Source organism: Clostridium psychrophilum (assembly GCF_018861705.1).
GTDB classification, from domain to species: domain Bacteria; phylum Bacillota; class Clostridia; order Clostridiales; family Clostridiaceae; genus Clostridium_AD; species Clostridium_AD psychrophilum.
Window position 1 is genome coordinate 1 of record NZ_JAHLEC010000006.1, and the last position, 57,671, is coordinate 57,671.

The following is a 57,671-nucleotide window of genomic DNA, read 5'->3' on the forward strand; positions in this document are numbered from 1 at the left end:
CAGATTCCGCCTCACGGTGGACACCCTTGTCTTAAGCTAACGGATGGCACTATCAGCCCCCGTATCGGACTTTCACCGACGAGTAAACGCCCATGCCAGGCACACTAAAAATAGACCATTGATTTTAAAAATCAGCAGCCTAAATTCATTAAATATATTATTTTGCTCTATTTTGTTCCTCTTGTTCTTCCTGCTTTTTCAATTTATATTCATAAAAAAGATTAAGTTCTTCTAACTTAGTATTAAAGTACTTAGTTGATATTTTTACTTGTGTTATATTCCCAAACTTATTTAAATCATCAAAAAACTTTTTGATGATGTTTTCTATTACTTCAACATTACTATATTTTACTTTATCAATTATCGAATCACACTCATCATTAAAAATTCTAAGAACTAGTTTGATCATATCATCTGTCATATCATTAACTACTTGATTGTCTTCTTCTACACTACCACTAATAATCCACTGCTTAAATTCTATAGCTTCTTTAGTTTTAATCATCTTCACTTGCTTTTCCCTAATTTCTTGAAGCATTTTCGATGATTTTTCTGAACTCATTAGTGTATATTTAGGTTTCGAAATTCCAAAACTTTGCATTAGAACCTCAGCATCTAAGTTCACAATTTGAGATTTTAAGTTATCTACACATGTTTTTACATTATTGTATTCTGTATTAAGTTCATCAATTGACTTGTTTTTAGTTTCAATTAAAGTTCCTAATTCATTAGATTTATTTTTAAGTTCATCCGCTTTAAGTCCAATTAAATCCTCATACTCTTGTTTTTTCTTATCGACATATTCATCATATTCTTTAGATTTATCTTCAAGCTCTTTGCTTTTTTGTTCAATTAGATTATCATATTCATTTGATTTTTGTTCAAATTCTCTTGACTGATACACAGCTTGGTTATTATATTCTGTTTTAAGATCTTTTATATCTTTAGTCTTTGTTTCAATTAAATTAGAATACCCTTCTAACTCCGATTCAAGTTCTTTAGTTCTAGACAAAATTTGACTCATTCCCATTTGAGTTGGGGTTAACTTTATATATTTTAAATTTTTATTTTCCTCGATTAATTTTTCAATCTCAGATTTATATTGTTTAGCATTTAGCGCATCCTTAATAGATGTAAGTATTGCCATTGGAAAACCCTCCTTATTTCTTTATTAATTTACATTATACCACAAAAAATTTACTCACTAATATGATAATTAGACCTAAAACAGCCTAATAATTATTTTACTAATTATTAAGCTATTAAAATTGCTATAAGTAATTCCTTACTTTTACATTTTTTTATGATAATTAAAACCTATATTTATCATTAATTAATTATATAATCATTAAAAGCTACTTTTGTTAAAATTTTTGCAATTGTAATTAGCTCTTTACATGTATATGTTTTAATTCATATTCTTTTGTAATGTACATTTCCTTTTGTTGAAAATACAACTGACTTAGACATACTATCAACTTGGAAATTTGCAAAGCACCAGACACCGCATAAGTTATATCCTTATTTAAACTTTTTGGCTCTAAATTATAATTATTTTCCATATTTAAAAATATAAATTCAATCTTATTTTTTAATATATCACAATTATTAAGTTTTATCTTTCCTTTTAAAAGAAGTGTTAGCAGTTTCACATGTAACCTTACTTCATAAAACAGATGTTCATATAAACCTTTTTTATCATTTCCTTCTCTGTGATATAAGCAAAAATAGTCGCAAGCAAAATGACATATGACTCCTAAGGATATTGAAAACTCCCTTATTGATATATTTTTACTCATTAATTCTTCTGCATATTTATTAACGCTATCCATACTTTCATCTAATGTATGTGAACACCCAACATCCTCATTATTAAAATCTGGCTTAATATTCCCATATGCAAAAGCAACTCTATCTAACTTAAAATTTATTTGGTTTGATATATACTTATATAAGATTTGAGACATGACTAAGTGGCTATCAACTATCATAGTATTACACCTCCTATGATTATATATTATATCAAAATTATGTAATTGTAATGTAATTTGAGTTAAGGTATTGTTATTTTCTAGTTAAATATAAAAATGAGCAATAGCTACTTTTAAATCTTATGAGACCTGGTAAAATGTTTATAACTTCCACCCTCACTGATTCTACATTTCAAAAGTCACAAAAAGAGATTATAATCTCTTTTGCTATTTGTAAAACATACACATAACTCTAATTATTGATTATTTCTGATACTCTTGGCGTAAATCCGTTTTCTGCCCAATCTTCTTTCATGGGATGAACCTTTTCTTTAATTCCATCTTCATTCTCAATTACAGAATTGCAAAATACTTCCTGACTATTAATTAGTTCCTTACCTCTTCTATCCACCCTTGTGTAAATTCCATCTTCATTCAAAATTCTTGCTTTTTAAGTGTCTAATAAAGATATTTCTAAAATTTTCTTTATTCTACGTCTAGCTTTTTTATCTTCAATTGGAAATAAAAGTTCTACTCTCCTGTCTAAATTTCTATTCATCCAATCTGCACTCGATAAATAAATTCCTTCTTGTCCATCATTATAAAAATAAAAAATGCGACTGTGTTCTAAAAATCTTCCTACAATACTCCTAACAGTAATATTTTCACTTACTCCTGGTACTCCAGGTTTAAAGCAACATATGCCACGTACTATTAAATCAATTTTCACGCCTGCATTTGATGCCTCAAATAAGGCTTCAATAATTTGCATATCAACTAGTGAGTTTACTTTTGCAACAATTTTACCTTTTTTACCTTTTTTAGAATTTTCAGTTTCTTCAAAAATCATTTGCAAAAATCTATCTCTTAATTGTAATGGAGCGAGACTAAATTTATATAAAGATGTTGGCTTACTATTCCCGGATAACATATTAAATAAGGCAGATGCGTCTGCTCCAAAATAGGAATTTGCTGTAAATAGTCCTATATCTGTATAAAGTTTTGCAGTAACATCATTGTAGTTTCCTGTTCCCATATGAACATAACGCTTAATTCCGTCTTCTTCTCTGCGAACTACGAGTAATATCTTACAATGAGTTTTTAGCCCCACAATACCATAAATAACATGACATCCTGATTGTTCTAATTGCTTCGCCCAAAGTATGTTATTACTCTCATCAAATCTCGCTTTTAACTCCACCAACACAGTAACTTGCTTTCCCATATCTGCAGCTTTAACTAAAGCTTTGATTATTGGTGATCTTCCACTTACACGGTATAATGTATGTTTTATTGCAAGAACATCAGGATCAACAGCCGATTGTTTTACTAACTCAACAATTGGATCAAATGATTCATATGGATGGTGTAATAATATATCTTTTTCTGCAATGGCTTTAAACATATTCTCATATTTCAATAAATATTTTGGATATTGTGGTTTTATAGGCTTATATTCTAACTTTTCATAACCCTTAATTCTTCCAATTTTCATTAAAAATGTTAAGTCTATTTGACCATTTATTATATACTCCTGCTCTTTTGATATTTCAAGCTCCCTCTCAAGAATTTCGAGTAGCTTACTGTTCATACCATTCTCTATCTCAAGACGTACAGCTTTACCCCATTTACGCTGTTTTAAAGATTCTTGAATTGCTTCGAGCAAATCTTCTGCACCTTCTTCATCTAAAGCCATGTCTGCATTTCTAGTAATACGATAGCAACCAGCCTCTATAATCTTGTGTCCACTAAAAAGGAAATTTAAATTCATCTTAATGATGTCTTCTAAAAAGATAAATGTCATTCCATCTTCATCTGGGACTTTTACAAGTCTATCCAAAACAGATGGAGCCTTTATTGTTGCAAATATATTTTCATCCTTGTTATCTTTAAGAAGAACTGCAATATTCAGACTTTTATTGGATATTAATGGGAAAGGGCTACTTTGATTAACAACCATAGGTGTTAATACCGGGAAAATATTTTTCGAATAATAATTTTCAATGTAATTAATTTGCTCTTCACTTAAATCTTTAGGTTTCAAGAGTTTAATATTTTCTTTTTTTAAACTTTTTTTTAATGAGCGATTGTAACAGTTAAATTGGTCGTAAACAAGGCTATGTACTAATATTCCTATTTGTTTCATTTGCTCAATTGGCGTAAGTCCAGATGGATCTTTTTTATCAAATTCAGCTGTAATTTGATCCGATAGTGAACCAACTCTAACCATAAAAAACTCATCAAGATTTGAACTTACAATAGCTGCAAATTTTAACCTTTCAAACAATGGATTATTTGTATCCTGTGCTTCTTCAAGTACACGTTCATTAAACTGAATCCAACTTAATTCCCTACTAATAAAATATTTAGGCAATGAATAGACCTTCATTTTCCCTCTCTCCTTTTATATTATCGGTTTTACACCAATTACTTCTTCAAAAAAATCCACATATTTAGAAAAATTCCATTCTTCTAAAATAAGATCACTGTCAGATTTCAGATTAAAAAACAATTTATCATTAGTTGATTGTAATTTTAATTCTTTTATCTTTTGCATGTGTGATATGTCTAAAGCTTCTGATAACTTTAGTATTGCAGCTAATGTAGATACAACCATTTTATTTCTATCACTTAAGTATCTATAGTTATTATGATTTTCTGTAGGGTTATCCTCGCAGTGGTACCTTGCTGCAGTTGCTATAATCTCAAGTTCTATATCTGAAAATCCTATAATACTCTGGGAGCTTATTACATTATAAGAATGTAAACTATGATTATTTGTGCTTATAAAAGTACCTACATTATGGAGTATAGCCGCAACCTGCAAATAAAGTCGTTCTCTATCACCTAACTTATGTAACCTCCTAGTGTTATCAAAAATTTCAAGAGAAAATTTTTCAACGAAAATTGCATGTTCTTTATCAATTTGATATTTTTCGCCTATATACCAAACAGAGCTAATAATATCATTTATTAATTCTTCTTTTCGTGATATATTTAATATTTCATCGGATAAATCATATAAAATTCCTTGCCTCAGCGATAACTTAGGAACTTGAATTCCCTTTGCCTTAGTTATTTTAAAGAAGCAATAAAAAATTAGTATGGAAGGAAGCAGGAGTTCTGCTGTTTGATTAGATAGACCAAATGTGGTCTTAATTTGGAAATTATCCATATCACCAATTTCTTTTGCTAATTCTATTAATTCTTCTTTTTTAATGAAATAATTTTTTTTACTAATTCCTTTCTTTTTCCTTATAATTCCACAAATTGTATTTAGTTCTCCACCTAAACCCAAAAATTGATAAATATCAAATTCTTGTATTTGAGGTTTTAATGCATATATCTTGCTTTCTATATACTGCTCCATAGTTTCTGGGAATTCAATTGTCTTTGTTTCTAAATCTAATAAAGCTTCTTTTATTCTTAGTGGTCCAACCTTAACATGCTCAGTTAATTTTAATTTACCATATTTATATATTGCTATCTCTACTGCACCAGAGGTAATATTAACAATTAAAGATTGTTCCGATTTTTTAATATCTATCAAACTTAAATTATTGCTGACAGCCTTTAACATAAAAAATTGCTCTTCTGCAATATTTATTAACTTTATATTTAAGCCTGTTCTTAGTCTTATTTGTTCTAGAACATATTGTTTGTTCTCAGCTTCCCTAATACCACTGGTTGCTACCGCTTTATAATACTTTATTTTATAGTCTTTCATAAGCCTCACAAACCCTTTTAGATCATCGCAAGTATCATGTATTGTTTGCACGGATATTTTAGTTAATGAAAATGTATCTTTGCCTATTTTAGTGGGTTTCACTACATCTTCTAAAATTTTTACATCACCTAACATATTTATTTTCCCAATTGTCATTCTTAAATAGTTAGTGCCTACGTCAATAGCCGCAATTATTTTCCACGCTCTTGCGATGCCCATAAAAACTCTCCTTTGTGTATTAAGATTAACATATTTACATATATTATATTACTATAACCCTTGTTTTTATACAATAATCTGCATTTAATTTAACCCAATCTTAACGCTATCAAAATATACTATAAGATGATGATTTTAACTAACACTTGCAAATACCATTAATATTATCTATTATAGTTATGTATTCTATAACAATTCACTTTCTAAAGGAGAATGACGATGAAGAAAATAGGAATTATTGATATTGGTTCAAATTCAATACGTCTAGTAATTGTTCAAATAAATAAAGATAACTCTTTTAGTATAACGGATGAAATAAAAGAAAGTGTTCGTTTAGGCAAAGATATGACATCTAACGGAAGTTTAAATTCTTTTAGAATTGATAAAGCCATTTATACTTTATCTTTCTTTAAAAGGTTATGTATTATTCAAAATGTAAGTGAAATTTTAGCCGTTGCAACAGAAGCTGTCCGTAAAGCAACTAACCAAAAAGAATTTTTAAACCGTGTTAAATTAGAACTTTCTATAGATATTAGAGTTTTGACTGGTATAGAAGAATCCTATTATGATTATTTTGGAGCTATTAATAGCATGGATTTTTCTGATGCACTTATAATGGATATTGGAGGAAGTAGTTCAGAACTTATTTTAGTCAAAAACAGAAAATTAAAAAATTCAATTAGTCTACCTTTTGGTGCTATAAACCTTACAGAAAAATTTTCACTTCTAAAAGTTATGAATGATAAAAGTGAAACTGCCATTAAAACCTTTTTAATTTCACTATATAAAGATATTCCTTGGTTAAAAGAGGTTAAAAATGTACCTATTATCGGAATTGGTGGCACTATAAGAAATATCGGTAAACTTCATCAAAAAAAAACTAACTATCCTATAGATAATCTGCATAATTATATAATTCCTACGAATGAAGTTATTTCTATCTACGATGCAGTTAAAATTAAAGATTCCTATCAAAGAAAAAAACTGAAGGGACTTTCAAAAGAACGAGCTGATATTTTCGTTGGTGCTACCGCAGCTTTAGTAACATTAATTGAGTATCTTAATATAAAAGAACTCCATGTTAGTGGAAGTGGACTCCGCGATGGCTTAATATTTGAATACATCTTTAAGAGCAATATACCTTTAATTGATGTTCTTGATTTTTCTCTAAAAAATCAATTACTCAATTATAAAATTGACCTTAACCATCCAAACCACGTATGGATGTTAACACAAGCCTTATATAATGGACTTAATTCTATTGCCAACATTACAATAAATCCCTATAAAATTTTAAAAACCGCAGCTATGCTTCATGATATAGGGATTCTAATAAGTTATTTTGACCATCATAAGCATTCCTCTTATATGATTGCAAACTCCAAAATTAATGGACTTACTCATAAAGAACAACTAATGGCATCATATATAGCTGCGCTTCATAGAAAAAATGAATTTAAAATAGACTTAAAATTATACCAAAATCTTATTACTAAACAAGACTTGGAAATTGTCGATAAGCTAAGCATATTATTGCGCATTTGTGAAAGTTTAGATAGATGTTTAAATGGTAATATAAAGATGGTTAGTTGTATCATAGAATTAGATACCGTAACTATCTCTGTTGATGCAAAAGCAGACCCAATACTAGAAATAAGTGCAGCCGTTGATTGCTCTTCATCATTTAAAAAAATATACAATAAAAAGTTAGTTATTAGATAAATAATATAAGCATGTTATCCAATTTCTTTACATATGATTAATATGGTAAAGGGGGTTGACATGCTTAATATTTCAAACTATTTAACCTACGAACAACTTTTTAAAATAATAGATAAATATAATTTATTTGACATAAAAACTCACGAAAAAAAAATTTCAAATTATGCCCTGCGTATATATGATTCATTAAGTCCATTCAATGAACTTAATGATGTAGAAAGAAATCTCCTTTATTACAGCTCAGTTCTTCACGATATAGGTTACTTTATTAATAAAGAAAACCATCATCAACATACACAATATATTATCTTAAAAGAGCCACTTTTTGATAACATTCCTAAAAATCTTAGAAATTCCTTAGCCATTATTGCAAGTGGTCATGGAAAATATATCGATGATTGCATATATTCTTATTCGTGTAAGGAAAAAGTCACACTTCTTAAACTAATATCTCTGCTTAAAATTGCAGATTCTATTGATCATAAACATAATCTCCATGTTTCACTACAAAAAGTTGAAATGAAAAATGGAACCTTAATCATTAAAATTAAAGGAGAATATTGCGCCCTAATAATAAAAAAGATTAAAAAAAAGTCCTCCTTGTTTACAGAAATATATCATATACCTGTCTATATTAATTGATCATAAAAGGCGCCTACTTACAAGCAGGTGCCTTTTTATTAATACTCTTTGTTATAATAAGATGATATACAAATATATTATTTTTATATGTAGTTTACTAGCTTATTACTTACGAGACTGTTTTTTTTATCTTCATTAATAAAAATACGATATAGAACACTATCATTAATTAATGTTTGTACACAAACACCATCAGAACAAACCAAATAGTTCTTACCCTGAAACTCAAACTTATTTTCTTTATCCTTAACAGTATTAATCATAAGTTTATTAAATGTACTAACCTTTTTAATAGAAGAACTTTTATCAGAATCAATTATCATAACATCGCCCCTTATTAATTTTTATATCATTTTCATTTTAACATTATTTTTTATAATATACCATACTATAAATTAATTAAGAAATTCTATCTATATTCAAAAGGATATTAATAATCAGAAAAGATGTACTTACATATTGTCTAACACTTGTAAACATCCTTCAAGTTATTACATTATATATTTAGTTCTTTCAGAAACAAAAATGCTAACATTAGAGCATACAGATTAAAAAATATAAATCTGTATACTTTATTGTTAGCATGTCAAATTGCCTTAAGATATATTTGTTTATACTTTATATATATTTAATAATTATTCTGGTTGCTACAACTATTTCTAATAATTAATTGCGTTTTTAACGCAATTCTACTAACTTTCTGATTACTATCAGCAATTAGATTCAAAAGCATTTTTGATGCATTTTCCCCAAGTGAATACATATTTTGATCTACTGTTGTAATCTTAGGTTCAACTATACTTGATATACAAATATTATCAAACCCAATTATAGACACATCTTTTGGCACATCAAATTTCAATATTTTACAAGCATTCAAAACTCCAAGCGCCATTAAATCATTACAAGCAAATACTGCTATAGGCGTTTGTATTTTTTCAAGTTCTTTGCTCATTATGTTCATTGTACCATTAACACAATCATAACTATTTCCTTCACCAATATCTATAATTTTCTTATAAGCAATTAAATTATTTTCTTTCATAAAATCATTATATACTTTTTCTTTTATGTCGTATGAATAACTTTCTTTTCCCCTTACAAATATTATATTTTTATGACCCATTTCTAATAAATATAACATAGCCTGTTTTGCACCACTTGCCTCATCATTAAGTACAAAGTTACAATTAATGTTGGTATTATATCCATTAATTGATACAAGAGGTATATCTTTACTCACCGTTTCATAAAACCCATTTTTCATATTTTCCGTTTTAGGGTCAATAATTATAATTCCATCTACTTGCCTACCCATAAGCGATTTTACATATTTTATTTCTTCTGCTGCATTGTCATCAGTATCACAAAGATAAATTGAATAACCATTTATTCTAAGTTCATATTCTATAGCTTTAATTACAGTTGGAAAGAAAAAATTATTTATGCCTGGAACTAAAATACCAATTGTTTTTGTATTCTGGCTAATTAACGATCTTGCTAATGTATTAGGACTAAAATTTAATTTTTTTACAGCTGCTTCAACTCTAATTTTAGTTTCCTCTTTAACAGGATAATTTTTATTAATAACCCTGGATACTGTACTCATAGAAACACTAGCTTCTTTTGCAACATCTCTTATATTAACTTTCATTTTTGCCTCCCTATAAAGTCAGAAAATTTACACATATTATATTTAACCAACTAACTACTCATATGTATAAATACTACTATTTAAATTGAAATTTGTAAAGAGAAAGCTGCCTCAATTTTTGTCTTGAGGCAGCTTTCTAGTATTTATAATGCTTTAATTATTAACTCAAATTAACTTTATTTTGCTAATGATGCTTCTAATTCTGCTACTATTTCAGCATGTTTCTTTTCTGTTAATTTTATTTTGAATAAGAAGATAACACCAGAGATAATCATTAATGCTGCTGGCAAATAGAAAGCCCACATTTTGAATGTTACAATACCTTGATGTGTTATATCCCGTGCTTGTGCATCTCCAATCATACCACACGTTACTGATATGAAACCAACAATACCATTAGATAAAGCACCTGCGAGTTTATCTAATAATGGACGAAGAGATAAAGTTACTGCTTCATTACGAACTCCATTTTTCCATTGTCCGTATTCAACTGAATCACTGATTGTCATAAGCACTGCTAGAAAAATTAATTGGTACGGAAAATAGAAGAATACTAGGCCTATAATAATAACTGACATTGAACTTGGTGATACTACGGAAAGTGTCAAATATCCAATTAGCATTAATACAATACCAATTATATAAACGTATTTTCTTGAAATAAGTTTAGTTATAGTTGGGTAAAGTGGAACAGATACGATGCCACAAATTGCAGCTACAATACCTACAATTGAAAAGGCTGCTAAATTACCAATTACATATTGGAAGTAAAGCATTAATACTGCTGTTGTAGCTACATAAGCAATAGCAAATAAAATATATGCTAATGACAACCACATTAATTGGTCATTTTTAGTAAGTGCAGTAAAGACGTCTTTAAGTGAAGTTTTACCACTTTGCTTACGTAAAGCACTTTCTTGTTCTTTTGTTCCAAAAGCTACAATCCAACTTGTAACACCGTAGATTAATGCAGCTATTAAACCAAATGCAAACCATCCACTAGCTCCTTGACCTGAGTGACCAGTAGCTACTAAAGTAAAGAATGAAACTATAGGAACTACTGCTAGTGTTGTTCCGTTTGCACCTAATGATGAAGCAAAACGGCCGAATGTTGCTAATTTCCCACGTTCTGCCGAATCTTCACTAAGTGCAGGAATTATTGACCAAAATGCTATATCTTTAAACGAATAAGAACAGTCTAAAATTACGAAAACAAGGATAAATACAACTGTAAATAAAGTTTGGTTACCTGTTGCTAGTCCAAAGAAGTTAGTAAATAGCAGTGCTAAGCAAATTGCACTTATTGTTCCACCAATACAAAGCCATGGACGAAATTTTCCCCATCTAGTCTTAGTGTTATCTATAATACTACCAATAATTGGATCAAAGACGATTTCAACTAGTCTTATACCTACAACTAATGAGGTAACTAACCCTATCATTTTCATCTGAGTTGCCTTTGGAGCACCTTCAAACATAGATTTTGTAACGAAAATCATGAAATATGTTGATAATGTTGCATAAAAAATATCATGGCCAAATGCACCTGCTGCAAATGAAAGTCTTTGTGTCATTGGTTTAATTGGTTTCATTTGTTTAATTGATTTCATTTTTATTTCCCCCTATATATTTGATAGTATTAACACTATCTTTGTTTTATTTATTTGAATTCTTGCCTTAGCAAAGGTTTAAATTACTTTTATAATAAGAAAACAATATTGAAATGATTTTCTCAACATCAGAATCATTTCTGTCCTCAAGAAAATCTTGTACAATTATTCTACCCTATGAACCCCTTCACCAATTCCTGTGGAATAAAATGTTGGTTCGTATCCAATTCTCTTTGTATATTCCCTTTTTACTCTACTCGTAAATAAATTTACTTTGTCTTTTTCAACTATTGCAATTGCACATCCTCCGAAACCTGCGCCTGTCATCCTCGCCCCAATACAACTATCACTAAATAATGCTTCTTCTACAATAGCATCAAGCTCTTTTCCTGTAACTTCATATAAGTTTTTTAATGAATTATGTGATTCTACAAGTAGTCTCCCAAATTCAATAAGATCTCCATTATTTAAGCAATTAAATGCTTTAATTACTCTTGCATTTTCATATACTGAATGTTTAGCTCTATTTTTAATTTTCTCATCAGTAAATAAATATTCAAGCTTATCAAATTCTTCTGGTTTTAATTGACATATATCTTTTACATCTTTCACTTTTTTAATTACTTCCAACGCTTTTTCACATTCAGATCTTCGTTCATTGTATTTTGACTCAGCTAGTGCACGCCTCTTATTAGTATTCATAATTACAATTTCATAGTTTAAAAGGTTTACAGCCGCATAACTATATTCTAATGTTTGGCAATTTAAAAGAATAGCTTTTGCTTTTTTACCCATTCCAATTGCAAATTGATCCATAATTCCACAATTAACACCAACAAAATCATTTTCAGCCTTTTGTGACATTTTAACTATGTCAATCATGCCAATGCTATTATCATTAAATAGATTGTTAATAATTACTCCTGTAAGAACCTCAAGCGAGGCAGAAGAAGATAAACCTGCTCCATTTGGTATATTACCACTTATTAAAATATCCATTCCTTTAACTTTGTATCCTTTATCAAGCATTATCTTTATTACACCTTTAGGATAATTAGCCCAGTCATCTATAACATCATTTTTCATAGGCTTGTCTAAATCCGACTTAACCCTTAAATCAAAATTTGTTGAAGCAAAATTAATTTTATTGTCATTTCTTACTTTCACTAATCCATAAGTTCCGAAATCTAAAGCGCATGGAAAAACGTATCCACCATTATAATCAATGTGCTCTCCTATAAGATTAATTCTTCCTGGTGAGAAAAATGTAGCTTCACTATCTTCTCCATAAATTTCTGTAAATGTCTCATGAAGTTTTTTAATATCCATAATGTATTACCTCCAAAGTTTTTAGTAAATCATTTTTTAATAAACTAACAGCTTAAAAAGCTGTTAGTTTTGTTTATTTAAATTTGTTTAGTTAATTTATATTTCTCATATGCTGTTCTTAATTCGATTGCTGTTTCTTCAACTGCTGTAGGGTTACATGCAGCCCAGGCACCCATTTCAGATGAAGCATAGTATTTTATTTTCTCTTTAGATCTAAGTGGTGGATAAAATTCCACATGAAAGTGATAATAATCATCATAATTACCATATTCCTTGGAATTTACAGGTGCTTGATGTATACACATCATATAAGGAAACTTCTTATCAAATAAGCAATCAAATGTCCCAGAAACTTTCTTTAATATATCTGCAAAATTTTCTTTTTGACTCTCATTAAAGTCAGTCATTTTGCTTAAGTGTGTTTTGCTTACAATAAATATTCCATAAGGATAATCTGTAAAAAATGGCAAGTATGCTAAAAAGTCTTCATTTTCCATAATTATTCTTTTCTTAAATTCTATTTCTTCCTTATTCATTTTACATATTAAGCATTCATCATTTTCTTTGTAATATTCTCTACATGAATCCAGTTCAGTTTTTATTTTTAAGGGCATTTGTGAATATGCGTATATCTGCCCATGAGGATGAGGCATTGTTACTCCTACTTCTGCACCTCTATTTTCAAATTCAAATATATATTTTACTCTTTCATCTTTACTTAATTCAGTAAACCTCTCGCACCATAAATCTACAAGCTTTCTTACATGTGGTAATGGAAGTTCACTCAAAGTTTTTGTATGCTCTGGTGAATAAAGAATAACTTCACATTTTCCGTAAGCTTCTTTGATTTTATAAAATTCTGAACCAACATTATCAGGAACTGGTGGTTCTTTGGATAATGCTGGGAAATCGTTATCATATTCTTGTACATCGTATACATCTGGGACTTTACCAGATCCTGGGCAAAATGGACACCAATCCTTTGGCATTTGTGGTCTATTCTGTCTATTTGATGCAACCATTACCCAATCTTTTAATAGTGGATTCCATCTTAATTCTGCCATTTTAATCATCAACCTTCCTTTAGAAAACCTTTTCTATTTTTAAAATTTAATACGTACTTTTAGAAGTACGTTTATTTATCTTATAATATCTATATGAAACCATTTGTAATACTTTTAGAAAACCTTTTCTTTTATGATTCTATCTTAGCATAATTGTTTTAATATTACAATACTATTTTGTTTATATTTTTAATAATTAATAATTATCACATTAATTTCATTGAAAGCTTAAAGATTATTAAAAGTCAAAATAAAGTTAAAAAGATAGTAAAAACTCATTTAGAGTTTTTACTATCTTTTTAACTTTGTAATATAATAAAATTCTATTTTAAATTTACTAATAGTTCTCCGGCCTTTACCTGTTGTCCTTCTTTAACATTAATTGCCTCAACAACACCTGTAGCTGATGCAATTACTCTAGTTTCCATCTTCATAGCCTCAACAACCATTAATTGTTGATTTTCAATTACTTTATCTCCTTCTTCTACAAGAATGGATAAAACAGTTCCTGGTATTGGAGACCCAACTTCTAAGGGATTTGATGAATCCGCCATTTGTGACATTGTAAAATCTTGAACAGCTTTGTTATTTTGATCTTTAATTTTTATTTCACGTCTATTTCCATCGACTTCGAAAACAAGCACTTTATTACCTTCTAAATCCAATTTACTAATATGAAGCAATTTTATCATGTGTGTTTTTCCAGGAGCAACTTCAGCCTCACAAGTTTCACCCTCATTAATTCCATGAAAATAAACATCACTGCCAATTCTACTTAAATCACCATATTCCTGAATATATTTGATATAATTATCGAATACATCTGGGTATAATGAATAACTTAATATATCTTTTCTATCTGGCGTCATATTAAATTCTTCCTCTAAATGTTTCTTAATCTTTTCAAAATCTTCATCTGGAAGCAATTCACCTGGTCTACAAGTAATAGGCTTCTCACCCTTTAGAACTAATTTCTGAAGCTTTTCTGGAAATCCGCCCATTGGTTGACCCATCATCCCTTTAAAATATGATACAACTGAATCTGGGAAAGACATTTTAATTGCTTTCTCATATATATTATCTGGTGTAAGATCATTTTGGACCATAAATATAGCAAAATCCCCTACCATCTTAGACGACGGTGTTACTTTTACAATGTCCCCTACCATATCATTTACGACTTTGTACATTTCTTTAATTTCATTAAATTTATGTCCAAGTCCGAAACTCTCTACCTGAGGTTTAAGATTAGAATATTGACCTCCTGGTATTTCATATCTATATATTTCAGCAGATCCTGAATTTAAATCTGATTTGAATTGATCATAAACTGGTCTTACAGCATTCCAATAATCTGAAATGCCCTGAATTCCTCTAAGATCTATTCCAGTATCTCTATCAGTATTTTTAAGTGCTGCAACAACTGAATTCAAAGCTGGTTGACTAGTGAGGCCTGACATACTGTTAAATGCAGTATCTACAATATCCACTCCCGCTTGAGCCGCCATTAAAACTGTAGCAACCCCATTTCCCGTAGTATCATGAGTATGAAGATGAATAGGCATTCCTACCTCTTGCTTTAAAGCATTAACTAGTTTAAATGCAGCATGAGGCTTAAGTAGTGCCGACATATCTTTTATACCTAATATATGAGCTCCTGTTTTTTCAATTTCCTTTGCAAGCTTTATATAATAGTCCAAATTATATTTACTTTTTTTATCATTTAGTATGTCACCTGTATAACAAATACAAGCTTCTGCAACCTTACCGCTTTTTATAACTTCATCTATTGAAGTTTCCATTCCTTTAAGCCAATTTAGAGAATCAAATATTCTAAACACATCAACACCAGTATTTGCAGATTCTTTAATAAATTCACGAACTACATTGTCAGGATAATTTTTATAACCTACTGCATTCGCTCCACGTATAAGCATCTGAAAAAGCACATTAGGGATTTTCTTTCTAAGTTGTGTTAGTCTCTCCCAAGGAGATTCATTCAAATAACGATATGCTACATCAAAAGTAGCGCCTCCCCACATCTCAAGAGAAAACAAATTTGCTCCATAAACAGATGTTGCAGTTGCTATCTTTAACATATCCTTTGTTCTCATTCTAGTTGCCATTAAAGATTGTTGAGCATCTCTCATTGTTGTATCCGTTAAAAGTAGTTTATTTTGACCTTTAATCCACTTTAAAAGGCCTTCTGTACCCTGAAGATCTAATATTTGTTTTGTTCCGCTAAGTTTATTTGGCATTATAATTTTGGGAACCACTGGTACATCATAAAGTTTTTTAACACCATTTATTTCATTGACCATTTTTTCCCCAATGAATTTTAGTATTCTGTTTTCTTCATTGGCCTGCTTTGTAATAGAAATCAATTCAGGATTTTCTTCTATAAAATTAGTATTGCATTCACCCTTTAAAAAGGTAGGATGGTTCAGTACATTAATTAAAAAACCAATGTTAGTTTTTACTCCTGTAATTCTAGTTTCCTCTACAGCTCTTATAGACTTCTTTATAGCATCTTTAAAAGTTCTAGACCATGATATGTTTTTTACTAGTAGACTATCATAATATGGACTAATTATGGCTCCAGCAAAACCATTACCGCCATCTAGTCTTATTCCAAACCCAGAACCAGTTCTATATTCCTCTATTCTCCCTGTATCTGGAGCAAAATTATTAGAAGGATCTTCTGTTGTTATACGGCACTGAATAGAATACCCATTAACTTTAACATCCTCTTGAGAATTAATACCTATTTTCTCAGAATTTAATGCATAATCTTCTGCGATTAGTATTTGACTTTCAACTATATCAATGCCTGTAACCATTTCTGTAATAGTATGTTCAACTTGAATTCTAGGGTTCATTTCTATGAAATAATGATTTCCCTTAGCATCTACTAAAAACTCTAATGTTCCAGCACTTCTATAATTTACTGATTTAGCTATTTTTAATGCATCATTACAAATCTGATCCCTTTTTTCTTGTGATATTGAAAAAGCAGGTGTATATTCTATAACTTTTTGATGCCTTCTTTGAATAGAACAATCTCTCTCATGCAAATGAACGATGTTTCCAAACTTATCTCCTAGAACTTGTACCTCTATATGTTTAGATTTTTCAAGATATTTTTCTACATAAAGGTGATCGATACCAAATGCTTTTTTCGCTTCACTTTTAGCACTTATATAAGCGGATGATAATTCACTTGCTTCTCGCACAATTCTCATTCCTCGTCCACCACCACCTGCAACTGCCTTTAGCATAACAGGGTATCCACATTTTTCTGCAAGAATTTTTGCCTCATCTATTGTTTCAACTATCTTTTTATCTCCAGGTATAGTAGGAACTCCTACTGAATTTGCCACAATTTTGGATTTAATCTTGTCTCCAAGTTTATCCATCATCTCTGCAGTTGGCCCGATGAATTCAATCCCCGCTTTAGCGCATTTTATTGCAAATTCAGGATTTTCTGATAAGAATCCATAACCTGGATGAATGGCATCTACACCTTTTTTTAGTGCAATACTAATTATCTCCTCAATATTCAGATATGCCTCAACGGGTCCCTTATTTTTACCAATTAGGTAAGCTTCATCTGCCTTAGTTTTAAATAGCGAATATTTATCCTCATTGGAATAGATTGCAACCGTACGAATCCCAAGTTCATTACAAGCTCTAAAAACTCTTATTGCAATTTCTCCTCTGTTTGCTACTAATACTCTTTTAAATTTTTTCACTTTCATTACCCCCTGTTATAACCTTTAATTTCATATCTATGAATATAATCTCATATCTATGAATATAAATTCATTTTTTATTCATTAATCATTATTCATTAGAATACATGATTTTAAGCAAAAATGCAATTAAATAAAGACAATATTGCAATAATTTCATATTTTAATCTAATAATCGAAAAAAATAAAGCGGATTTCAATTTATTTAACTTATTTGCTATCTTCTCTAAGATCCTCAATAAACGTCTTTACATTATATTCCTTTGTAGCCCATGAAGTTACTAACCGTATAGCAGAATTTTCTTCATCAACTTTTTTCCATATAAAAAATGCATACTTTTCTTCGAGTTTATTTATTGTAACATTTGGAAATATTGGGAATATTTGATTTGTTGGTGAATCTATTAAGAATAAATACCCATATTTGCTTATCGATATTTTTAATAATTCTGCCATATCATTTGCATGTTTTGCTAAATCAAAATAAATATTGTCTTTAAATAGCTCTAAAAATTGTATACCAATTAGTCTTCCTTTTGCAAGTAATCCACCCTTTTGCTTAATGAAATATCTAAAATCTTCCTTAAGAAAATCACTGCAAATAACAAGAGCCTCCCCTAGTAATGCACCATTTTTAGTTCCACCTATATAAAAAGCATCAGCAAGGTTTGGTAAATCTGAGAACTTTATATCATTCTCTTTTGAGCATATTGCAGATCCGAGTCTTGCCCCCTCAATGTATAATATTATATTACTTTTCTTGCAAAATCCATATAAATCTTCTAGTTCTTGTTTTTTATATATGGTACCTATTTCTGTTGGATTTGAAATATAAACCATTTTAGGTTTTACCATGTGCTCATCATTATGCTCATCTATAGCCATTTGTATATGTTCAGGTTTTAGTTTTCCATCGGCTACTTTTATTGATATGATTTTGTGTCCTGTTGCCTCTATAGCCCCAGTTTCATGGACTAACACGTGTCCAGTATTGGCTGATATGACAGCCTCATGTGGTCTTAAAAAAGCTGAAATAGCTGTAAGGTTTGTTTGAGTTCCACCACAAAACATATGAATATCAACATCACTACGTTTTAATTTATCTTTTAATAACTTAATAGCGGCCATGCAATATTTGTCTTCGCCATACCCTTCTGTCTGTTCCATATTAGATTCAAATAAAGCTTTCAATATATTGGGGTGAGCCCCTTCACTGTAATCATTTTTAAAACTATACATAAGTTTGCTTCTCCTTTTGTTAACATTTACTTATTTGCATATCTAAATTAGGTTATGTTTTTTTACATTTTTAATTTTCTATATCTATTATATGCTGCCATTATTTCTTGCTTTCTAGGCATTGCTAAACTTCCACTTCCACCCTTTAATATATCCATACATATTAAGCCATTTTTTTCTATTTGACCAATTATATTATCTACCATGTTTTCAAAGTTTAATCCTTTATTCATAATACTTATTTCTGCCCATTTCATAATTAAGCCTATGGCATTTAATTGCTCACTATCAACTACTTGCTCAACTGCTCTTAAATCTATTTCTTCTCTATTAATAATAATAGTACTTAACCCCATTACCTTAATCTTGATACCTTTATCATTAGCTGCAATATTTCCAGTTCTCATCACTCTATTAAAACCTATATCTATTTTTAAATCTCTCTCATTAACTCTTTTTGTTATATTACCTAGGCTAAGTCTTTTAGCCTCTTTTGTAACATCTTTGACCTCATAATTATCCAACTGAATAACACAACCAGCAACATCAAAAAAGTCTCCTGAACTTCCTACTACAATTATTGTTGAAATCTGCTTTTGTTTATAAAGTGGTCCCACAATCTCAATAAAAGGTGTTATCGGTTCCTTTTCTTTAGACACTAATTTTTGCATTAGCTCATCTCTCATCATGAAGTTAGTAGCTGAAGTATCCTCATCTATTAAAAATACATTTGATCCGCTTTCTATTCCTTCAATAACACTCGCAGCTTGTGATGTACTTCCGCTTGCATTATGTGTGCAAAATTTTTTTGTATCTTTCCCATTGGGTAAGTTACTTATAAATAATGATATATCTGTATTTGTTATGCATCTGTTATCCTCTGCCCTTACTTTTAAAGCTGAACCCTCAGTTATAACAAACTCTCTGCCATCCCCTTCAATATGATTATAAACTCCAAGCTCTAAAGCTTTTAATAATGTAGATTTTCCATGGTATCCTCCTCCTACAATAAGAGTTATGCCTTTTTTAATGCCCATCCCACAAATTGTGCCATGACTCGCTGTTTCAAATTTTACTTCTAGTTCCTTTGGTGAAATAAATGTACTGCCATCTTTTAATGGTTTTGTGGATACACCACTCTCCCTAGGTAGCATTGATCCATTAGCAACAAATGCAATAAGTCCCCTACTTGAGAGTGACCTTCTTATACATTCCTGATCCTCAACAAGATTAACCCTATTGATTAATTTTTGTTGATTAATATTTTTATACATTAATGAATTTTCAACTATGTTTGGAATTATATTATATAAGATTTTTTCCAGTTCTCTTGATAAAACACTTCTTCCTCTTGCAGGAAATCCGACATAAAATCTCGCTTCTATTTTAGAATCATCTATAATTACTGAAGTTCTATTCAATATTTCTTGTGGACATTTGCTTATAGCTATTAATCCACTTTTGCCAGATCCATTCACCTTTTGAGAATATTTATGCATATTATAATAAAATTCTCTTGTTAAGAAATCTGCCGTTGCAACGTTTTTAATAACAGTATCAAATATTTTCTGTGGAAACTTAGCAATATTCTGATTTACTATTACTCTAATTCTTGATGGTGATGCAAAAGGGTCTCCTTGAACATGATCTATAGAGAGTATATAGTTTCCAAAATCATACTCTCCCGCTAATTCCTTATACATTCTGTAGCTTTTCCCATCAATTCTATCTAAATCTTTTTTTAACATTCCAGAATTCTTCATATATGTATTTCTCCCTTTATAGCTTTATAAAATAGTTTTTCCCTCCTATTATATAAAGAAGTTACCAAACCATGATTCCCTTGTTTAGTAACTTTATAATCTATTATGCATTTTTTAGTTATTTTAATATATCTTTTATTAATTATACACATCTTTAATTATTGTATCAACATTTGTGTAAAATTCATCGCATAATTATTTTGTTTGAAATCTACTTTAGTAAAATCAAAAAGAGAGTTTACACCCTCTCCCTAAGTTGATATTTCATCTAAAATTTATTCTATACTATCTGTGAATTTTATAGTTCTATATTTAGTAAAATCTAACCATTTATTCGCAAAATTCTCATTCATGACTTTTTTATACTCATTAATATATGATGATAAATCTTTTTGTGATGTTAGTTTAATTCCGAACCCTTTTTCATTAATGGTAGTTATACTCTCATATGAATAATTTTTTACAGCTATAACACCAATTAACTTACCATTTCTTATTTTAGCAACAAGACTAGAATTTAATGCTATTACATCAAAATCTTTTGTATATTCATAACTTTCTCCAAGGAAGGGCACATTATCTCCAACTTTATATTGGGTGGCCTTTATCAATTCCTTTTTAATTTCAAGAGCATTAATATCAAAATAATATTCATCAAAACAATTAATTGGAAGTTTAACTTCTTCGAAATTAAAACTGGTTTCTATTACTCCATCGGACTCCGCAACTCCAGCAATAATTCCTCCACCACTTACATCATAACCATCTACTATTACAAATCTACCCGTGTTTTGGTTATCTGCAAATTTATCAAAACATATTTTTTCCTTCACCCTAATAGTAACATCAGCTACATCATTAGTTTTTGCCTCAAGTGCATTTTTATAAGTTCCTAGAGTGCTTGCATCTATAACTTTATTAAATGATACAACTTCGCACTCAACTTCTTGAGTTACAAGTTTTATCTTGTATTTTTTGCCCTTTACTAAGCTATTTTTCCCCATCCAAAATATATTGGTATTAAAAAGGTCAGAAACAATAGGAGCATTCTTAATGTGTGAAATTATCTCTCCTCTTTTATTAAAAAACTCATCTTCAAATGTAATACCAACAGACATTCCTGCACTTACCTTATTTACCTTATCTTTTTCTACAAAAGCTTCTATACTCTTCACCTTTGTAGTTCTGTTAGATGGGGAAATAAGAATTTCATCACCAATCTTAAGGCTACCTGCTTCAATTCTTCCTGCAATTATTCTCCTATCGTCAAATTTATAAACATCTTGAATTGGAAATCTTAATGGCTTTGCTTCAAGTCCATCTTCCTGAGTAAATAAATCTAATGCTTCAAGAACGGTTTCTCCATTATACCAAGATAATTTTTCAGATTTTGTAGTTATATTTTCTCCATAAAATGCTGAGATTGGAATGTATCCTATAGGATGTACTTTTAAATTTTTCAGGAATTTATTCATCTCATTTTTTATAACATTAAACTTCTCCTGGCTGTAATCAATAAGATCCATTTTATTAACTAAAACGTACACCTGTTTAATTCCGAGTAATGATAGAATATAACCATGTCTTTTAGATTGTTCTTGAATTCCCTCTTTAGCGTCTATTATTAAAAGTGCGGCTTCAGCACTAGCTGCACCTGTAATCATGTTTTTAAGAAATTCTACATGTCCTGGTGCGTCTATAATTACATAATCTCTTTTATCAGTATGAAATTGAAGTGAAGTTGTATCTATTGTTATTCCTTGCTTTTGTTCTTCTTCGAAAGCATCTAATAGATACGCATACTCAAAAGGTTTACCCGTTTCTTTAGCAATTCTTTTAACTTTATCAATTGCACCCTCTGGCAATGATTTTGTATCATACAATAATCTTCCAATTACTGTAGACTTACCGTGATCTACATGTCCAACTGCAACTATTCTTAATTGTTCTCTTGTTTTTCCCATTAGTAATAAACCCCTCCCTTACATGTATCCATCTTTACGAAGTTTTTGCATAGCATAAGCATCCTCTTGATCTTGAGCCCTGCCTGCTCTTTCTCCTGTTGTAGTAACCTTTAGCTCTTCAATTATCTGATCAATTGTTGTTGCATTAGACTTTATCTTGCCTGTACACTCAGCACATCCAAGGCTTCTATATCTCTCACCGTTTTTTGCAAAATACAAATCTATAAGCGGTATTTTTTCTCTCTGTATATATGACCATATATCAATTTCATTCCAATGAAGTATTGGATGAACCCTAATATGATTTCCTTTTGGAAAATCAGTTTTAAATTGGTCCCAAAGTTCTGGAGCTTGATTAGTGTAGTCCCATTCGGACTCCTTATTTCTTTCACTAAATATTCGCTCCTTTGACCTGGAACCTTCCTCATCACTTCTAATTCCTAGAATTAATCCATCAAATTCATAATTTGTGACTACCTGTTGCAGTGCATCTGTTTTTAATGCCTTGCAACAAACAAGTCTTCCTTTATCCGGCCCCATACCTGCGTCTATAGCTTCCTGGTTTGTGTGTACTATAAGATCAATATTAAACTCTTTAGCAATTTTATCTCTATATTCAATCATCGCAGGTATTTTATGTTTTGTATCTACGTGGATAAAAGGGAAAGGAGAATGTCCGAAAAATGCCTTCTTAGATAACCATAATAATACTGTTGAATCCTTTCCAATTGACCATAACATTCCAAGTTTACCTAACTTCTTATAAGATTCTCTTAATATGAAAATACTTTCTGCTTCTAATGTATCTAAATGATCCATAATTTAACCTCCCTAATATTTATTAGCCTCTGCTACATTTGTTGTAATAATTATCTCTTCATTATTTGGTTTAAAAATGTGCCAATGAAGAAGATTTTTATCTTTTTTGGTGTTTAAATAAGTTCCTTTGCCTCCAATATCAACGCCCAGATAATAATTTATGGCGGCTACAGGACATTCTTTAAGACAAGCAGTACAACCCCAACACTCCTCGGGATATTTTATAAAAGCTTTTGAGTCATCATTTTTAAATATAAGATTTCCTGGGCAAACCTCTAAGCATTTGCCACACCCCACGCATTTAAGTCCATCTATTTTAATGCTCATAAACTTCATCTCGCTTTACTAAGTTTCTAAAGACAACTTGAACCTTCCCATCTTTGTAAATTGTATTGACATATTTAAGCAAGTTTTCATCTTTTTCTTTGTAATCTGCATTCTCCCCATAACATTTCCAGCGGGTTTCTTTCCTTGTTAGAAGATGAACTATTAACACTTTGCAAACATACAATCTATCAATAACTTCGTATATCTGAAGTAGTTCTCTCATGCTTTTAGCCCTTAATTTATTTGAAATTACTAAAAGCTCCTCTATTTTTTTACTAGCAATTTTTAACCTTGTAGTGTTGTAAACATAATTTTTAGATATACCACCTGCATACTCGTCCATTACCTTTTGCATAGCCTCTTCAACGTTATTTATACAAAATGCACTTTTCTCATCTTTTAGAAAAGTTTCTAGTACTTTTTCTTTAGAACTTATTTCTTCTTGTCCTATATACTTATTTTCCTTATTCTTTATAAATTTGGTTGCAGCATCTGCTGCAATTTCGCCTTCTACAAAACAACCAGTTACATATTTTTTAGGACTTCCTCCAGCCACATCTCCAGCTGCATATAAACCTGGGATGGTTGTAGCTCTTTTAATGTCCACCCAATAACCACTAGCTGCATGTCCGCCAACTATATAAGGTTCAGTACCTTCAATCTCTAAGTTTTGCGTGCTAGGGCCAAATCCATCTTCGATCCATTTTAAGGTCTGTGCAGGTGCCATATTAAGATATGCCTTATAAAGTTCTTCCTCTACTTCTTTAGATACACCTTCAGTTTTTAAGAAACATGGACCTAGCCCCTTCTTATTTTCCTCGACAGTAGCATAAAGGCGTGTTATGGTTAAAGGCTTTCCATATTTTTTTACATACTCATTACCATCCCCATTAACTTGCTTAGCACCAATGCCTTGAGCCACAGTTCCTGTAGGCGCTATCGTATCCTTACATCTTAGCGCAATGAATCTCATTTCAAAAGAAGTCATTTCAGCTCCTGCTCTTATACCCATCGCATAACCAGCTCCAGTATTAAATGGTGAATACCACATCTTATGTCTAGAAAAGCCAGGATTATTAGGTTTATAAAGACCTGATGCTCCACCAGTTGTGCAAATAACAGCTTTCGCATATATTACATAGAACCGATTTTCTTGTACACCAAATCCATAAGCTCCAATAACTATGTTATCTTTGATAATGTAATCTATAATATTAACCTTATTTAATACCTTTATATTTTCTTTTGAATTAACCTCATTTGCAAGAAGAGGTTTTATGTTTTCTCCATTGATTTTAATACTTCTTTTTTCACGAGTAACATATCCTCCCTGTGAATCCTTTAATATAGTTAATCCAATACTCTCTATGTGCTTCGTAACCTTATTTAAATTTTTAGCTATAGAGTATACAAGATCTTCTCTTATAATTCCCTCTGCTTCCTTTTTAACATAGTCTACAAAATTTTCTGGAGTGTATCCTTTATTAATGTAGGCATTAATTGCATTAACACCAGCAGCTAAGCATCCACTTCTTTTTATATTAGCTTTATCCACTACTATAATGTTTGTATCATCGTTCTCACTTAAGGTTAATGCAGCATAACATCCAGCAGTACCTCCACCAACAACTAATATATCGGTTTTAAATATTTTTGTTTCTAGCTTCATTGTAATCTCCTAACAAAGACATTTTATATAATGTAATATTTTGTCTACACATTCATCTATTGATTGGCTGTCTGTCTTTATTACTATTTCTGTGTTTTCAGGTTTTTCATAAGGTGAAGATATACCTGTAAATTCTTTAATCTCTCCGATTCTTGCCTTTTTATATAAATCTTTTGGATCTCTTTTCTCGCATTCCTCAAGTGAACAATCTACAAAAACTTCAATAAAGTCATTTCCAATAATTTTTCTAACCATATCACGATTTACTTTTAGTGGAGATATGAAACATGCTATAGTTATAAGACCAGAATTCACAAACAATTTGCCTATTTCACCAATACGCCTAATATTTTCATTCCGATCTTGCATCGAAAATCCAAGATCGGTATTTATACCTAGGCGAATATTATCTCCGTCTAATAAATATGTTGCATATCCACTCTCATTTAGTCTTATATCTAAAGCATTTGCAACTGTTGACTTACCAGAACCCGATAGCCCAGTAAACCATAGCAACTTAGATTTTTGCTTAAGCAACTTTTCTCTATCATCCCTAGTAACAGCTGCATCATGCCATGTAAGATTTTCAATACTCATATGCCTTAACCCCCATTAAATTAAAAACTATACCCTGTCAAGACCCCATTTATGTCTCATATTTTTCTCAAGTCTTGAAAAAACAAGTTTGTCGACAAATAACCCAAGAACTATTATAACTAGCATTACTGATACAACTTGACTAATATCTGCTAAATCTCTTCCCACCATGAGGACTTGACCAAGCCCCGTTGTAGCAGAAAGCATCTCTCCTGCCATTAAAGCTCTCCATGCAAATGACCAACCCTGCTTTAATCCACTTACTATATCAGGTAGCGCAGCTGGTAAAATTACTTGAGTATACACTTTTTGGCCCTTAGCACCCATTGTTTTTGCCGCCCTTATATATAATGGATTAACATTCTTTATCGCATATTTAACCGATATAGCAACTGCAAATGTTGAACCAATTGCAATTACAAATATAATAGAACTCTCACTTAATCCAAACCATAATATCGCAAAAGGTAACCAACAAATGCTAGGTAATGTCTGAAGTCCTAAAATTAATGGTCCTAAATTTTCATCCAAATACTTGAATTTAGCAATTGTAAGTCCTAAAGTAACTCCTATAACTACTGAAATAAAATATCCCACTATAATTCTCTTTAAACTTGCAACAGTAGCTATACCTATAGTATTATTTTTTATTAGGACTATCAAAGTCCCAAAAACATCAAAAGGTGATGGTAAAATGTACGGTTTCCAAATTTTCAAAGTATCAACACCTAGTTTATAAATCCCCTCCCATATCAGTATCAGAAGAATATAGAACAGAATTCTCTTCAATATTCCAATCACCATCGTATTCTGCTTTAGCAACCTTCTCCACCTCCTCTTTTAGTGCTTTCATTATCTTAGAAGTATAATACGCAATATCTGAACTTTCCATTTGTCTCGGCCTTGCAAGTTCAATAATAAACTCCTGCTTTATTCTACCTGGATTAGCTGCCATGACTACAACTCTATTTGCTAAATAAACTGCTTCTTCTGCATTATGAGTTATAAAAACAATAGTTTTCTTTGTATTTACCCATATACGTTCAAGCTCTTGTTGTAACATCATTTTAGTTTGACTGTCTAGTGCTGCAAAAGGCTCATCCATTAAAAGTATTTCAGAATCAAGAGATAGAGCCCGAGCAAGTGCCACCCTTTGCTTCATGCCACCTGACAACTCATACACATATGAATTCTGAAATTTTGATAGATGTACCATTTTCAAATAATATATTGCCTTTTTATATCTAACTTCCTTTGGCATACCCGCCATCTTCATACCAAATTCCACATTGTCTATCACCTTAAGCCAAGGGAATAACGCAGCTTCTTGAAACATTACCGTTCTATCCGGTCCTGGTCCAGTTATTTCATTTCCATTAAGTATAACAACACCTTTAGTAGCCTTTTCAAGTCCTGCTAAAATATTTAGTAGAGTAGATTTTCCACAACCTGAAGGTCCTAATATACATACAAAGTCACCATTCTTTATCTCCAGATTAAAATTTTCAAGTGTGTTTGTCTTTTTATATTTTGAAATAAAGTCCTTACTAACATCCTTAACTATAAGACTCAAATTTATCACCTCAATTATTTGATTTGATCCTGCCCTTTTTCTTTTAATACTTGGTTTAATATACTAAGATTAAATAAAGCTTTTGTATCTGGTCTCAAATTTAAGAAACCTTCTTTAAGTGAGAAATTAACGAAATCAAAAACTGAGTCTTTCTCTGGATTATTTGTAATTGTTAATCTATTAAAAGCATCATTTAAAACATCCTTTTCTATTCCTTTTTTTGTTAATCCAATGATTTGTTTATTAACTATTTCTTTAGCCTTTTCTGGATTTTTGTTAATATAACTAGTAACATCTACATGAGCTTTTATAAATTTTTCAACAATTAATGGATGCTGCTTTAAAAATTCAGTTCTAACAACTACTACGGCTGTAGTATACTTTCCTCCCTTAAATAAATCTTTATAATCTAAAATAATATTTATTTTTGCCTCTTTTATAGATCTCGAACCCCAAGGTTCTGGCACTAATGCTGCATCTATGTCCCCCTTTTGTAGCAATGTTAAAATATCTGCATTAGATGCTTGCCTAACTTCAACGGTGCCACCCTTTGTTTTATCTTTAAGTCCATTTTGAGACATTAAATGCCTAAGTGTTAAATCTTGAGTATTTCCAAACTGTGGCACTGCCACTTTTTTCCCACTTAACTCCTTTAAATTTTTAATAACTAATCCTTTTCTAGATACAAATATTGCTCCTGCATCAGTTGCCCCTGCTATGATTTGAATATCCCCTTTAGATTTTGCATATCCATTGATAGCTGGTCCAGGTCCAATATATGCAATATCAATAGCTTTTGCAAAAAGTGCTTCTACTTCTGCTGGCCCTGCATTAAATAATTTCCAAACAACTTTATTTTTTTTGCCCATTGCATTCTGAAAACTGCCAAGCTCTCGTCCTACAAGTGCTTGAGAATGAGTTATATTTGGAAAATATCCAACTCTAACATTAACATTAGGATCTTCTGTTTTTTTTGAAGAACATCCTACTAACCCAACCAGTAATAAAACGCCTGCCAAGATTACCATTGAAAATTTAAACCCCTTTGAATTTTTCAATTTAAACCCCCTGTTTAAAACTATTTTTATTTAAATATTCAATAAACTAATCAATTACAATCAACTATTATTTTTTCTAAATATCTTTAATTACTGAAACTGTAACTACAGATAAACTTTGGTTTTTAGTAATTGATTCATTTTTTGAAGCTAGTTAAAGATTCTTTTTTAATTTTCACTTAAGTTCTTAAATATATTAATGTTGTTATTCACAACAATTCCTTCCAATATAATAATATTTCAATGATTATATTTCTTAAGCTTTTACCATTTTATCAAAAGTATTTATTGTATACTCCTTACAATTAAAATAAAGTTATGTCAGATACATAATACATTTAATGAATTTACCTAAAGTGTATTCATACCTTTCCTATAGGTTAGGTGTATATTATCATTAGTTTAATCGATTGTCAACACAACCTTTAATATTTGTTGTGATTAATCTTTAAACTTTTTAGTATATAATGGCAACCTATTTTACATATAAACACAAATGATAGATAAATCATATGCATACTTCTGCCTGTATAAACACAACCTACAATAAATACATAATAATTGTAGGTTATAAAGGAATTATGAAGAATGAAAATATAAGACTATAGTAATGTTAATACATTATTTTGTATTCATATAATGTAATTAAAATATATATTGTGTTATTACCTAGTTTTCATAACTATGTATTGCAATGTTTATATTTGTATGATACAATATTGTTATAAAATAAATTAATTGAACTAATTAATTTAGGTATTAAATAGTTTAGTTTTATGGAGGTATATTATGGAAGTAAAAGATAGCTACGTTATTGTAGCATATGGTGATTCTATTACAAAAGGTGTTATTTATGATGATAAAAAATCTAGATATGCAAATTTAAAAGAAAACTTTACAAGTATCATAGAAAATAAAATAAAAGGACCTGTTTACAATGCTGGTAAATTTGGTAATACCATTATGAGAGGTGCACGCAAAATGTACAATGATGTTATTAAAAAATCTCCAGATATGGTGCTAGTTGAATTTGGTGGTAATGACTGTGATTATAAATGGGACGAAATTGCTAAAAATCCTAACATGGAATACAAACCAAATACAGATATAATTACTTTTCGTGAAACACTACTATCTATGATAGACACATTAAAAACTAACCACATACTCCCTGTGCTTATGACCCTTCCACCACTCGATCCTTTGAAATATTTTAAATGGATTGCAAAAGAAGATTCATTTGCAGAAAAAAACATACTACATTGGTTAGGTACAAAGGACAGACTCTTTACCTGGCACAATTCATATAGTAAGATGATTACACAAGTTGCTAATGAAACCAGCACCGTACTAATTGATGTACGCTCAGAGTTTCTAAAATACAGCGATTACAGTAAGTTTTTATGCAAAGATGGTATCCATCCAAATACAGAAGGCCAATCGTTAATTGCTACTGTTATATTAAATTTCATGAAAGAAAACTATAACTTTATATTACAGAATTAATAAAGCAAATAGAATATGAGTTTTTTTATTAAAAGTTAGAGTAAATAATCGCCACAAAAACTAACAGCAGAAACTGAAAATAAAATTTCAATTTCTGCTGTTTTTATATTATAATATAGTAGTCATGTTTATCAAAAACATTTATAATTTTAAAATTTCACAGATTCCTTATCTTAAACTTTTCACAACATATATATTTTTCGCTTTAATGATCGTTCATACTTTAAATTCCATTTTTTTCTTAGATTAGGTTAAGTCCACAAACTTGGTAATTCTCTAAGTAAAAATTTTTAATTTGTTAAATTTGAATCATGCAGAAATCAAACTTGCATATTTACAAAATCGTGGTACAATTTAAATAATTCGTTTATATAATTAAAAGGGGGTAATATTGTGAAAAATAGCATTGGTTATCCTAAAAAGCAGGGATTATACGATCCTGCTCAAGAAAAAGATAATTGTGGTGTTGGCTTTGTAGTAAATATCAGAGGTGAAAAAACCAACGGCATTATAAAAAAAGGGCTAAAAGTTCTTGTGAATTTAACCCATAGAGGTGCAGTAGGTGCAGATCCTAAAACTGGAGATGGCGCAGGCATTCTTGTACAAATCCCTGATGAATTTTTTAGAATTAGTTGTGATAATTTAGGGCTCGAATTACCTAGGGCTGGAAAATATGCTGTAGGAATGATCTTTTTACCAAAAGAACCTGCATTAAGGTTTCAATGTGAAGGAATACTTGAAAGAATTGCAGAAGAAGAAGGACAAAAGGTACTAGGTTGGAGATCCGTTCCAATAGATAATAGAAATATTGGTGACACCGCAAAAGGAACAGAGCCAATAGTAAGACAGATTTTTATAGGATCAAATTTTAAAGACAGTTCGCTTACAAAAGAAGAACTCCAAGAAAGATTTGAAAGACGCCTTTACATTATAAGAAAAAGAGCAGAAAAAGAAGTTGTAAAATTAGTTGATAGAAACACCGAATATTTCTATATCTGTAGTCTTTCTAGCAGAACCGTTGTTTACAAGGGACTTTTACTAGCTTCCCAAATAAAAGGCTTTTACATTGATCTGCAGGACATAAATTTTAAAAGTGCTTTATGCCTTGTTCATCAAAGATATAGTACAAACACCTTCCCTACTTGGGATTTAGCTCAACCTTTTAGATACTTAGCTCATAATGGTGAAATAAATACAATCAGAGGAAATAGGAATTGGATGAACGCTCGAGAAGGAGTTATGAAATCTAAAGTATATGGAGAAAATTTAAAGAAATTATTTCCTATAATTAGCCCTAATGGTAGTGATTCAGCTTCCCTTGATAATATGTTAGAACTTTTAAAGATGGACGGAAGGTCTCTTCCTCATAGCATGATGATGTTAATTCCTGAAGTTTGGACTGCAAATGACGATATGGAAGATTATAAGAAATCTTTTTATGAGTATCATGGATCTCTCATCGAGCCTTGGGATGGACCTGCAGTTGTTGCATTTACAGATGGTATTAGAATTGGTGCAACATTAGATAGAAATGGGCTTAGGCCTGCAAGATATGTAATAACAAAAGATGGTTTTGTTGTCCTAGCGTCAGAAGCTGGAGTACTTAGTTTTAACCCAGCAGATATCAAAAAGAAAGGTAAACTTCAACCAGGAAAGATGTTTTTAATTGATACAAATGAAGGTAGAATAATTAGAGATGATGAAGTAAAGAAAACTGTTTGTACAAACAAACCTTATGGTGAAATGATTCTAAAGAATAAACTTTATTTGGAAGATTTTGATGCTGTGATTGATGAAGGTAATATAGATAAAGAGATACTAAAGGAAAAACAACAAGCCTTTGGGTATACACTTGAGGACTTAAAAAATATTTTAGCCCCTATGGCTAAAGACGGAAAAGAACCTATTGGTTCTATGGGAAACGATACTCCACTTGCCGTTTTATCAAATAAGCCACAACTTTTATTTGCTTATTTTAAACAACTTTTTGCTCAGGTTACTAATCCTCCAATAGATTCAATTAGAGAAAAGATGGTAATGTCTTTAATGAACTATATGGGATCACAAGATAATGTTTTAAATCAAGATATTAATGATAGTCCATTTATAGAAATATCTAGACCAATACTTTCTAATTTAGAAATAGCAAAAATCAAGAATTTAAAAGATAATGCTTTTAAAACTACAACAATTCCTATTACTTTTAAGGCCGATACAGGAATTGAGGGTTTTAAGGAAGCACTTGATAAAGTATGTGAAAGAACATCTGCAAGAATTAAAGAAGGATACAATATTATTGTCCTTAGCGATAAGTTAGTAGATTCATATGATGCTCCAATACCAAGTCTTCTTGCTTTATCTGCTGTTCAGCAACACTTAAATCGTGAGAAGACAAGAACTTCTATCTCTCTTATTGTTGAAACAGGAGAAGCAAGGGAGACCATGCATTTTGCCTTATTAATTGGATATGGTGCAACTGGTGTTAACCCTTATCTTGCTTTACAATCAATTGACAATATTGTCAACGAGGGTGATTTAGAAAATACTTCCATACAAAAAGCACATGAAAACTATATAAATGCACTATCACAAGGGCTTTTGAAAATATTATCAAAAATGGGTATTTCAACTATTCAGAGCTATCATGGAGCACAAATCTTTGATGCAGTTGGACTTAGCTCAGAGTTACTTGAAAAGCACTTTGGAGGAACACCTTCTAGAATTGGTGGCATTGGTATAGAAACCATAGCTAAAGAAGTATTAATTAGACATAAAAACGCTTTCAATAAGTTAAGAAAGCCTATCGCTGAGCTTGACGTAGGCGGAATATATTCTTGGAGAAAAGAGGGTGAGTACCATTTATTTAACCCTGATACCATTTTTAAACTTCAAGTAGCAGCAAAAACAAATGATTACAAGCTATACAAAGAATATTCAAAAATTATAAATGATCAAGATAAACATTTATGTACAATTAGAGGATTATTTGATCTTAATTATGAAAATTCAATTCCAATAGAGCAAGTTGAACCAATTAGCGAAATTGTAAAAAGATTCTGTTCAGGTGCAATGTCATTTGGATCTATCAGCAAGGAAGCTCATGAAACTATAGCTATAGCTATGAATAGACTTGGTGGAAAGAGTAACACTGGTGAAGGCGGTGAAGATGCTTCACGATTCAAAGTTGATGAAAATGGTGATTTAAGAAGAAGTGCAATTAAACAAATAGCATCTGGTAGATTTGGTGTAACTGCTGAATATCTTGTAAATGCAGATGAAATACAAATAAAAATAGCTCAAGGAGCAAAACCCGGTGAAGGTGGACAGCTACCAGGCAAAAAAGTTGATGCCAATATAGCAAGACTTAGGCACTCAACTCCTGGAATTAGTTTAATATCTCCACCTCCTCATCATGATATATACTCTATAGAGGATTTAGCTCAACTTATTCATGATTTAAAAAGTGTAAATCCACAAGCACGAATAAGTACTAAATTAGTTTCAGAATTAGGTGTTGGAACAATTGCTGCTGGTGTTGTTAAAGCGCATTCAGATGCTATTGTAATAAGTGGTCATGATGGAGGCACAGGAGCTTCCCCACTATCGTCTATTAAACATGCAGGACTTCCTTGGGAAATAGGACTTGCTGAAACCCAACAGGTATTGCTTTTAAATAATTTAAGAAGTAGAGTAACAATTCAAACTGATGGTCAACTTAAGACAGGTCGTGATGTTGTAATAGCAGCACTTCTTGGAGCAGAAGAATTTGGATTTGCAACTACTGCTCTTGTCGTCCTTGGATGTACAATGCTAAGAAATTGCCATCTTAATACTTGTGACATGGGTATTGCAACTCAAGATCCAGAACTTCGTAAAAATTTTAAAGGGAAACCTGAATATGTAGTTAACTTCTTTACTTTTATTGCTCGTGAAATAAGAGAAGAGATGGCCAAACTTGGTTTTAAAACTATGAATCAAATGATAGGTAGAGTAGATAAAATCAGTCAGAAAAAAGCTATAGACCATTGGAAAGCAAAAGATTTAGACTTAACAAACATTTTATATAAACCTGATATGCCAAAAAGGATTAAAAGGTACTGCGTAATATCGCAAGATCATGGCCTAGGTAATTCTTTAGACTTCAAGCTTATTGAAATGGCAAAAACGTCTTTAGAGGACGGAATGAAAAGTACAGCTAATTTAGAAATTGAAAATGTTAATCGTTCTGTTGGTGCAATGCTTAGTGGACGAATTGCTATGAAATATGGTGCTGCTGGACTACCTGATAATACAATAACATTCAACTTTGTAGGAGCTGCCGGTCAAAGTTTTGGAGCTTTTGGCGCTAATGGTTTGACATTAAAATTAGTCGGAGATGCAAATGACTATGTTGGTAAAGGATTATCCGGTGCTAAAATAATTGTAAAGACACCAGAAAATTGTACATTTAAACAAGATGAAAACTTTATTGCTGGTAATACAATTTTATACGGTGCAACCTCTGGTAAATTATTCATAAATGGACTAGTAGGAGAAAGATTTGCCGTAAGAAATTCAGGAGCACAGGCTGTAGTTGAAGGCATTGGAGACCACGGTTGTGAATATATGACTGGTGGAATCGTAGTTGTTTTAGGAAGAACAGGTAGAAACTTTGGAGCTGGAATGAGTGGCGGTATAGCGTACGTTTTAGATGAAGATGAAACGCTAAAATCAAGATGTAATATGGAAATGATTGAAGTAGAATCTATAGATTCAGAATCAGATTTATTACAACTCTACTCAATAATAAAGGAACATTTCGACGCTACTAACAGCAACAAAGCAAACGAAATTCTAAATAACTGGGATGAATATAAGCTTAAATTTAAGAAAGTAATACCAACTGCTTATAAAGCAATATTAGAAGGTAAATAGAAGATATAGGACAGTTCTCTCTTTCAGCTCAGTAGGAGATGCTTTAATAGGACAGTTCTCGGTTTTCAATTTTGGAGGTGTTAAATTTGGGAAAATTGCAAGGTTTCAAAGAATTTAAAAGAGAAACTGCAAAAAAACGCCCTGTAACAGATAGAATTAAAGACTCTAAAGAATTATTTATAAAATTTCCTGTAGAAAAATTGCGTCAACAAGGTGCAAGATGCATGGAATGTGGGGTTCCCTTTTGTAACTGGGGTTGCCCTTTAGGAAATTTAATTCCAGATTGGAATGACATGGTTTATAAACAAAAATGGCAGAAAGCATATAACAGATTAACGCTTACAAATAACTTTCCAGAATTTACTGGTAGAATTTGCCCTGCACCCTGTGAAGGCTCATGTACATTAGGCGTTAATAGAGATCCAATTGCAATAAAAGAAATAGAACTTAATATTATAGAAAAAGCCTTTGAAGAGGGATGGACAAAACCACAAGAACCTAGAGTAAGAACTGGTAAAAAAGTTGCTGTAGTTGGATCAGGTCCATCTGGTCTTGCGACTGCTGCTGAACTTAATTCTGTTGGACATGATGTGACTGTTTTTGAGAGGGACGATGAAATAGGCGGACTTCTAAGATACGGTATCCCCGATTTTAAATTAGATAAAAACATAGTTGAGAGAAGAGTTAACTTCATGATTGACGAAGGAGTTACCTTTAAAACTAATGTAAATGTTGGAGTTGATTATAGCACTGAAGATCTTTTATCTGAATTTGATGCTGTAGCTTTAACTGGTGGTAGTACAATCCCTCGTGATTTAAAAGTTGAGGGAAGAGAATTAAAAGGTATACATTTTGCTATGGATTATTTAAAGCAACAAAACAGAAGAATTTCAAACAAAGAAATAGAAACTGACGAAATAAATGCAAAAGGGAAAGTAGTACTAGTCCTAGGTGGAGGAGATACAGGTTCTGATTGTATTGGAACTGCAATAAGGCAAGGAGCTAAAAGCGTTTATCAGTATGAAATTATGCCAAAACCTCCTGTAGAGAGAGATGATACGATGCCATGGCCATCTTACCCTAGAACGCTAAAAACTACTACTTCTCATGAAGAAGGATGTAATCGTGATTGGAATGTTACTACAAAAAAATTCACTGGCGACAATGGTAATGTTAATACATTACACGCATCAAAAGTTGAATGGACTAGTAATAACAAAGGCATGAAACAAATGAATGAAATACCAGGATCAGAATTTGAACTAAAAGTTGATTTAGTTATTTTAGCAATGGGATTTTTGCATCCACAACACGAAGGACTTCTTACAAATTTAGGAGTAGAATTCGATAAACGTGGAAATGTTGTTGTAGATGACAATTCTATGACTAACTTGCAAGGTGTTTTTGCTGCTGGAGATATGAAGAGAGGGCAATCATTAGTTGTTTGGGCTATATATGAAGGTCGTTTGGTTACTAAAAATATAGACAAATACTTAATGGGAGAAACCTCATTAAGGGGATAATTTAATATAATATTTAAGGACGATTTTCTAAAATTTTTCACACTTTAAGTGAATATTTAGAGAACCGTCCTCTTTTATTTATTTTTTATATTTATTTTCACATTTGCTTAATACAATTACAGTTCTACTTGGCACACTTATTGTTATCCCAACTTTATTTTGCTTATCAGATGATAATGGTTTAGCTTGATAAACATAATCCTCATCAACCCTATTTTTGCCGCCAAACATACTCTCATCACTATTAAATACGACTTTATATTCTCCCTCCTCAATAGTTGGAAGTTCATATGTTGAAAAACAAGTAGATGGATTAAAATTAAATAAAAATATTAGAGTACCTTTTCTAAAAGCAAGAAGCTGATTTTCCTCATCTGTCCAAATGTTATACAAATCAGTTGCGCTTAAAACATTATATTTTTTTACTAAAGCTAACATTCCTTTATCGAAATTAGATATATACTCATATTTAAGATCTTTATTATCATTTAAGCTCCATTGTCTTCTTGCATATTTATAGCTCCAATTGTTACCTTCCCTTGGGAAATCAATCCACTCTGGATGCCCAAATTCATTTCCCATAAAATTCAAATATCCTTCACCACCTAAGGTTATAGTAATAAATTTTATAAGTTTATGAAGTTCGATTGCTCTACTAATTATCCAATTATCATCATCTTTTAACATATGAGAATATATTTCTTTCCCACCTAATTGAAAAATTAATGTCTTATCTCCAACAAGTGCCTGATCATGTGATTCAGAATATCCTATATTCTTTTCTTGAGGCCTTCTGCCCGTTAATTCATACCAAAGTTGTCGCATACTCCAATTTTCATCTGGTGTCTCTTTTAATAATTTTACCCAAAGATCTGGCACTCCCATAGACAAACGATAATCAAAACCCAATCCGCCATAGCTTACAGGCAAACACATTCCTGGCATTCCACTCATATCCTCAGCTATTGTTACTGCACCCGGTTTCACTTCTCTTATTAAATCATTAGCAATCTGAAGATAAGTTATTGCCTCTAGATTTGTATTCATACTAAAATATTTACTATAATCTGTAAATGCTACTCCTAGCCCGTGGTCATGATATAGCATTGATGATACACCATCAAATCGATAACCATCAAAATGATATTCTTCTATCCAAAACTTCACATTTGATAAAAGGAAATGAACAACCTCAGGTTTTTCATAATTAAATAGTTTTGTATCCCAAGCTGGATGCTCTCCTTTAATACCAGTGTTAAAAAATTGATAATCAGTTCCATCAAACTCATTAATACCTTCAGCAATGTTCTTAATTGAATGAGAATGCACTAGATCGAGCAATACTGAAATCCCCATAAGGTGGGCAGTATTAATCAATGCCTTAAGATCATCTGGAGTTCCAAACCAAGAAGAAACTGCAAAGAAATTAGATACTTGATAGCCAAAAGATGCATAATAAGGATGTTGCATTATAGCCATAAGTTGCACAGTATTGTAACCAGCAGCTTTTATCCTCGGAAGCACAATATTTGTAAATTCATTAAAAGTACCAATACCATTTTTCTCTTGTGCCATACCAACATGAGCTTCATATATAAACAATGGTTTTTTATTGTCTATATGAAAATCATTATCCTTCCACTTAAATGCATAATCTGGTTGCCATATTTGTCCCAAAAAATCATGAGTAGCAGGATTTTGAACTGTCCGTTTAATATAAAGGGGAATTCTATCTCTCGATACGCCTTTAGCTACTACTCTTACCTTAACATGTGATAAATGTTTTAATGTCTTTACTCCGTCTAAATAAATCTCCCAATTTCCATTATCTATTTTTTTTAATGGATGTGATTGAGGATTCCAAAAATTAAAATCTCCAATTAGATATAGAGCCTCTGCATTTGGTGCCCATTCTCTATAAACCCATCCAGACTTCGTCAAATGGAACCCATAATATAAATCTCCATTAGCAAATGACTTAAGGTTTTGATTATTTCCCAATAATTTGGCCTTAAAAGAATCATACCTATCCACCCTAAGCTTAATATCACGTTCAAACGGTTTAAGATATGGATCAATTTTCAATATTTCAATATGTTTATTTTTATTGTTCTCCATAAAAAAATTCCTTTCCTATCTTTATTTTTTATAATTTAAAATATTATTACTACTATAAGTAATTCGACTAAATATTGTAAAATCCTTTCTTTTTGAGAAATAAATAAAAATGCCAGTCTAAGTAACTTAATATCACCTAAACTGACTAATTAATACCTAATTTATAAACTGTAAAGCACTTTCAATATCTTCTATTATATCATCAATATCTTCTATACCAACAGAAAGCCTTAATAAATCATCAAAAACTCCCATCTTCTCCTTTTCTCTTTCAGTATTACTAGCACATATAGTTGAAGCAGGATGAATAATTAAAGTCTTTGTATCCCCTATATTTGTAATATTCAATATCATTTTCAAATTATTTATAAACCTAAAAGCATTCTCTTTGCTCCCAAGCCTAAAAGTTAAAACTCCACTAGCGCCATTTTTATAATACTTTTTCGTTAGGTTATAGTACTTAGAACTTGGTAGACTTGGATAATTCACTGAAGTTACCTTTTCATTGTTACTTAAAAATGCAGCTACTGCTAAGGTATTTATGCAATGCCGTCTCATTCTAAGTGACAATGTCTCAATTCCCGTTAAATTTAAAAACGCATTAAAAGGCGAAAGCGAAGCTCCAATATCCTTTCCTACTGTATTTCTGAGTTTTGCAGTATATGCCATTTTCCCAAACTTTCTACTATATTCCTTAAAATTCTTATACTTATCCTCTTTATACTTGATGCTACCTCCATCTACTATTATTCCACCAATAGAATTTGAGGTTCCATTTATATATTTAGAAGTTGAATGTATAACAATATCTGCTCCATTTTCAATAGGTTTTATAAGGTATGGAGTTGTTATAGTAGAATCCACAATGAAAATAACATTATACTCAATGCAAACCTTTGATACATCTTCTATATCCAATACATCTAGCTTTGGATTACCTAATGTTTCTGCAAATACAATTTTAGTATTCTTCATTATCGCATTTTCTAAACTGATTTTATCTAAGTTATCTAAGAATTTAACATTTATACCATAACTTTTCAAATTTTTAATTAGTGTATAGGTTCCCCCAAAAAGGCCACTGGATGCTATTATTTCGTCGCCACTTTCAACAATATTCATTATAGCTAAATATATAGCGTTCATGCCAGAAGCTGCTGCTGTAGCCGCTAGGCCACCTTCAACGCTTGCTATTCTTCTCTCAAAAGACGTAACAGTGGGATTAGATATTCTAGTATAAGCATACCCCATGCTTGTACCTTTCATTATACATTCAAGTTCTTCTGCCGATGAATGAGAGAAAGCATTTGATAGATGTAGGGGTGTATTTGTAGCTCCTGTCTCATCTATTTTTAAATTTCCATGTATTAACTTAGTATTAAATTTCATATATGCACCTCTAAGGTTTATTTTTCTCCACCACAAGTAAATTGTAGCCTTCATAATTGTTATCTATTGATATTACCTTATGACCCTCATTAGATACACTTAATGGAACATTTTTTATAGGATCTCCATCATCTAAATAAAATCCTCTTTTTTCACCAGACTTTATTTTTGACAATTGAATCTTGACCTTTGCAAAGTTCATTGGGCATGTTACCCCTCTAAAATCAATGACCTCATATTCTTTGCTCATTGAAACTTCCTCTTCTTTTTTGATTGAATCTATCTTTGGAAGTGTTATTTCTAGTTTACCATTTAGTGATTCATACATATCCTTTACTTTATTATAAAGATATTCAACTTCTGCTACTTTACTTGTTATATCATCTATATCTCCAAGTTTATAATCAAGAAGTGTATCAAAAAGTTTCAATACATCTTTTTTAACGTAACCTGTATCTACAAAGTTAATATTAAATTCTTTAAATATCTCTCTATCCTTTGATGTATCTATTCCTTTTAATACTAAAAGAGTTCTTGCAGATGAAACTGCTGCATCATATATATATTGAGATTTTAGGCTTTCTTTAAATTTTAAAAGAGAACTTTCTGCATTTGATAAATCAAGTTTTATAACATCAAATACTCCTGTACTACATTCTCCAGGTCCTCTTCCTTCTATAGAAAATTTTTCACTTGCTACAAAATCATAATAAAGATCTGCATTTTCTTTAAGGGTTTCCATTTTCCCATATTTATTAGTTAAATTTTTTATATCTATTTCGCTGTTTTCTAGAAATTTTTCAAAACTTTCCTCACCTGAGTCATTTTTAAGCTCTGCCAATTCGACTAAATACTTTGGAATTTTTTTTGCAGGAATATCACCATATACTTTGCCAATTTTAGCTCCACCAGACCCAACACTGCCACCAAATGATGCCGAATAAGAAGGCATTAGACCATCTTGTGTTCTTTTTGCCCTTCCACTTAGCCCTATTTTACCTATTTGATGCCTCCCACATGAATTAGGACATCCTGATATAAAGAGTTTTGGAAGTGATGCTTTAATTTCCTGGCCATACTCTTTGAATTCTTCCTTTATAGCTGATAAAAGGTTTTGAGATAAACAAAGTCCTAATTGGCAAGTTGATGCACCAACACACGTCACTGAGTTGTATATATTATAGTTTGATGAAAATGATGATATTATTTTAAGCAATTTTTTTGCATCATCTTCTAATAAATCTCTTACAAAAAAACTCTGAGTGTTTGCAAGTCTTACAGACACTTTATAGCCCAATTTAAAAACAAAGTTTAATATCTTTTCAAGATTTTCTGATGCTAAATTTCCACCTTGAGGATGTATATACACTGAATTATATCCTGTTTGTTTTTGAGGGAATAAAACACTTTTGTTAGCCTTACTTATTTTAAATATTTTGGAATTTTCTACATGCTCTTTATCACAAGCATCATCTATTACTAAATCAAGTCCTTTGTCTTCTTTTAACCTACCAAGTTCTTTTTCAAATAATTGCTTAAATTTTTCTTCCCCTAATCTATCAACAATGTACCTTATTCTTGCTTTGTTTTTATTGCTTCTATCTCCCTCTTTTTCAAAGAGTTCCTTCATAGCCTGAACATAATACAAAACATCTTTTGCACAAATAAAATCTGCAAGCTTTAGTGATACTTTTGGATTTCCACCAAAACCACCGCCACCATAAACCTCAAATCCTTTTTTTCCATCTACTACCTTTGCAATAAATCCTAAATCAGATATTGTAGCATTTGCTGTGTCCTCAGAAGTATTTGAAAAACCTATTTTATATTTTCTTGGGAGATTCATTGTACTAGGATCCTTAAGCAAATAGTTAGTAACTTCACTCATATATTTTGTTACATCAAAAACATCGCCTACAGAAACTCCAGAAAGAGGCGAGCATTCAACGTTTCTTACTGTGTTACCTCCAGTTCCTTTTGTAATTATACCTACCTCTATAAGCTCATTCATAATATTATGAACATCTTTGAGTTCTACACTTTGAAACTGGATATCCTGCCTTGATGTAAATCTTATATAATTATTTGCATATTTTTTTGAAATATCATTTATTTGCTTAAATTGTTCTAAAGTAATTACTCCACCCGGAATTCTAGTTCTTACCATGTAAGTATCTGATGTTCTTTGTTCATAAACACCCATAGAAACTCTAAATGCTTTAAATCTAGTAGAATCTAGTTTTCCATTCATGTATAATTCAGCTTTTTCTTTAAAATTATCTATAACTTTGTAACTCTCCTTAGTAATATTAATCATCACTAATCACTCCCTTATATATTAATTGGAATTTTAATTATTAAACCTAAATTTATATAAATCTAGATTTAATGAAAATTGATGTATTAAATTATTTGATACTCAAGTTTAGAAGTGCCATCTTTGTTTATCTTAAATAAATTAAATATAGGCTCTTCTTTTTCTAGTGATAAAATTCCATAGACTATATTGGGATCATATGCAAGTCTTATGTCTTCCTCCGAAGGCCTGGAAGGAGTATAAGGATGTGAATGATAATTTCCGATAAAAATCATGTTTTCCCCTCTTATCACCTTAATTGTTTTAAACTGTTCTTTAGGATCCATTGAAAAATGTTCACTACTTTTATCAACATTTACAAGTGGATAAGTTTTACTTACATTAATTTTATCAGCGCTTTTAGTACCTGATAAAAATCCACAGCACTCATTAGGGAATTCATCTTTTGCTTGTTTTATAATTTTCTTTAGCTCTACACTATTTATATAAATCATCCTTTTAACCTTCCAGTTTTTAAATCACATGATGGATTTGTATAATCAATTAACTCTGTTATAGTAGGGTGATCTCCACAAACTCCACATTTTTTATTGTGATTAATCTTTATTTTTTTAAATTCCATCTTTAGTCCATCATAAGTAAGTAAATATCCTGCAAGTGTTTGTCCAAGTCCCAATATATACTTGATAGCCTCAGTTGCTTGAAGCGTTCCTATAACTCCACCCATTACCCCTAATACTCCAGCTTCTCTACAAGTTGGCACCATTCCTTATGGTGGTGGTGTTTGAAAAATGCATCTGTAACAAGGTGTATTGTTATCTGGAATATATGTTGTAAGTTGTCCCTGGAACCTAATTATTCCAGCATGAGAAAACGGCTTTTTAGCAAGTACACAAGCATCATTTATTAAGAATTTTGCGGCAAAATTGTCTGTTCCATCTAATATAAAATCATAATTTTTAATTATATTCATGATATTTTCTGATGTTACAAGTTCATTATAAGTAATAACATTTACATCTGGATTAAGCTCATTTATTGTTTCTTTTCCAGATTGAACTTTAGACTTACCTACATCTCTAGTTTGATGTATTATTTGTCTTTGTAAATTTGAAAGATCCACAACATCTCCATCTACAAGTCCTATTGTTCCCACTCCAGCTGCTGCTAAATACATAGCAGCTGGTGCCCCGAGTCCTCCTGTTCCAATAATAAGCACCTTTGAATTCAATAATTTCTCTTGCCCTTCAACTCCAACCTCTGACAATAATATGTGTCTTGAATATCTTTCAATTTGTTCTTCACTAAAGTCCAAAACTTCCGCCTCCCATAAAATATAAAACTTCCATTTCGTCATTTTCCTTTAATATTGCATTAGGGAATTTATCTCTATCGACGAATTCACCATTAAGTTGAACTGAAACCATATCTGGCATTTCAACATTTTCGATTTTCAAAATTTCAGTTACTGTAACATTATCTTTGATCTTTTTTATTTCACCATTTAATTTAATATTTATATTTATTCCCCCTATTCTTGAATAATTGTTCGATTATCATTCTTATAACCAATTATTTTTTACGCTCTTTTCACCTAGTAAACCAATATGTTTGATTTATTATATCACATTATAGACTTATATTAGTAAAAACACCTATAATATTTTAACATTGTTTAATGGATTATTTCCTATACCACATACGCCTTTATTACCCACTTACCATTTGATGGGCAGCTTTTACAATCGACCATATATTATTTTCTGTTTTCTTTATTAATCATATACCATTTTTAGCAAAATCTAGTGTCTACACTTTGTTTGTTTGACATCAACTTTATAATATATTATAATATTATCAATATTGGCATAAGCCAATACTATTAATAGGATGTGAATAATAATGAATACAACAATAATATTAGTAAGACATGGTGAAACAGAATGGAATGTTTTGGGCAAATTTCAAGGATGCAAAGATATAGCTCTATCAAATGAAGGCATTTTACAAGCTGGATATTTACATAAAAGATTTCAAAATAAATTTGATCATATTTACACAAGTCCGTTAAAAAGAGCAATGCAAACAGCTGAAATTATTTCTCAAGGTAGTAGCAACACATCACCTATAGTTGAAACAGGCTTAACAGAAATAAATTTTGGTGAGTGGGAAGGACTTACTATGAAAGAAGTAATAACAAATTTTCCCAAAGAATTTATTAAGTGGAAAAATGATGACCTAAATGCACCTATGTGTGGTGGTGAACAAAGCCTTAAAATTGCAAGTATTCGGGCTAAAAAATCTATTTTAAAAATAGCAAAAAAAAATAAAGGGGAAAGTATTATTATAGTCGCTCATGGCGGAATTATTAAAGCTGGACTATTAGGTGTTTTTGATTTGAAGATGACTATGTATCATAAAATAATGTTAGGTAATACATCCGTTAGTAAAATCATTTTTGATGATGATTTTAACGCGAAAATACTGACTTTAAATGATACAACCCATCTTCCAGATAACTATGATATTAAATCTTATGTTTAGTATAGAAATTTAAATTTCAATTTCTGTTACTTTAAAAAAGTATGGATTACCTAAATAATCCATACTTTTTTAAAGTGATATATAAATAAATTTACATTTGGATCTTCCGTTTGACCTTGTTAATAACTAGCTTCGCCAATTTTTACTCCTTAGTTTTAAAAAGAAATTCGACTAATTCTCTAACTCTCTCATCACAAATACTGTAATTAATCTCTAGCCCATTTCTTTTACCTTTAATTATTTTAGCCATTCTTAATTTTTGCAAATGTTGAGATAAAGTAGATTGTGGAATACAAAGACACTCTTGCATGTGACCTACATTACATGAGCCTTCTCCAAGCAATCCATTAATAATACATAACCTTACTGGATGAGCTAATACTTTAAGCATTTCTGCGGTTTCATTATAATCCATATAATTTTTATCCATAAATGATACCTCTTTCTAACATAATTTAATATTTATATTGTTATATTCATATATTATGATACAAATAATAAATAATATCAATGCTTTTATGCATTAAAAACTTTAGAAACAGTTATGAATATAGTCTACACTACTTTTTAGTTTGATACGTATGTTATTTTTTTAAGAAAACAGTGCAGCAAAATCCATGACTTTGCTGCATAAATATACTTTAATATTGAATTATAACTTTACCTAGACGTACCCTAGGCATATATTAATCGTAGATGTTTTTGCTAAAGTATCTATCCCCTCTATCAGGAAGTATTGTAACAATATTTCCACTTTCAATTGTTTCTGCAAGTTTTATTGCTGCTGCAATAGCCGCACCTGAGGAACTCCCTACAATCAATCCTTCTTTTGCTGCAATTAGCTTCACCATGTTCTTAGCTTCATCATCGGAAATTTTAGTAACGCTCTCAACTAAATCCATATCCATGGTAGTTGGCACAAAATTATTTCCTATTCCTTCAATATCATAACAATGCTCGCAACCACCACCAATAGTTGATCCATAAGGATCTACTAAAATACCTTTTATATTTTCATTCTTTTCCTTTAAATATTTCATAACACCACTAAAAGTTCCACCACTTCCTGCACCTGCAAGAAAGTAATCAATTTTACCTTCTAATGCATCATAAATCTCTGGTCCTGTAGTTTCATAATGTGCCTTTGGGTTAGCATCATTTTCAAACTGTTGCAATGAAATAGAATTAGGAATTTCATTCAATAGCCGCTTTGCCTTATTAATTGCACCAATCATTCCGTCTTCTCTTGGAGTGCCAATAATAGTTGCCCCTAGTGCTTTCATCAATGTTTGTTTCTCTACAGAAAATTTTTCTGGTACCACAAATATTATATTATAGCCTTTATTTATAGCTGCAAGGGCAACCCCTATTCCAGTATTTCCTGCAGTTGCTTCAACAATTGTATACCCTACCTTCAGGATGCCCCTATCTTCTGCATCCTTTATCATGTAAACCCCAACTCTATCTTTTACACTACCACCTGGGTTCTCCCCCTCGAGTTTTGCAAATATATTTATGCTTTTTTTTACACATAAATTATTTAGTTTAATAAGAGGTGTATTTCCTATAATATCTAATATACTATTTATATATTTCACTGTTAACACCTCTACTTACAACTAAACTTACATATTTCTTTGCACCTTCTAAGGGATACTTTGATGAAAAGTCTTCAATATTAACCAATTAATTTTACCTCCTCAAATGCATTAATTAAATCTTCTTTTATATCTTGCACATCTTCAATCCCAACTGATAACCTTACTAAATTATCAATTATTCCCACCTTATCTCTTAATTCTTTAGGTATTGCAGCATGCGTCATAGACGCTGGATGACAAATTAGAGATTCCACACCACCTAAACTCTCAGCTAATGTAATAAGCTTTAATGACTTCAAGAATTTTTTATAATCGTATTCTTTTTTTATAACAAATGATACCATGCCACCGTAGCCTGATGCTTGCGCTTTATGAATTTCATGTGAAGGATGATCAATAAGTCCAGGATAATATACCTTCTCCACCTCTTTACGCGTCTGCAAAAATTTAGCTATTTTAATGGCATTATCATTGTGTCTATCCATTCTAACTCCTACAGTTTTAATTCCTCTTATTAATAAGAAAGAATCAAAAGGTCCAAGAACTCCACCAGTTGAGTTTTGTATAAACCCAAGTCTTTCCCCTATAGCTTCGTCTTTTACTACAACAAGTCCAGCAACCAAATCACTGTGCCCACCTAAATATTTAGTTCCACTATGAATTACAATATCGGCACCTAATAAAATAGGTCTTTGGAAATAAGGAGTCATAAAAGTATTATCAACAATAGTTAAAATACCCCTTTCTTTAGCCACCTTAGATACTTTCCTTATATCCGTTATATCTGCTAAAGGATTTGTAGGTGTTTCTATAAAAATTGCTTTAACATCATCTTTAATACTATCTCGCACTAAATCTATATTTGAGGTATTTACAATAGAATATTTAACATTAAAATTGCTAAATATCTTATCCACGACTCTAAATGTTCCTCCATAAAGATTGTCAGATATTAAAATTCTATCTGATGACTTAAAAAGTGATAACACAGCAGTTATGCCTGCCATTCCTGAGGCAAATGCAAAGCCTCTAGTACCACCTTCAAGTTCTGCTATAAGCTTTTCTAAAGCATCACGTGTTGGATTTCCTGTTCTTGAATATTCAAAACCCTTAGTTACTCCTAAAGACTCCTGTTTGTAAGTTGATGTTTGGTATATTGGAACATTTACTGCCCCTGTAAGCTTGTCACCATCTATTCCTCCGTGTATTAATAATGAATTAAATTTCATAAGTTAGTCCTCCTTTATTTGCTGTTGCAATAAAAATACCAGTCTTCGTATATTCACCTTTGCTAGAATACCCTTTGCATGATAGATCAGTATTCTCAATATTTACCGTATTAAAACCTGCGCTAGTTAACCATCCTTTTATTTGCTCATTTGAAAATCCAAGCCACTCATCAAACATCTCCTCTTTTGCCCACTCACCATTATGCTCTTGTACATCTGAAATTATTAAAGTCCCATCTTTCTTAATTATTCTAAACATCTCGTCAATTGCTTTTTTAGCATCCTTCACATGATGAAGTGCCATATTAATAAAGACAACATCTACAGATTCATCAAACAAAACTAAGTTGTCTATGGATGATTTTATTGGATACACATTATCAAATTTTTTAGTTTCCATTAATTTTCTAGTCTCAATTAACATATTCACTGATTGATCTATCGAGAACACAATGTTTGCATCTAAAGCAAGTGCTAATGACAGAAAACCAGTTCCACAACCTAAATCAGCCACAACCTTGTCCTTTATATTTACTTTAGATAAAACTTTGTACTTTAATCTTTCGTCGAAATACTCACTTCTTATTACGTTCCAATTTACAGCTATCTCATTAAAATAGTCTAATGATCCCATAATATTACCCCCATATACTTATTTAAATTTGCCTTTTACTATATATTTTAGACATCAAAAAAGCTCCGTCTCATGTTATAGAGACGAAGTCGAATAAACCTCGCGATCCCACTCTAATTAAATATAGAATCTCACTTAAATCCAAGCACTAAATGCTCTATCGCTATAACGGGCAAACCCGTAGTCCCCTACTTTAATTTCGGGTCCAAACTCCAAAGGGCACTTCATATATTTTTAGACAGAAGCTTCTCAGCAATGCTTCCTCTCTGTTACCTATACAATATACTACTTTCCTTTTTCATTGTATTTCTTAGTATTCATATCTGTTTGATTATATTTTATTATATGTCATATTTTATTTTTGTCAACCATAATTCAAAATATTTAATTAGTTTATAGTAAAAAACACCTAGCTAACTTATAACTTAGTTAGCTAGATGTTTAATATAACAGTTATTTTTGTTCCAAAACCTTCTTCACTTTCTACATTAATAGTCCCTTTATGCATTTCAACTATTAATTTAGCAATCGATAATCCAAGACCAGTTCCACCTTTTTCTTTAAATCTAGATTTATCTACAGTATAAAATCTTTCAAATATACTTTCAATCTCACCTTTAGGTATTCCTATGCCACTATCACTAACAGTGATTTTCACTGTTTTATTTACACTTTCTGAATTTATATCAATTCTCCCTTGTTTTGGCGTAAATTTGATACTATTATCAATTAATATTCTAAGCATTTGCTTCATCATATTGTAATCCGCAACTATAAAAACATTATCATTTCTACTACTTGTTATTATATGGCTGTGATCTATAATCTTACTCTCACTCAATACTTCGCAAATAAGATCTTTAAGCAAAAATTGTTTTTTATTTATATGTTGACCTTCACTATTTCCTTTAGCTATAAACAATAATTTTTCAACCAAATCCGCCATATTACTAGTTTCAAGCTTTATCGCATAGATAGATTTCTCTAAAGCACTTCTATCATCTTTTCCCCATCTATCAAGTAAGTTTGCATACCCCTGTATAACTGCAATAGGAGTTCTAAGTTCATGTGACGCATCTGATACAAACTGAATTTGTCTATCAAAAGCGCCTTGAAGCCTGTCTATCATATTATTAAAAGTGTTGCCTAGTCTTTTAAGCTCATCATCTGGACCATTAACTGCAATTCTTTCTTTTAAATTATTAATGCTAATATTATCAGCAGCTATAGTTATTTCATCTATAGGCTCCAACATTTTTTTACTTATACTGTAACCTAATATAACCGAAACAATCATACCTATAAAATCAGCTATTGCCATTAAAACAAACAATATTTTCATAAAATCATACTCATTGTCCATATCCTTAACAATTTGAATATAGACTAATCCATATTTTATAGTTTCAAGCTTTAAATTTTTATATACTAAATGTTTGTCATTTTCTTTAAACTTTATTGTTTTATTAAATGGTTCTTCTATTTTAATATTATAATTAAATTCACTTGATTGGTTTAGAACCTTGTTTTTGCCTTGCAGTATTCTTATTGATACATTTTGTTTTGATGGAACACCTGAAATCATTTCTTTATCAGATAAATTGAGATTCTCATTTCGTGACTTAATATTATTTAACACCAATGTGTTAACATCTTCTATTTGTTTGTTTGCCTGACTATACAAATAATACTTTATCCCATATAGAATTGAAGCATTCAAAATAAGTAATACTAATGAAAACATTACAGCATAAACTATGGTTAATTTTAAAGAAATCTTAGCACTCTTAATAAGTTTTAATCCATAATTAATCACCTTTGACAACATATCCTACACCTCTTACCGTGGTTATAAGTTTATCCTCAAACCCATCATCAATTTTGCATCGGAGATATCTTATGAATACATCTACTACATTGGTATCACCTATGTAGTCATATCCCCATACTTTCTCAATTAACTGTGATCTCGTAAGAACAACATTTTTGTTTATCATAAGCATCTCTAAAAGATTATATTCTTTTTTTGTAAGTTCAATTTCTTTCTCGCCCCGCATAACATTATGAGCTTTATTATCCATAACAATATCTTTAACTCTAATTTTATCATTGTTAATACCAACCTTACTTCTTTTATATACTCTAATTCTTGCTAATAATTCTTCTATTGCAAATGGTTTTGTGAGATAATCATTTGCCCCTACATCTAGGCCTAAAACTTTGTCTGATATCTCACTCTTTGCCGTAAGCATGATAATAGGCACCTGAGATAATAGCCTTATTTTTTTGCAAACTTCAATTCCATTAAGTCCCGGTATCATAATATCAAGAAGTATCAAATCATACCCATTTTTCTCAGCCATAGCTAAGCCTTCCCGTCCATTATAAGCTACATCAACTTTATATCCTTCATGACTTAGTTCCATTTCAACAAACATAGACATTAGCTTTTCATCTTCAACTAATAGGATTTTAAATTTTCCCAAAATACCACCTTCCCTTTGGAGTAGAATAATGAAGAAATATCCACTGGTATCTAAAACTCATAACTAAATAATAATAACTCTATTAACTAAATTTCCCATTTTTTCTATATAACATTCAACAAGATCCCCGTTTTTTAATACCTTAGGTGGCTGAAATCCCATACCAACACCACTTGGAGTTCCTGTAGAAATTATATCACCTGGTTTTAGAGTTAATCCTTTTGATAAATCACTAATTATATATGGTATGTTAAAGATTAGATTTTTAGTGTTTGAATTCTGCCTTAACTCGCCACTAATGCTGCACTTAATATTTAATTCCACTGGAAAATGGATTTCATTTTTATGTACTATACATGGGCCCATCGGACAAAATGTGTCTAAACTTTTTCCTTTAAACCACTGTATATGTTTTCCCTGCAAGTCCCTAGCTGAGACGTCGTTTATAATTGTATATCCAAAAATGTGTTTTTCTGCATTCTCAGGTTTAATGTTAATTCCGCCCTTACCAATTATTATAGCAAGCTCCACTTCATAGTCCACTTGGGTCGTTACGTCATTTGAGAATTTAATTGGTTCTCCACTTGCAATTGCAGGGGAAGCGATCTTAGTAAAATATATGGGTACCTCCGGTATGCCTGTATCTGATATTTTGGTCAACTTAATTTCTTTAGCATGTTCTACATAATTTTTACCAAGACAGAATATATTTCTTTTTGGATTTGGTATTGGGGCAAGTAATTTAACTGAATTTAATAAAGCATAATTAAAATCATTATCTTTAATAGCCTTTTCTATTTTTTCTATTAGATTTTCATCAAATTTTTCTATTAGTTCAGTCATAGAACTAACATTGTCCTCTCCTATAAACTTAAGGATTTCATTTAAAAGTATGACCCTTTCTTCAATAGCTATTCCTACGCTTTCTTCACTATTATTTATATACGTAACAAATTTCATAATTCTAGCTCTCCTTTTAATATCTAGATTATTGTTCAATAAAGCATTACTAAAATTATAACAACAAATAACAAATAAGTCCCTTTATTCATACAAAAAGCGGGCCAACTTATAAAATAGTTGGTCCGCTTTGATCATAAATTATAGTTTAATTATTTATCATAACGAAGCGCATCTCGACCTTCAGCACCATTGCTAATTCTAATAATATTTTTTACATCATAAACAAATATTTTTCCATCACCCATTTTCCCTGTATGTAGTACTTTTTTTGCAGTTTCTACAACCAAGTCCGATGGAATATCACAAACAACTACTTCTACTTTTATTTTGGGTAGAAGATTAATGTCTAAAGAGAGTCCTCGATAAAATTCTTTATGTCCCTTTTGCATTCCACATCCTAAAACGTTAGTTACTGTCATACCGCTTATACCAATTGCATTTAGAGCTTCCTTCAATTCCTCAAATCTACTTGAAGAGGTAATAATCTCTATCTTTGAAAATTTTTCGTCCATACTTGTACCCCCCTTTTATTAATATGTTTTAATTAATATTGTTTTATATTAATAGCTTAAGTGAATTATAAACCTGGTCCACCATAAGCCTCTTCACCATGAAGAGAAACATCTAAACCATCCGATTCTTCTTCACTTGTTACTCTTAAATCCGTAAATTTACTTATTACTTTTAGTATAAAGAAAGTCATTATAGCTGAATATGCAATAGTTGCTATAATTGCTACAAGCTGAATTCCTACCAACTTAATGTTACCATGGATTAACCCATTTGCGCCAGCAGAATTTACAGCCTTTGAAGCAAAAATGCCAGTAGCTATTCCACCCCATATTCCACCTATTCCGTGACACCCAAAAGCATCTAATGCATCATCATAACCAAATTTTTGTTTAACTACTGTTACGAAGAAGTAACATAACACTCCCCCAAATCCCCCTATAAACAGTGAGGACATCGGGGTTACAAAACCTGCGCCTGGAGTGATTGCTACAAGCCCTACAACTATACCACTTGCAATACCAAGTGTAGAAACTTTCTTTCTTATAACTAACTCACATATGCCCCAAGTTAGAGCTGAAGCCGCAGCTGATGTGTTTGTTGTAATAAATGCATTTAATGCTACACCATTTACTGCTAACGCACTTCCTGCATTGAACCCAAACCATCCAAACCATAAAAGTGCAGCACCAAGTAGTGTCATAGGAAGATTATGAGGAGTAATTGTTTTCAATTTTTTTCTCTTTCCTATTACAATTGCTGCAACAAGGGCAGATATACCTGAACTGATATGAACAACATTACCACCTGCAAAATCTAATGCTCCTAAATTTCTAAGCCAGCCACCATAACCCCAAACCCAATGTGCAATTGGGTCGTATACTAGTGTTGACCATAATAAAATAAATATTGTGAATGCAATAAATTTCATTCTCTCAGCTATTGCACCTGAAATTAAAGCAGGAGTTATTATTGCAAACATAAGCTGAAACAACATAAATAGCGATTGTGGTATCGTAGCCGCATAATTAGCATTTGGAAGAAATCCTACTCCTTGTAACCCTAAGAATTGAAAATTACCAAGAAAACCAGCAAAATCTTTACCAAAACATAATGTATACCCTACAATTACCCATTGTATTGATATAACTACCATAGCTGTATAACTATGCACTGTAGTACTAAGTACATTTTTTCGTCTAACCATTCCACCATAAAATAAAGCGAGTCCTGGTGTCATTAACATTACCAATGCTGTTGCAAAAATTATAAATGACGTATCCGCAGCATTTACTCCATTCATTAAAATTCCCCCTAATTAAATATTATTCCTAGATATAAAACCTTGCATTGTATTCACAATGATTTTTTACTTACCTTTAGATGTCATTTTACTAACTTTTAAAATAAAAGTCAAGTGTTTTAATCTTCTGTCAATTATATTTCTTAAGTGATATCGTTCCATTTTTAGGCGTATAATCGCATAATTTGCGTATATACGTGATGTAATCATTGACATTAATATATTTAATTTAATTTAAAGTTCTAAAATATTGCATGATATTGTTTATAATAATTCACTTATAATACATTTTTTTCTATTATATCCTCAATAATAACTTTGATTTATTTTAGTATAACGTAGCATACACATCAAATCACTACTCTTCTTACTATATACGAACATCACTATTAAAAAAGTTGAATCAAAATCGTAAAAATGTTAAAATATTTAAATAGATGAACAATAATTTAAAAATCTAGTTATATTTATTTATTGTATTTGAGGAGGCTATAAAAATGAATTTATTATCAAGTTTAACTCAACATGTTATTGAGAAAAACCCAAATGAACCAGAATTCCAACAAGCCGTAAAAGAAATGCTAGAATCCCTAGAACCAGTCGCTGAATTACATCCCGAATGGATTGACGCTGGGATATTTGATAGAATTGTAGAACCTGAGAGACAGATTATATTTAGAGTATCATGGATAGATGATAATGGAGTAGTAAATGTAAACAGAGGCTTCCGTGTCCAATTTAATAGTGCCATAGGACCTTATAAGGGTGGTTTAAGGCTTCACCCTTCAGTTAATCTTAGTATTATTAAATTTCTTGGCTTTGAACAAACTTTTAAGAATTCACTAACAGGTCTACCAATTGGTGGTGCTAAAGGTGGAAGTGACTTTAATCCTAAAGGAAAATCTGATAGAGAAATAATGAGATTTTGTCAAAGCTTCATGACTGAGCTTTCAAAACATATTGGCGCTGATACTGATGTACCTGCTGGTGATATTGGTGTTGGCGGTCGAGAAATTGGTTTTATGTATGGTCAATATAAACGACTTAGAAATGAATTTACAGGTGTATTAACAGGCAAAGGATTATCTTATGGTGGAAGTCTTGCTCGCACGGAAGCCACTGGATATGGTATGTGTTACTTCGTTGAGGAAATGCTTAAAGCTACAGAAAACTCCTTTAAAGATAAAACAGTTGTAATTTCGGGTTCAGGTAATGTTGCAATATACGGAGCCGAAAAAGCTATACAGCTCGGAGCAAATGTAGTTGCATTAAGTGATTCAGATGGATACATATATGATCCTGCTGGAATTAAACTAGATACAGTAAAAAAAATCAAAGAGGTTAATAGACAAAGAATAAGCGAATATGTTAAGTACCATCCTACTTCAAAATATCATAAAGGTTGTTCAGGAATTTGGACAATAAAGTGTGATATTGCACTTCCTTGTGCGACTCAGAATGAAATAAATGAATCTTCTGCAAATGCTCTTATATCTAATGGATGTATAGCAGTTGGAGAAGGTGCAAATATGCCTTCCACTCCGGAGGCCATTAATGTATTTCTAAAAAGCAAAATTCTTTTTGGGCCTGCTAAGGCAGTCAATGCAGGAGGTGTTGCTACCTCAGCACTTGAAATGTCACAAAACAGCATAAGATACTCATGGACATTTGAAGAAGTTGATAATAAATTAAAGGCTATAATGTCAGACATTTATATGAAAACAAGTAATGCTGCAAAAGAATATGGATTCGAAGGTAATTTACTTGCCGGTGCTAATATAGCAGGATTCATTAAGGTAGCAGATGCTATGTATTCTGAGGGAATAGCGTACTAATATTTGCTTTAATGACTTTTCAAAAAAACAATTCATTATTCCATATAAAAAACATAGTATTAGACCAGCTTACTTAAGTTGGTCTAATACTATGTTTTTTATATATAATTAAAATCCATTACTTTTGGCTACTTCTTTAATCCAATATGCACTCTTTTTAGGAATTCTTTCTTGAGTTTTTAAATCTAATTGGATGAATCCATATCTATTTTTATAAGCATTGCTCCAAGACCAGTTATCAATAAATGTCCACATATGATATCCCTTAACATTACAACCTTCGTCTATTGATTTATGAAGCCATGTTGAATATCCCTTTAAAAAATCTATAAGGTTCTTTTTCATACCAATAGTCCCATATGTTTAATGCTTTTCCGTCGTCTATTGGAGCTCATTCTGATTGTGGTCCTGATGAAGCACTCCCCCACCAAAATTCCTTAGGAAATTTATTTTTAAGTTCCAACGTATACTCCTCTATCTTGTTTTATAAATTTCTACTATTTCTGTCGCCAAATCTATAACTGTCATAGCTGACATAAAATGATCTTGTGCATAAATAATTTCTCTATATACTTGTTAAAATAATTTTTTATATCAAAAGACATTGTAAAATTAATATCGTCCTCATCTACTCCACGGTCTTTAAGTTCTTGAATTCTTTTTTCTATACTCTCATAAAAATTATCAGGCACTAAATCAGAACTTGCCTCTACCTGAAATTTTATCCCTTTAGGTTTAAAGTTAAGTCTTATATCCTTTTTAATAATTTTATCTACGACTTGAGATTCTTGCATATACGACACTAACCCTTGCCTTACATTATTTAAAAAATCAGTACTATGTACTTCTATTTTATTTTTACCTTTAGAAACAAACTTCAAAAATACATTTGCACAACCTAGTTGTATATCACTTTTTAATTGTCCTATATTTCCCCTGCAATTATAGAGTAAAAGGCTTCTTACCGTATTTGTAGATATAGTTATTTCTTTTGCTATTCTCATTGACTCAATTTTAAAAAAGTCACGAATAAGTTCAAATCTCTCATCTATTGTTCTATCCTTTAAAGCAGGTATATTAATTGTCATAAGAATTCTTCTAGTAAATGTAGTTAATAAAGCACTATCAGCTTGTTCAGTTGTGGCACATATTATAAGCACCTTACCACTTTTTTTCTCTTCTATATTACCAAGAGGTGTATAAACAGATTTATCTATTAACATAAATAACATTTCTTGTCCCTCAGCAGGTAATCTATGTATTTCATCTAAAAACAAAATACCACCATTTGCCTTGTCGACATATCCAATTCTATCCTTATCCACACCAGTAAATGCACCTTTTTTACTTCCAAATAAATGAGCCATAATAAGCTGTGGGTTATTTGAATAGTCTGCGCAGTTAAATGAAATAAAAGGTGCATCTTTAGATATTACTTCCTTTTCAATTGCAAATTTGTACATGAGTTCTGCAAACATAGTCTTGCCCACTCCTGTAGGCCCAAGTATTAATGTATGCAGACCTCTAGGTGGATATAGTATAGCTGCCTGTGCCTGCTGAATGCTTTTTTTTAAGCTTTTATTTCCACCAATAAAATTACTGAAATTCGAACCATTTATTGATGGTTTTGCTTTATCATCTTTAAAACTGCTAGATAAATTCACGTAATATATAATCGGTTTTCCTTTTATCTTAAAAATCTTTCCATCATCGCATAACCTATTTAATAAAGAACTTACATTGGTCCTTTGAAGAGAAAAATCATCTGCAATTTCTCTAGTACTGCACCCAACATTAGTTAATTTACCAGTTGATTTTTGTTCTTTGCATTTATCACTTAAATACTTAAGTATCCTATTCTCTGATTTTCCCATAGTCTTCACCTTCCAAATTAATTTTCAATAAAATTATCTCACACAATTCTAATAAAATTATACACATATACACTTTATTATTAATCAATAAAATTTATTAGATACTCCTAATCATTGATTTATCTTATATCTTTAATCTTGTAATGTTATACACTTAATGTACTATTTTATGATATCTATACTTTAACAGAATATAGAAAAAAGCTTATATTATCATTTTACAATGA

General features: G+C 31.0%; 42 protein-coding genes, 3 pseudogenes and 1 other annotated feature. Of the genes and pseudogenes, 7 read left to right on the plus strand and 38 right to left on the minus strand.

What is annotated here, in order from left to right:
* Positions 1–157 precede the first annotated feature (157 nt).
* The 4 genes and pseudogenes from KPL38_RS02665 to KPL38_RS02680 all read right to left on the minus strand — a co-directional run bounded on the left by KPL38_RS02665 (position 158) and on the right by KPL38_RS02680 (position 5,916).
* Positions 158–1,147 carry an SNIPE associated domain-containing protein gene (locus KPL38_RS02665; protein ID WP_216286636.1) on the minus strand — a complete coding sequence of 330 codons (990 nt, stop codon included), beginning with the start codon at positions 1,145–1,147 and terminating at the stop codon, positions 158–160.
* Positions 1,148–1,385: 238 nt separating this feature from the next.
* On the minus strand, positions 1,386–1,991 hold the full coding sequence (locus KPL38_RS02670; protein ID WP_216286638.1) for a zinc dependent phospholipase C family protein: 606 nt from the start codon (positions 1,989–1,991) through the stop codon (positions 1,386–1,388).
* Between the two features lie 232 nt (positions 1,992–2,223).
* Positions 2,224–4,359 (minus strand): annotated as a pseudogene (locus KPL38_RS02675) (RNA degradosome polyphosphate kinase).
* Positions 4,360–4,374: 15 nt separating this feature from the next.
* Positions 4,375–5,916, minus strand: a complete 1,542-nt coding sequence (locus tag KPL38_RS02680; RefSeq protein WP_216286640.1) for a Ppx/GppA phosphatase family protein — start codon at positions 5,914–5,916, stop codon at positions 4,375–4,377.
* A gap of 219 nt (positions 5,917–6,135) precedes the next feature.
* On the opposite strand from KPL38_RS02680, the gene KPL38_RS02685 reads away from it, so the two are divergent.
* Positions 6,136–7,638: a Ppx/GppA phosphatase family protein gene (locus KPL38_RS02685; protein ID WP_216286643.1), complete on the plus strand. Its 1,503-nt coding sequence runs from the start codon at positions 6,136–6,138 to the stop codon at positions 7,636–7,638.
* 60 nt (positions 7,639–7,698) lie between these two features.
* A complete protein-coding gene (locus tag KPL38_RS02690; protein WP_216286645.1) occupies positions 7,699–8,280 on the plus strand; it encodes an exopolyphosphatase in 582 nt (193 codons plus the stop codon).
* Between the two features lie 83 nt (positions 8,281–8,363).
* Here the strand turns inward: KPL38_RS02690 and KPL38_RS02695 are convergent, their stop codons facing one another.
* The 16 genes from KPL38_RS02695 to KPL38_RS02770 form a co-directional block, all read right to left on the minus strand.
* A complete protein-coding gene (locus tag KPL38_RS02695; protein WP_216286646.1) occupies positions 8,364–8,603 on the minus strand; it encodes a hypothetical protein in 240 nt (79 codons plus the stop codon).
* A gap of 305 nt (positions 8,604–8,908) precedes the next feature.
* Positions 8,909–9,934: a LacI family DNA-binding transcriptional regulator gene (locus tag KPL38_RS02700; protein WP_216286648.1), complete on the minus strand. Its 1,026-nt coding sequence runs from the start codon at positions 9,932–9,934 to the stop codon at positions 8,909–8,911.
* 176 nt (positions 9,935–10,110) lie between these two features.
* Positions 10,111–11,544: a glycoside-pentoside-hexuronide (GPH):cation symporter gene (locus tag KPL38_RS02705; RefSeq protein ID WP_246577785.1), complete on the minus strand. Its 1,434-nt coding sequence runs from the start codon at positions 11,542–11,544 to the stop codon at positions 10,111–10,113.
* Positions 11,545–11,709: 165 nt separating this feature from the next.
* The gene (locus tag KPL38_RS02710) at positions 11,710–12,873 is read right to left on the minus strand and encodes a galactokinase (RefSeq protein WP_216286650.1); all 1,164 of its coding nucleotides are present in this window, start codon (positions 12,871–12,873) and stop codon (positions 11,710–11,712) included.
* A 77-nt stretch (positions 12,874–12,950) separates the two neighbouring features.
* Positions 12,951–13,937, minus strand: a complete 987-nt coding sequence (gene galT, locus KPL38_RS02715) for a galactose-1-phosphate uridylyltransferase (protein WP_216286652.1) — start codon at positions 13,935–13,937, stop codon at positions 12,951–12,953.
* Positions 13,938–14,260: 323 nt separating this feature from the next.
* Positions 14,261–17,689, minus strand: a complete 3,429-nt coding sequence (locus tag KPL38_RS02720) for a pyruvate carboxylase (protein WP_216286654.1) — start codon at positions 17,687–17,689, stop codon at positions 14,261–14,263.
* 210 nt (positions 17,690–17,899) lie between these two features.
* Positions 17,900–18,928, minus strand: coding sequence for a threonine aldolase family protein (locus tag KPL38_RS02725; protein WP_216286662.1), 1,029 nt, complete (start codon positions 18,926–18,928; stop codon positions 17,900–17,902).
* 62 nt (positions 18,929–18,990) lie between these two features.
* On the minus strand, positions 18,991–20,691 hold the full coding sequence (locus tag KPL38_RS02730) for an ABC-ATPase domain-containing protein (protein WP_216286664.1): 1,701 nt from the start codon (positions 20,689–20,691) through the stop codon (positions 18,991–18,993).
* A gap of 275 nt (positions 20,692–20,966) precedes the next feature.
* The gene (locus tag KPL38_RS02735) at positions 20,967–22,655 is read right to left on the minus strand and encodes a sulfate adenylyltransferase subunit 1 (RefSeq protein WP_216286672.1); all 1,689 of its coding nucleotides are present in this window, start codon (positions 22,653–22,655) and stop codon (positions 20,967–20,969) included.
* An 18-nt stretch (positions 22,656–22,673) separates the two neighbouring features.
* The gene (cysD, locus tag KPL38_RS02740) at positions 22,674–23,474 is read right to left on the minus strand and encodes a sulfate adenylyltransferase subunit CysD (protein WP_216286674.1); all 801 of its coding nucleotides are present in this window, start codon (positions 23,472–23,474) and stop codon (positions 22,674–22,676) included.
* Between the two features lie 12 nt (positions 23,475–23,486).
* Positions 23,487–23,801, minus strand: coding sequence for a 4Fe-4S dicluster domain-containing protein (locus KPL38_RS02745; protein WP_216286676.1), 315 nt, complete (start codon positions 23,799–23,801; stop codon positions 23,487–23,489).
* Complete coding sequence (locus KPL38_RS02750) at positions 23,791–25,470, minus strand: adenylyl-sulfate reductase subunit alpha (RefSeq protein WP_216286678.1); 1,680 nt, start codon at positions 25,468–25,470, stop codon at positions 23,791–23,793. The genes KPL38_RS02745 and KPL38_RS02750 overlap by 11 nt, the downstream gene beginning before the upstream one ends.
* Before the next feature lie 9 nt (positions 25,471–25,479).
* A complete protein-coding gene (cysC, locus tag KPL38_RS02755; RefSeq protein WP_216286687.1) occupies positions 25,480–26,067 on the minus strand; it encodes an adenylyl-sulfate kinase in 588 nt (195 codons plus the stop codon).
* Positions 26,068–26,094: 27 nt separating this feature from the next.
* Entirely contained in the window at positions 26,095–26,871 is a 777-nt protein-coding gene (locus tag KPL38_RS02760) for an ABC transporter permease (RefSeq protein WP_216286689.1), read from the minus strand.
* Positions 26,801–27,640, minus strand: a complete 840-nt coding sequence (locus KPL38_RS02765; RefSeq protein WP_216286691.1) for an ABC transporter ATP-binding protein — start codon at positions 27,638–27,640, stop codon at positions 26,801–26,803. The genes KPL38_RS02760 and KPL38_RS02765 overlap by 71 nt, the downstream gene beginning before the upstream one ends.
* Before the next feature lie 14 nt (positions 27,641–27,654).
* Positions 27,655–28,698 carry an aliphatic sulfonate ABC transporter substrate-binding protein gene (locus KPL38_RS02770; protein WP_246577786.1) on the minus strand — a complete coding sequence of 348 codons (1,044 nt, stop codon included), beginning with the start codon at positions 28,696–28,698 and terminating at the stop codon, positions 27,655–27,657.
* 789 nt (positions 28,699–29,487) lie between these two features.
* Between KPL38_RS02770 and KPL38_RS02775 the strand changes: the two genes are divergently transcribed.
* The 3 genes from KPL38_RS02775 (at position 29,488) to KPL38_RS02785 (ending at position 36,641) form a co-directional block, all read left to right on the plus strand.
* On the plus strand, positions 29,488–30,204 hold the full coding sequence (locus KPL38_RS02775; protein ID WP_216286693.1) for an SGNH/GDSL hydrolase family protein: 717 nt from the start codon (positions 29,488–29,490) through the stop codon (positions 30,202–30,204).
* Between the two features lie 393 nt (positions 30,205–30,597).
* Positions 30,598–35,118, plus strand: coding sequence for a glutamate synthase large subunit (gene gltB, locus KPL38_RS02780; protein WP_216286695.1), 4,521 nt, complete (start codon positions 30,598–30,600; stop codon positions 35,116–35,118).
* Between the two features lie 86 nt (positions 35,119–35,204).
* Positions 35,205–36,641, plus strand: a complete 1,437-nt coding sequence (locus KPL38_RS02785) for a glutamate synthase subunit beta (RefSeq protein ID WP_216286697.1) — start codon at positions 35,205–35,207, stop codon at positions 36,639–36,641.
* Positions 36,642–36,719: 78 nt separating this feature from the next.
* Here the strand turns inward: KPL38_RS02785 and KPL38_RS02790 are convergent, their stop codons facing one another.
* From KPL38_RS02790 to thiS, 6 genes and pseudogenes are all read right to left on the minus strand, one after another.
* Entirely contained in the window at positions 36,720–38,759 is a 2,040-nt protein-coding gene (locus KPL38_RS02790; RefSeq protein ID WP_216286699.1) for an alpha-amylase family glycosyl hydrolase, read from the minus strand.
* A 156-nt stretch (positions 38,760–38,915) separates the two neighbouring features.
* The gene (locus KPL38_RS02795; RefSeq protein WP_216286701.1) at positions 38,916–40,148 is read right to left on the minus strand and encodes an O-acetylhomoserine aminocarboxypropyltransferase/cysteine synthase family protein; all 1,233 of its coding nucleotides are present in this window, start codon (positions 40,146–40,148) and stop codon (positions 38,916–38,918) included.
* A gap of 10 nt (positions 40,149–40,158) precedes the next feature.
* On the minus strand, positions 40,159–42,465 hold the full coding sequence (locus KPL38_RS02800; RefSeq protein ID WP_216286703.1) for a ferredoxin-like domain-containing protein: 2,307 nt from the start codon (positions 42,463–42,465) through the stop codon (positions 40,159–40,161).
* A gap of 86 nt (positions 42,466–42,551) precedes the next feature.
* Positions 42,552–42,959, minus strand: coding sequence for a M67 family metallopeptidase (locus KPL38_RS02805; RefSeq protein WP_216286705.1), 408 nt, complete (start codon positions 42,957–42,959; stop codon positions 42,552–42,554).
* A pseudogene (locus KPL38_RS02810) lies at positions 42,956–43,780 on the minus strand (HesA/MoeB/ThiF family protein). Before KPL38_RS02810 ends, KPL38_RS02805 begins: the two are co-directional and overlap by 4 nt.
* Positions 43,770–44,000: a sulfur carrier protein ThiS gene (gene thiS, locus KPL38_RS02815; RefSeq protein WP_376769011.1), complete on the minus strand. Its 231-nt coding sequence runs from the start codon at positions 43,998–44,000 to the stop codon at positions 43,770–43,772. Before thiS ends, KPL38_RS02810 begins: the two are co-directional and overlap by 11 nt.
* A gap of 367 nt (positions 44,001–44,367) precedes the next feature.
* On the opposite strand from thiS, the gene KPL38_RS02820 reads away from it, so the two are divergent.
* Entirely contained in the window at positions 44,368–45,009 is a 642-nt protein-coding gene (locus tag KPL38_RS02820) for a histidine phosphatase family protein (protein ID WP_216286713.1), read from the plus strand.
* A gap of 142 nt (positions 45,010–45,151) precedes the next feature.
* On the opposite strand, the gene KPL38_RS02825 is transcribed toward KPL38_RS02820, so the two are convergent.
* From KPL38_RS02825 to KPL38_RS02865, 9 genes are all read right to left on the minus strand, one after another.
* The gene (locus KPL38_RS02825; protein ID WP_216286715.1) at positions 45,152–45,439 is read right to left on the minus strand and encodes an ArsR/SmtB family transcription factor; all 288 of its coding nucleotides are present in this window, start codon (positions 45,437–45,439) and stop codon (positions 45,152–45,154) included.
* Positions 45,440–45,695: 256 nt separating this feature from the next.
* A complete protein-coding gene (locus tag KPL38_RS02830; RefSeq protein ID WP_216286717.1) occupies positions 45,696–46,607 on the minus strand; it encodes a PLP-dependent cysteine synthase family protein in 912 nt (303 codons plus the stop codon).
* An 80-nt stretch (positions 46,608–46,687) separates the two neighbouring features.
* The gene (locus KPL38_RS02835; RefSeq protein ID WP_216286719.1) at positions 46,688–47,839 is read right to left on the minus strand and encodes a trans-sulfuration enzyme family protein; all 1,152 of its coding nucleotides are present in this window, start codon (positions 47,837–47,839) and stop codon (positions 46,688–46,690) included.
* Positions 47,829–48,473: a class I SAM-dependent methyltransferase gene (locus tag KPL38_RS02840; protein ID WP_216286721.1), complete on the minus strand. Its 645-nt coding sequence runs from the start codon at positions 48,471–48,473 to the stop codon at positions 47,829–47,831. The genes KPL38_RS02835 and KPL38_RS02840 overlap by 11 nt, the downstream gene beginning before the upstream one ends.
* Positions 48,474–48,549: 76 nt before the next feature.
* Positions 48,550–48,784 (minus strand) — a binding site (T-box leader).
* Between the two features lie 122 nt (positions 48,785–48,906).
* On the minus strand, positions 48,907–50,301 hold the full coding sequence (locus KPL38_RS02845) for a sensor histidine kinase (RefSeq protein ID WP_216286730.1): 1,395 nt from the start codon (positions 50,299–50,301) through the stop codon (positions 48,907–48,909).
* Positions 50,282–50,959 (minus strand): response regulator transcription factor, encoded by a 678-nt coding sequence (locus KPL38_RS02850; protein WP_216286732.1) that lies wholly within the window; start codon positions 50,957–50,959, stop codon positions 50,282–50,284. Before KPL38_RS02850 ends, KPL38_RS02845 begins: the two co-directional genes overlap by 20 nt.
* Before the next feature lie 63 nt (positions 50,960–51,022).
* Positions 51,023–51,919, minus strand: a complete 897-nt coding sequence (locus tag KPL38_RS02855) for a fumarylacetoacetate hydrolase family protein (RefSeq protein WP_216286734.1) — start codon at positions 51,917–51,919, stop codon at positions 51,023–51,025.
* 152 nt (positions 51,920–52,071) lie between these two features.
* Positions 52,072–52,434 carry a P-II family nitrogen regulator gene (locus tag KPL38_RS02860; RefSeq protein ID WP_216286736.1) on the minus strand — a complete coding sequence of 121 codons (363 nt, stop codon included), beginning with the start codon at positions 52,432–52,434 and terminating at the stop codon, positions 52,072–52,074.
* Positions 52,435–52,499: 65 nt separating this feature from the next.
* Positions 52,500–53,735, minus strand: coding sequence for an ammonium transporter (locus tag KPL38_RS02865; protein ID WP_216286738.1), 1,236 nt, complete (start codon positions 53,733–53,735; stop codon positions 52,500–52,502).
* A gap of 497 nt (positions 53,736–54,232) precedes the next feature.
* Between KPL38_RS02865 and gdhA the strand changes: the two genes are divergently transcribed.
* Entirely contained in the window at positions 54,233–55,570 is a 1,338-nt protein-coding gene (gene gdhA / locus KPL38_RS02870; protein WP_216286740.1) for an NADP-specific glutamate dehydrogenase, read from the plus strand.
* Between the two features lie 108 nt (positions 55,571–55,678).
* On the opposite strand, the pseudogene KPL38_RS02875 reads toward gdhA, so the two are convergent.
* The 3 genes and pseudogenes from KPL38_RS02875 to KPL38_RS02885 form a co-directional block, all read right to left on the minus strand.
* Positions 55,679–55,900, minus strand: a pseudogene (locus tag KPL38_RS02875) (family 1 glycosylhydrolase); the annotation flags it as partial.
* Positions 55,901–56,044: 144 nt separating this feature from the next.
* Positions 56,045–56,107 carry a hypothetical protein gene (locus KPL38_RS20295; protein WP_216286779.1) on the minus strand — a complete coding sequence of 21 codons (63 nt, stop codon included), beginning with the start codon at positions 56,105–56,107 and terminating at the stop codon, positions 56,045–56,047.
* On the minus strand, positions 56,095–57,444 hold the full coding sequence (locus tag KPL38_RS02885) for a sigma 54-interacting transcriptional regulator (protein WP_216286757.1): 1,350 nt from the start codon (positions 57,442–57,444) through the stop codon (positions 56,095–56,097). Before KPL38_RS02885 ends, KPL38_RS20295 begins: the two co-directional genes overlap by 13 nt.
* Between the last annotated feature and the right edge of the window lie 227 nt (positions 57,445–57,671).

Excerpts from the sequence above, each read along its gene's own strand:
- KPL38_RS02665 (WP_216286636.1), bottom strand. The coding sequence starts at position 1,147 with ATGGCAATACTTACATCTATTAAGGATGCGCTAAATGCTAAACAATAT.
- KPL38_RS02670 (WP_216286638.1), bottom strand. The coding sequence starts at position 1,991 with ATGATAGTTGATAGCCACTTAGTCATGTCTCAAATCTTATATAAGTAT.
- KPL38_RS02680 (WP_216286640.1), bottom strand. The coding sequence starts at position 5,916 with ATGGGCATCGCAAGAGCGTGGAAAATAATTGCGGCTATTGACGTAGGC.
- KPL38_RS02685 (WP_216286643.1), top strand. The coding sequence starts at position 6,136 with ATGAAGAAAATAGGAATTATTGATATTGGTTCAAATTCAATACGTCTA.
- KPL38_RS02690 (WP_216286645.1), top strand. The coding sequence starts at position 7,699 with ATGCTTAATATTTCAAACTATTTAACCTACGAACAACTTTTTAAAATA.
- KPL38_RS02695 (WP_216286646.1), bottom strand. The coding sequence starts at position 8,603 with ATGATAATTGATTCTGATAAAAGTTCTTCTATTAAAAAGGTTAGTACA.
- KPL38_RS02700 (WP_216286648.1), bottom strand. The coding sequence starts at position 9,934 with ATGAAAGTTAATATAAGAGATGTTGCAAAAGAAGCTAGTGTTTCTATG.
- KPL38_RS02705 (WP_246577785.1), bottom strand. The coding sequence starts at position 11,544 with ATGAAATCAATTAAACAAATGAAACCAATTAAACCAATGACACAAAGA.
- KPL38_RS02710 (WP_216286650.1), bottom strand. The coding sequence starts at position 12,873 with ATGGATATTAAAAAACTTCATGAGACATTTACAGAAATTTATGGAGAA.
- galT (WP_216286652.1), bottom strand. The coding sequence starts at position 13,937 with ATGGCAGAATTAAGATGGAATCCACTATTAAAAGATTGGGTAATGGTT.
- KPL38_RS02725 (WP_216286662.1), bottom strand. The coding sequence starts at position 18,928 with ATGTATAGTTTTAAAAATGATTACAGTGAAGGGGCTCACCCCAATATA.
- KPL38_RS02730 (WP_216286664.1), bottom strand. The coding sequence starts at position 20,691 with ATGAAGAATTCTGGAATGTTAAAAAAAGATTTAGATAGAATTGATGGG.
- KPL38_RS02735 (WP_216286672.1), bottom strand. The coding sequence starts at position 22,655 with ATGGGAAAAACAAGAGAACAATTAAGAATAGTTGCAGTTGGACATGTA.
- cysD (WP_216286674.1), bottom strand. The coding sequence starts at position 23,474 with ATGGATCATTTAGATACATTAGAAGCAGAAAGTATTTTCATATTAAGA.
- KPL38_RS02745 (WP_216286676.1), bottom strand. The coding sequence starts at position 23,801 with ATGAGCATTAAAATAGATGGACTTAAATGCGTGGGGTGTGGCAAATGC.
- KPL38_RS02750 (WP_216286678.1), bottom strand. The coding sequence starts at position 25,470 with ATGAAGCTAGAAACAAAAATATTTAAAACCGATATATTAGTTGTTGGT.
- cysC (WP_216286687.1), bottom strand. The coding sequence starts at position 26,067 with ATGAGTATTGAAAATCTTACATGGCATGATGCAGCTGTTACTAGGGAT.
- KPL38_RS02760 (WP_216286689.1), bottom strand. The coding sequence starts at position 26,871 with ATGGTGATTGGAATATTGAAGAGAATTCTGTTCTATATTCTTCTGATA.
- KPL38_RS02775 (WP_216286693.1), top strand. The coding sequence starts at position 29,488 with ATGGAAGTAAAAGATAGCTACGTTATTGTAGCATATGGTGATTCTATT.
- KPL38_RS02790 (WP_216286699.1), bottom strand. The coding sequence starts at position 38,759 with ATGGAGAACAATAAAAATAAACATATTGAAATATTGAAAATTGATCCA.
- KPL38_RS02795 (WP_216286701.1), bottom strand. The coding sequence starts at position 40,148 with ATGAAATTTAATACTAAGTTAATACATGGAAATTTAAAAATAGATGAG.
- KPL38_RS02800 (WP_216286703.1), bottom strand. The coding sequence starts at position 42,465 with ATGATTAATATTACTAAGGAGAGTTACAAAGTTATAGATAATTTTAAA.
- KPL38_RS02805 (WP_216286705.1), bottom strand. The coding sequence starts at position 42,959 with ATGATTTATATAAATAGTGTAGAGCTAAAGAAAATTATAAAACAAGCA.
- KPL38_RS02820 (WP_216286713.1), top strand. The coding sequence starts at position 44,368 with ATGAATACAACAATAATATTAGTAAGACATGGTGAAACAGAATGGAAT.
- KPL38_RS02825 (WP_216286715.1), bottom strand. The coding sequence starts at position 45,439 with ATGGATAAAAATTATATGGATTATAATGAAACCGCAGAAATGCTTAAA.
- KPL38_RS02835 (WP_216286719.1), bottom strand. The coding sequence starts at position 47,839 with ATGAAATTTAATTCATTATTAATACACGGAGGAATAGATGGTGACAAG.
- KPL38_RS02840 (WP_216286721.1), bottom strand. The coding sequence starts at position 48,473 with ATGGGATCATTAGACTATTTTAATGAGATAGCTGTAAATTGGAACGTA.
- KPL38_RS02845 (WP_216286730.1), bottom strand. The coding sequence starts at position 50,301 with ATGTTGTCAAAGGTGATTAATTATGGATTAAAACTTATTAAGAGTGCT.
- KPL38_RS02855 (WP_216286734.1), bottom strand. The coding sequence starts at position 51,919 with ATGAAATTTGTTACGTATATAAATAATAGTGAAGAAAGCGTAGGAATA.
- KPL38_RS02860 (WP_216286736.1), bottom strand. The coding sequence starts at position 52,434 with ATGGACGAAAAATTTTCAAAGATAGAGATTATTACCTCTTCAAGTAGA.
- KPL38_RS02865 (WP_216286738.1), bottom strand. The coding sequence starts at position 53,735 with ATGAATGGAGTAAATGCTGCGGATACGTCATTTATAATTTTTGCAACA.
- gdhA (WP_216286740.1), top strand. The coding sequence starts at position 54,233 with ATGAATTTATTATCAAGTTTAACTCAACATGTTATTGAGAAAAACCCA.
- KPL38_RS02885 (WP_216286757.1), bottom strand. The coding sequence starts at position 57,444 with ATGGGAAAATCAGAGAATAGGATACTTAAGTATTTAAGTGATAAATGC.